The sequence below is a fragment of the Nocardia brasiliensis genome (assembly GCF_011801125.1).
Taxonomy (GTDB): domain Bacteria; phylum Actinomycetota; class Actinomycetes; order Mycobacteriales; family Mycobacteriaceae; genus Nocardia; species Nocardia brasiliensis_C.
The window spans coordinates 7,044,157-7,100,521 of the sequence record NZ_CP046171.1; the positions used below are offsets into that span (position 1 = coordinate 7,044,157).

The following is a 56,365-nucleotide window of genomic DNA, read 5'->3' on the forward strand; positions in this document are numbered from 1 at the left end:
GGTCGACACCAAGGTCATCCTGTGGTGGCTGCTGGCCGCGCACGCGGTGCACTTCTTCGCCGTTCCGTTCGCGGGGTGGCTGTCGGACCGATTCGGCAGGCGCCCAGTGTATCTGGCAGGCGCGGTGACCGCGGGCACCTGGGGCTTCTTCGCCTTCCCCATGATGGACAGCGGGCACAACGCGGTGATCATGTCCGCGATCATCATCGGCCTGCTGTTCCACGCGCTGATGTACGCGGGCCAGCCCGCGATCATGGCCGAGATGTTCCCCACCCGAATGCGGTATTCCGGTGTCTCCCTTGGTTATCAGGTGACCTCGATCGTGGCGGGTTCGCTCGCGCCGATCATCGCCGTCCGGCTGCTCAACACCTTCGACTCGGCCGTGCCGATCGCGATCTATCTGGCCATCGCGGCGGCCATCACCGCGGTCGCCGTGCTCTTCGCCCGCGAAACGAGAGGATTGGACTTGGCCACCGTCGACCTCGCCGACGCCGAGCATCTGGCTACCCGCCCCACCACCCCGGTGATCGCGAAATGACCGATCTGGCCGGACGTTCCGCGCTGATCACCGGCGGCGCCAGCGGCATCGGCGCGGCCTGCGCCAGGGAGCTTGCCGCGCGCGGCGCCATGGTCACCATCGCCGATATCGACGATGTCGGGGCCAAGGCGCTCGCCCGCGAGCTCGGCGGAAAGCCTTGGGCGGTGGACCTGCTCGACGTCGAGGCGCTGGAATCGCTGCACCTCGAGGTGGACATCCTGGTGAACAACGCGGGCGTGCAGCACATCAGCCCGCTGCCGGAGTTCCAGCCACGGCAGTTCCGCAACCTGCTCGCCCTGATGGTGGAGGCGCCGTTCCTGCTCATCCGAGCCGCCCTGCCGCACATGTACCGGCAGGGGTTCGGCCGGATCGTCAATATCTCGTCGGTGCACGGACTTCGGGCCTCGGAGTTCAAGTCCGCCTACGTGACGGCCAAGCACGGACTGGAGGGACTGTCCAAGGTCACCGCGCTCGAGGGCGGCAAGCACGGCGTCACCAGCAACTGCGTCAATCCCGGCTATGTGCGAACCCCATTGGTGGACAAGCAGATCGCCGACCAGGCCAGGGCGCACGGCATTCCGGAACAACAGGTGCTGGAGAAGATCCTGCTCACCGAGAGCGCGATCAAACGACTGGTGACGCCGGAAGAGGTGGCGTCGCTGGTTGGCTGGCTCGTCTCGGCGCACTCGGGAATGGTGACGGGCGCGTCCTACACCATGGACGGCGGCTGGAGCGCTCGGTGACCGGACGGCGCGCCCTAGGCCGTCCCGTCCTGGGTCAGGGCGGCCAGCGCCATCCGGCGCAGGATGGGCCGCGCCCGCACGGCGGTCGCCGTGCTCGCGCTGTGCGGGGTGGAGTTGATCAAACCGAACGCGGCGTGCGCCTGCACCCGCGCCGTCTCCTCGGGTAGGTCGGGGTGCAGCTCACGCAGCACCGTGACCCAGATTTCCACGTACTGCCGCTGGGTCCGGCGCAGCTCGCGCCGGGCCGCGGCGGGCACGTTCTCCAGGTCGCGATCCTGGATGCGGATGAGATCGGCGTCGCCCAGCGCGAAGTCCAGGTGGAAATCGACCAGCCCGGCCAGCGCCTGCCCGGCGGTCTCGGTGCGCGCGACCACCGCCTTCCCGCCGTCGAGCAGCCGCTGGCTCACCCCGACGAGCAGTTCCACCAGCAGGGCTTCCTTGTTGGGGAAATGGCGGTAGACGGCCGGGCCGCTGATGCCCACCGCGGCACCGAGGTCGTCCAGGCGCATGCCGAGAAAACCACGGTCGGCGATGAGCCTGGCACCGGCGGCCAGGAGTTGTTGCCTGCGCTGGGCCTTCAGCTGTTCCCTCCGGGTGAGCGTGCCGTCGTCGATGCTGGTCACACGCACTCCTTTCGCCACGCCGCGGCCGCACACGCGCACGGCTCGCCTGCCCTTCCTGGACATCTCGGTTAACCAAGATTAACCTGGATTCCAGTTATCGGCGACTAACTGGCCCACTTGCCAGCTGACCGACAGGATCACGTGATGACCGTTACCGAAGAGGCCGTCGACAACCGGGTTGCCCACAAGGCACTGGTCGACGACCTGGGCGCCCGGCTGGCGGCCGCCGCACTCGGTGGACCCGCCAAGGCGCGCGAGCGCCACGTCGCGCGCGGCAAGCTGCTGCCACGGCAGCGGGTGGACCACCTGCTCGACCCGGGCAGCCCGTTCCTCGAGCTCTCACCGCTGGCCGCGACCGGGATGTACGGCGACGACTCCCCCGGCGCGGGCATCATCACCGGCATCGGCCGGGTGTCCGGCCGCGAGTGCGTCATCGTGGCCAACGACGCGACGGTCAAGGGCGGCACCTACTACCCGATGACGGTGAAGAAGCACCTGCGCGCGCAGGAGATCGCGCTGCAGAATCAGCTGCCGTGCCTGTATCTGGTCGATTCCGGCGGCGCCTACCTGCCCGAGCAGGACGAGGTGTTCCCGGACCGCGAGCACTTCGGGCGGATCTTCTACAACCAGGCGACCATGAGCGCCAAGGGCATTCCGCAGATCGCCGCGGTGCTCGGCTCGTGCACCGCGGGCGGCGCGTACGTGCCCGCGATGAGCGACGAGGCGGTGATCGTGCGCAACCAGGGCACGATCTTCCTCGGCGGTCCGCCGCTGGTGAAGGCCGCGACCGGCGAGGTGGTCACGGCGGAGGAACTCGGCGGCGGCGCACTGCATTCGCGCACCTCGGGTGTCACCGACCATCTGGCCGAGGACGATCAGGACGCGCTGCGCATCGTGCGCCGCATCGTCGCGACCCTCGGCCCCAGGCCGGCGAGCCCGTGGGCGGTGCGGGCGCCGGTGGCGCCCGCAGCGCCGCAGGACGAGCTGTACGACGTGGTGCCGGTCGACCTGCGCACCCCCTATGACGTGCGCGAGGTGATCCATCGGCTGGTAGACGCGGACCCCGAGGGCGACAACGGCTTTCACGAATTCAAGGCCGAGTACGGCAAGACCTTGGTCACCGGCTTCGCGCACCTTCACGGCCACCCGGTGGGCATCGTCGCCAACAACGGCGTGCTGTTCAGCGAATCCGCCATGAAGGGCGCGCATTTCATCGAACTGTGCGACAAGCGCAAGATCCCGCTGCTGTTCCTGCAGAACATCACCGGGTTCATGGTGGGGCGCGACTACGAGGCGGGCGGCATCGCCAAGCACGGCGCCAAGATGGTCACCGCGGTGGCATGCGCCAGGGTGCCGAAGCTGACCGTGGTGATCGGCGGCTCCTACGGCGCGGGCAACTACTCGATGTGCGGGCGCGCGTATTCCCCGCGCTTCCTGTGGATGTGGCCCAATGCCAGGATCTCGGTGATGGGCGGCGAGCAAGCCGCCTCGGTCCTGTCGACCGTGCGCGGTGATCAGCTCGACAGCTCAGGGCAGCCGTGGTCGGCGGCGGACGAGGAGGCGTTCAAGGCGCCGATCCGCGACCAGTACGAACGCCAGGGCAACCCCTACTACTCGACGGCAAGGCTCTGGGACGACGGCGTGATCGACCCCGCAGACACCAGAACAGTCCTCGGACTTGCCCTTTCGGTGTGCGCGCAAGCGCCGCTCGAACCCGTTTCCTACGGCGTCTTCCGGATGTGATGACCATGCTGAACAAATCCCATCCCGTCGGCTTCGACACCGTGCTCGTCGCCAACCGCGGCGAGATCGCGGTCCGCGTGATGCGCACGTTGCGGGCCATGGGCATTCGCTCCGTCGCGGTCTACAGCGACGCCGACGCCGACGCCAGGCATGTGCACGAGGCCGATACCGCGGTGCGGCTCGGCCCCGCCGCCGCGCGCGAGAGCTATCTCGCGATCGACAAGGTGGTCGCGGCCGCCGTCCGCACCGGCGCGCAGGCGGTGCACCCCGGTTACGGATTCCTTTCCGAGAACGCCGCTTTCGCCGCGGCGCTCGCGCAGGCCGGCATCGTCTTCCTCGGCCCGCCCGCGCACGCCATCGAGGTGATGGGCGACAAGATCGCGGCGAAGAACACCGTGTCGGCGTTCAATGTCCCCGTCGTGCCGGGCATCGCCAGGCCCGGCCTCACCGACGCCGAGCTGATCGAGGCGGCCGCCGAGATCGGCTACCCGGTGCTGGTCAAGCCCTCCGCCGGTGGCGGCGGCAAAGGCATGCGACTGGTCGAGGAGCCCGCGACGCTGCCGGACGCACTGGTCAGCGCGCGCCGCGAGGCCGCGTCCGCCTTCGGCGACGACACCCTGTTCCTGGAACGCTTCGTCACCCGCCCGCGACACATCGAGGTGCAGGTGCTCGCCGACCAGTTCGGCAACGTGCTGCACCTGGGCGAGCGCGAATGCAGTCTGCAGCGCAGGCATCAGAAGGTGATCGAGGAGGCCCCGTCACCGCTGCTCGACGCGGCGACCCGCGCGAGAATCGGTGCGGCGGCGTGCAATACCGCGCGCAGCGTGGACTATGTGGGCGCGGGCACGGTCGAGTTCATCGTCTCCGCCGACCGGCCGGACGAATTCTTCTTCATGGAGATGAACACCCGGCTGCAGGTGGAGCATCCGGTCACCGAGCTGGTGACCGGCGTCGATCTGGTGGAGTGTCAGGTGCGGGTCGCGGCCGGGCAGAAGCTCTCGGTCGAACAGGACGAGATCCGGATGGTCGGGCACGCCATCGAGGCCAGGGTGTACGCCGAGGATCCCGGCCGTGGCTTCCTGCCCACCGGCGGCACAGTGCTCGACCTGTCCGAGCCCGAAGGCACCGGGGTCAGGGTGGATTCGGGGCTGCGCACCGGGACGCTGGTCGGCAGCGACTACGACCCGATGCTGTCGAAGGTCATCGCGCACGGCGCCGACCGCGCCGCCGCGATCGCGAAACTCGATCGCGCACTGGGCGATACCGTATTGCTCGGCGTCACCACCAATATCGAGTTCCTCCGTTTCCTGCTCGCCGACCCCGAGGTCGCGGCCGGACAACTCGATACCGGCCTGCTCGATCGGCGGGTGGCCGATTTCCGCGCCACCGCGCCCGATGACGGGCTGTTGCTGGCCGCGGCCGCGTATCGCTGGCTCCGGCGCTGGCCGAGCGAGCCGAGCGATCCGTGGCAGGTGCCCTCCGGCTGGCGGATCGGCCACGCCGCGCCGACCCAGATCCGGCTGGCCGCCGGTGACCGGGTCGAGCACGTGTACCTCACCGGGCAGCCGGGTGCGGCGACCGGCCGCGTCGGCGACGCCGAACCCGTCTCGCTGACCGCCACTTTCGCGAATTCGGTGCTGGCGCTCACCGTGGCGGGCGTGCGGCACGAGTATCGCGTCGCCGAGCAGGACGGGCAGCTGTGGCTGGCCGGGCCCACCGGAATCGCGCTGGTGCGCGAGGTCGCCGAGGCGAGCGTGCGCGGCGGGGCCGAGCAGGTCGGCGACGCCGAAATACGCAGCCCCATGCCGGGTTCGGTGATCGCGGTGCCGATCGCCACCGGCGCCACCGTGGCCGCGGGCGCCACGGTGGTGATCGTCGAGGCGATGAAGATGGAGCACTCGCTCACCGCGCCGGTGGCGGGCACCGTCGAAATCCTGGTCGCACCGGGCACTCAGGTGCGCCTCGACCAACCGCTCGCCCGCATCAGCACGACTCCCGCGGAACTTCCCGCCGATCAAGAAGGAACCCGAGCATGACCGACTTCCTGTCCACCGGCGCCCTACCCGACGAATACCGCGACCTGGCCGCGACGGTGCGCGATTTCGCGCAGTCGGTGGTCGCGCCGGTGTCCGCCGAGCACGACGCGAACCACACCTTCCCCTACAAGGTGGTCGAGGGCATGGCCGAGATGGGCCTGTTCGGCCTGCCGTTCCCCGAGGAGTACGGCGGCATGGGCGGCGACTACTTCGCGCTGTGCCTCGCGCTCGAGGAGTTGGGCAAGGTCGACCAGAGCGTCGCCATCACACTCGAGGCCGGGGTCTCCCTCGGCGCGATGCCGATCTACCGCTTCGGCAACGACAAGCAGAAGCAGGAGTGGTTGCCGCAGTTGACCAGTGGCCGCGCCCTCGCCGCGTTCGGGCTCACCGAGCCGGGTGCGGGCAGCGACGCGGGCGGCACCAGGACGACCGCGGTCGCCGACAGCGGTGACTGGGTCATCAACGGCAGCAAGCAGTTCATCACCAACTCCGGCACCGACATCACCCGGCTGGTGACGGTCACGGCGGTGACCGGGCAGACCGGCGGCAAGAAGGAGATCTCCACCATCCTCGTGCCGACCGACACCCCGGGCTTCGTCGCCGAGCCCGCCTACAACAAGGTCGGCTGGAATGCCTCCGACACCCATCCGCTGAGCTTCACCGACGTGCGCGTGCCGGAGGAGAACCTGCTCGGCGAGCGCGGGCGCGGCTACGCGAACTTCCTGCGCATCCTCGACGAGGGCCGCATCGCGATCGCGGCGCTCGCGGTCGGCGCGGCCCAGGGCTGCGTGGACGAGAGCGTGCGCTACGCCAAGGAGCGCGAGGCGTTCGGCCAGGCCATCGGCCGCAACCAGGCCATCGCGTTCAAGATCGGGCGGATGGAAGCGCGCGCTCACACGGCGCGCACCGCCTACTATGACGCCGCGGCACTGATGCTGGCGGGCAAGCCGTTCAAGAAGGCAGCCTCCATCGCCAAGCTGGTGGCCAGCGAGGCGGCCATGGACAACTCGCGCGACGCCACCCAGATCTTCGGCGGCTACGGCTTCATGAACGACTACCCGGTGGCCAGGCACTACCGCGACAGCAAGATCCTCGAAATCGGTGAGGGCACAACGGAGGTTCAGCTGATGCTGATCGGACGGGAGCTGGAACTGTGAGCGACGTCGACAACTTGCGCCGGGTCGTCCAGACCGGCATGTGGTTCGAGGAACTCGAGACCGGCGTGCGCTACGAGCACCGGCCGGGGCGCACCATGACCGAGACCGACAACGTGCTGTTCAGCACGCTGACCATGAATCCCCAAGGCCTGCACATCGATGCGGCCTACAGCGATGCCCAGGAGCCGTTCCATCAGCGCCTGGTCAATTCGCTGTTCACGCTCGGCACCATGGTCGGGCTCTCGGTGGCGCATCTGACCCAGGGCACCACCGTCGCCAATCTCGGCTTCTCCGAGGTGAAATTCCCTGCGCCGCTGTTCCACGGCGACACCGTCTACGCTGAGACCATCGTGCTGGACAAGCGGCTGTCCAAGAGCAGGCCGGGCGAGGGCATCGTCACCTTCCGCCACATCGCGCGCAACCAGCACGGCACCGTCGTCGCCGAGGCCGTCCGCAACGCGATGATCCGCGTGCGTCCCGACACCGAGGCGACCCCGGCATGACCTGGCAGCTCCCCGGCCCGGCGTGGCTGTTCTGTCCCGCCGACCGACCGGACCGGTACGAAAAGGCCGCAGCGGCAGCCGATGTGGTGATCCTCGACCTCGAGGACGGCGTGGCCGCCGGGGACAAGACCGCGGCCCGCAAGGCCGTCACCGCGACCGCGCTGGATCCCGAGCGCACGATCGTGCGGGTGAACGCGGCGGGCACCGACGACATCGCGGCCGATCTCGCGGCGCTCGCCGACACCGGGTATCGGCGGGTCATGTTGCCGAAATGCGAAGGCGCCGAACAGGTCACCGCGCTCGCCGACTACGAGGTGATCGTGCTGATCGAGTCGCCGCTCGGCGCGCTCACGGTCGAGCGCGCGCTCGCCGCGCCCAACGCGATCGGTGCCATGTGGGGCGCCGAGGACCTGGTCGCGGCGCTCGGCGGCAACTCGAGCAGGCACGCCGACGGCGGCTATCGCGATGTGGCGCGCCATGTTCGGTCGCATACGCTGCTCGCGGCCAAGGCCTACGGCAAGTTCGCGCTCGACTCGGTGTATCTGGACATCCGCGATCTCGACGGGCTGCGCGCCGAGGCACTGGACGCGGTCGCGGTCGGATTCGACGCCAAGGTCGCCATCCATCCGAGCCAGCTCGCGGCGATCCGCGCGGCGTACACGCCGCCGGAGGCGGAATTGGCCTGGGCCAGAAGGGTGCTCGACGAGGTGCCCAAGCACCGCGGCGTGTTCGCCTTCGAGGGCCGCATGGTCGATGCCCCCGTACTGCGGCACGCCGAGCAGATCGTGCGGCGCGCCGCACGCGCCTGACCACCAGTTCGAACAGCCAGGAGGAATGCGGTGCAACCACAGTGGGTGCCGACCGAGCGCGACATCGCCACGGCCAGGATCACCGACTTCGCGAAGTTCGCCGAGGGCCGGGCCCATCGGGCGCTGCCGGACTACGCCACGCTGTGGCAGTGGTCGGTCGAGGACCTGACGGGCTTCTGGCACGCGGTGTGGGACTACTTCGAGCTCGGCCCGGTGGCGGGCGAGATCCTGGGCAACGCGGAAATGCCCGGTGCGCAATGGTTCCCGGGGACTCGGCTGAACTATGTGGATCAGGTGGTGCGGCAGTTCCGCACCGACCGGCCCGCGATCATCGCGGTCACCGAGGACGCGCCGACCAGGGAGATCTCCTGGGCCGAGCTGATCGACGAGACCGCGGCGCTGGCGCGCACGCTGCGCGATCTCGGCGTGCGGCCGGGTGATCGGGTGGCGGGCTACCTGCCCAACATCCCGGAGGCGGTGGTCGCGTTCCTGGCGACCGCGAGCATCGGCGCGGTGTGGAGCGCCTGTGGCCAGGACTACTCCCCCAAGGCGGCGCTGGATCGGCTCGGTCAGCTCGAACCGACCGTCCTGATCACCGCTGACGGATACCGCTACGGCGGCAAGGCGCACGACAAGCGCGCCGACATCGCGGCATTGCGGGCGGGTTTCGGCGAACTGCGGGCCACGATCGTGGTGTCGCGGCTCGGTCTCGACGTGCCGGATACCACGCCGTGGCACGCGGCGATCGCGATCGACGAGTCGGTGCCCGCGGTGATCGCCACGGAGCCGGTCGATTTCGATCACCCGCTGTGGATCGTGTTCTCCTCCGGCACCACCGGGCTGCCGAAGGGCATCGTGCACGGCCACGGCGGCGTACTGCTCGAGCATTTGAAAGCCGTTGCGCTGCAATCCGATATCGGGCCGGACGACACCTTCTTCTGGTACACCAGCCCGAGCTGGATGATGTGGAACTTCCAGATCGCCGGGCTGCTGACCGGCGCGAGCATCGTCTGCTACGACGGCAGCCCCACCGCGCCCGCACCGGACGCGCTGTGGCGCATCGCCGCCGAGACCCGGACCACCGTGCTCGGCACCAGCCCCGGCTATGTGCTGGCCTGCATCAAGGCGGGGGCGTCGCCGCACACCGAGCACGACCTGTCCGCGCTGCGGTCGGTCGGCATCACCGGCGCCTCGCTGCCCACCTCCTCGGCGACCTGGCTCGGCGCGAATACCGGCGCGCACGTCCAGGTCAATTCGATCAGCGGCGGCACCGATGTGGTGTCGGCGTTCATCGGCGGCGTCCGCACCGTACCCGCGTGGCCGGGCGAGCTGTCCGCGCGCTTCCTCGGCTGCGCGCTGGAAGCCTTCGACAGCGCGGGTAAGCCGGTGCGGGAGGAGGTCGGCGAGCTGGTCATCACCAAGCCCATGCCGTCGATGCCGGTCAGCTTCTGGCACGATCCGGACGGAAAGCGTTACCACGACGCCTATTTCGACGTGTACCCCGGAGTGTGGCGGCACGGCGACTGGATCACCATCACCGAGCGCGACAGCGTCGTGGTGCACGGTCGCTCCGATTCCACCCTCAACCGGCACGGCATCCGGATGGGCAGCGCCGACATCTACCAGTCCGTCGAGCGACTGCCCGAGATCGCCGAGGCGCTGGTCATCGGCGCGGAGCAACCCGACGGGGGTTACTGGATGCCGTTGTTCGTGGTACTCGCGCCCGGTGCCGAACTCACCGACGAACTGAAGGCCAGGATCAACAGCACCATCCGTACCGAGGTCTCGCCCCGGCACGTCCCGGACGAGATCCTGCTCGCCCCCGGCATTCCGCACACCCGCACCGGCAAGAAGCTCGAGGTCCCGATCAAGAAGCTCTTCCAGGGCGCCGACGCGGCCGGCGTGGTGGAGCGCAGCGCCGTGGACGACCCGGCCCTGCTCGATTGGTACGCGGCGGTGCGCCCCGCCACCGTGTAACGGGCGGGCCGCGGCGGTCGGGCGCGCATCCGCGCGCCGGTGCCGGGCAGGGCGGCCGACCCGAGCCGGAATGAACCCGGCACCGCGGTCGCGTCCAGTACGGTTGGTTACCGATCAGGTCATGGACCCTGGCACGCCGAGCTCCTGACGTGGTGCCGAGCGGTTCACCCGAATCCGCAGGGAGGTGGCAGCGTGGCCGCACAGGATGTCCGGGAACGTGCCGAGACCGCGGGCTATCCGCCGGGGCCTCGACTACCCGCTGTGGTGCAGAGCTTGTTGTTCCAGACCAATCGGCAGCGCTTCCTGCCCGCGCTGGCCCGGCGCTACGGTGACGTTTTCACCATGCGGATTCCGCCGTTCGCCCGGCGCTTCGTGGTGTTCTCCCGGCCCGAGCACATCAAAGAGATCTTCGCGGGCGACCCGCGCGACCTGCACGCCGGCGAGGGCAATCAGATCCTCGGCCACATCATGGGCGAGCATTCGCTGCTGCTCACCGACGAGCAGGAGCACGCGCGGGCGCGCCGGCTGCTGATGCCCGCGTTCAACGGCTCGGCGCTGCGCGCCTACCGCGATCTCGTCACCGAGCTCGCGGTGGCCGAAATCGACCGGTGGACACCGGGATCCACACTGGCGACGCTTGACCGGATGAACGCCCTCACCCTCGAGGTGATCATGCGGGTGGTCTTCGGGGTGTCCGACGCGAGCGCCCGCGCGCAGTTGGCGCCACGACTCAAACGCATCGTCGACCTCGATCCCCTGGTCTTCCTCGGGTTCAAGTCGGCGCTGCTCGGCCGGATCGGGCCGTGGCAGCGCTTCGCGCACAACCTGCGGCAGGTCGACGAGTTGCTGTACGCGGAGATCGCGGCCCGCAGGCAGGCCCCGGACCTGGCCGAACGCACCGACGTGCTGTCCAGGCTGCTGCACGCGGGGACCGACGACGACCAGGATGCCCCGCTCACCGACGCCGAACTGCGCGACCAGCTGATCACCCTGTTGCTCGCCGGCCACGAGACCACGGCCTCCGCCCTGGCCTGGGCGATGTACGAGCTCGCGACCCAGCCCACCATCCAGGACGAGGCCGCCGAGGCCGCGCGCACCGGCGACGACAAGTTCTTGGAGGCAGTGTTGAAGGAGGCGATGCGGCGGCGCGTCATCATCAACGGCACGAACCGAAAACTGACCAGGGACATGACAATCGGCGGTCGGGCGCTGCCCGCGGGCACCATCGTGTGCACCTCGATCCTGCTCGCGCATCGCAGCACCGACAACTTCCCTGACGTCGACGCCTTCCGCCCGGACCGCTTCCTGCGCGGCGAGGTCGCGCCGAATACCTGGTTCCCCTTCGGCGGCGGCGCGCGCCGCTGCATCGGGGCCGGGTTCTCGCTGATGGAGGGCACCACGGTGCTGCGCGAAACGCTGCTGCGGTACGCGCTCACCCTGCCCGCGGGCGCGGCACCGGAGCGGGCCGCGACCCGCAACATCACCACGGTTCCGCGGGGCAAGGCCAGGCTGGTCCTCGTGCCACGCGCGTAAGCACCGAGGCATGGCCTTTCCCACCAGCGCAGATCAGTACGATGTCCGACATGAGTGTCGACAATCGCCGTACGGCGCGTAAGGCGAGCACCGGCGACTCGGCACCCCGGGAGATCCGGCGCAGGCCGAAGAATCGCCGGGCACAGATCGCCGCGGCCTCGGCCGCGGCGTTCGGGTCACAGGGTTACCACGGCGTGAGCATGGAGGACATCGCCTCCGGCCTCGGCATCAGCTCGGCCGCGCTCTACCGCCACTACCCAAGCAAATACGCGCTGTTCCGCGAGGAACTGCTGCGGGTGGGCCGGGCAATGACCGACTCGGTGCAGCTGCCCGCGGCGGCCGCCGATCAGTCGCCCGAGCAGCGGCTGCGCCACGTGCTCGACGCGCTGATCGCCGTCACGATCGAGAACCGCACGGCGATCACCCTGGTGCGCTGGGAGGGCCGCTACCTCGAACCGCAGGACCTGACGACACTGAGCGAGCAACAGCTCACCGTGCTCGGCGCGCTCGGCACCCAGCTCGCCGAGCTGCGCCCGGAGTTGACCGAGGACGACACACGGGTGCTGCGCATGGCCCTGCTGAGCACGATCACCAGCATCGCCGATCACCACGCCACTCTGCCGATGAAATCCCTTGCCCGGCTGTTGAGTTCGGCTTGCTGGCCGATCGTCGAGCTGAGCTTGCCCGCCGTGCGACCGGCCGAGCCGCAACCGGTGGTGGAGATTCCCGACTCGTTCAAACACGAACTCCTGCTGCGCAAAGCGGTGGAGCTGTTCCACGAGCGCGGCTACCCGAACGTCAGCGTGGAGGACATCGCCACGGCGGCCGGACTGTCGGCCGCCTCTGCGGTGTATCGGTTCTACCGAGGCAAGAGCGATCTACTCGCCGCCGCGTTCCGCCGTGCCGCGGAACGGGTTTCGGGCGCGGTCGGTCCGGCGGTCGCCACCGCGGCAGGCCCCGAGCAGGCACTGACCGCGCTGATCGATCAGTACGTCGCGGGGTCGTTCGCCGAGCGCGCGCTGACCTACGTGTATTTCACGGAGTTCCAACATGTTCCGGCCGAGGAGCGCACCGTGCTGCGCAACATCCAGCGGCTCAGCGTCGAGGAGTGGGCGCGGCTGCTTCGTGAGGTGCGTCCAGAGCTCTCCCCCGCCGAGGCACGATTCTTGATCCATGCCGCGTTCGCCCTGGTGGTCGACCTGGGACGCGCTTTCGACAACGAGCCCATGGCGGCCCAGGAGCGGGTGCGGCTGCTGATGCAGGTGGTCCTGTTCGGGCGGCCCGCGAGCGCTTGAACCGACCGCACGGTGTACCAACCGGTCGCTTATGTTAACCATCATTCTGGACGGTCTGTGAGCCATACCGCGCGGTAATGTCGAAAACTATGCACAATTTGTGATCTTCAGTTCAGGACGAACCGCGGATTCGACTACCATCGCGGCATGGGTGCCCACGAACGCCGCGCTGCGGACGAGGCGGCGGCCGACGGGACTCCGGCGCGTCCGGTCCGGCGCAGGCCCCGCGACCGCCGCGCACAGATCGCGGCGGTTTCGGCGGAGGCGTTCGGATCGCTCGGCTACCACGGCGTCAGCATGGAGGACATCGCCTCCCGGCTCGACATCAGCTCGGCCGCGCTATACCGCCACTACCCGAGCAAATACGCACTGTTCCGCGAGGAGGCGCTGCGTCTCGGCACGTTGAGCGCGGCCGCGGTTGAGCTCCCGGACACCGCGCGGGAGCTTCCCGCCGCCGCACGGCTCGAACAGGTCATCGACGCACTGATTGCCTCGTCGATCACCAACCGGCGCAGCGCCGCGCTGCTGCGCTGGCAACGCCGCTACCTCGACGACGCCGACGCCGCAGTGCTCGACGGCCAACTGGCAAGGGTGAATTCGCGACTGAAGGCGCTGCTCATCGACACCAGGCCGGAGCTGAGCAAGGCCGACGCCGCGGTGCTGTCCGCCGCGGTACTGAGCGCACTGAGCAGCATCGGCGATCACCACGTGGCCCTGCCCGCGCGCGCGTTGCACACCCTGCTCGGCACCGCCTGCCGCAGGCTCGCCGCCGCCGCACTGCCCGCGGTCGCGGACCAGCCAGAAGCCGTTGCGGCAGTCGAGATTCCACTGACCTTCAAACACGAACTGCTGCTCGCCAGGGCGATCGAGCTGTTCCATGAACGCGGCTATCCGAATGTGAGCGTGGAAGACATCGCCTCGGCCGCGGGCTTGCCCGCGTCCTCCGCGGTGTACCGCTTCTACCGCAGCAAGGGCGATATCCTCGCCGCCGCCTTTCGCCGTGCGGCGGACCGGGTTTCGGCCGCGATCGGCCCGGCCGTCGCCGCGGCGGACAACCCGGAGCAGGCGCTGACGACGCTCATCGAGCTCTACGTCGCGGGCTCGTTCGCCGAGCGCGAGCTGACCTTCGTCTACTACGCCGAGATCAGCAACGTGCCCGCCGACGAGCGGACGGTGCTGCGCAATATCCAGCGGCTCAACGTCGAAGAGTGGGCGAAGCTGCTGACCGGTGCCCGCCCCGAGCTCAGCACGGCCGAGGCACGGCTGCTGGTGCACGCGGCGCTGGCACTGGTGGTCGATCTCGGACAGCGCTTCGGCTCCACCGACCCGTGCTGCTCGCAGCAGCGGGTCGGGCAGTTGATGCGAGTGGTCCTGTTCGGCAGCGCATCCGAGTGATCAGGGCTGCGCCGGGGGCGGGTCCAGCGGCGAGTTCACCTTGTTCACCAGCCAGTGCCCGTCGACCTTCTCCAGGCGCATCACCATCGACAGCTGGCCAGGGGCAGGCTTGCCCTGCGTGCCCATGCTGGTGATGGTCTGGCCGATCACCACAATCGCCTCGGCCGAGTTCTGGTCGCCGGTTTTGACGGCGCACTGCACATCGTTCACCTTCGACACCACCTCGCCCTGGGTCAGCACCTCACGCAATTCCCTACTGGTGCTGTCGAATTGCTTCTTCCAGTCACCGGTCGCCCCCGCCAGCACCGCGGCGAAGTACGGGTCGAGCTGTTTGGCGTCGTAGTCGGCCAGCACCGGCGCATAGGCGCATGCGGCGGCCCGCGCATCCGCGTTGGCCTGGAGCAGCGCCTTGTCGCCACGATGCTGGACGTAGAGGAAAATGGTCGAAGCCACTGCGGCACAGAGCAATACCGCCGCGGTGAGCTCGAGCGCGAGTCGACCGGTCCGGCCGGGCAGCAGGCGCCTGCGCGCGGGCTCGGCCGCCTCGATCGAAACCTCTTCGGCCGCAGCAGTAGACGACGCGTCGGTCGAGTTCTCGGTGGCACTCATCAGCTGGTTCCTATCTCCCAGGCGCCGGACGGGACAGCTCGTCACCGGTGACCCCGGGTGGCGGGCCCGAACCGTTGTCCGGCACGTTCGGTCGTGGTGCGTTCGCGGAACCGCGAACCTGCAACGCCGGGTTGTCGGTGATGCAGTAGTTGTAGAGCCGCACCCTGGTGTCCACGGTCTTGGTCGTCGGGACCACGGGCACGGTGTCGTAGTCGCAGGTCGGCCGGGGCCACGGGTCGATCAGGGTGTGGTAGGCGTTCTCGTGCGCGGGCACGCCGATGGCGGCCGACCCCGCGCGCAACGCGGGAAACAACGCCGCGATGGCGGGTGCGCGCAGCTTGGCCGCCTTGGTGATCGCGACGAAGTTGGTCACCAGATTGGTCATCGGATCCTCGGTATCGCGCACGATGCCGCCGAGCGTGGCGAGTTGGCCCGGCCCCAGCTCGAGGAACTTGCGCACCTCGGCGTCGGCGGCGCTGAGCTGCTGGAACAGCGCGCTGGACCCGGTGGTCAGCGTGCTCAGATCGGGTTGCGCGTGCGCCGTCGTCTCGGCGATCACCTGCAGGTTCTCGATGAGTTGCCGGGTCTGAGGCAGCAGATCGGTCAGTCCGGCCATGGCGCGACTGATCCCGGAGATCATGTTGCGCAACCGATCCGGCCCCCCGGCCAGTGCCTTGTCCAGCTCGTCGATGATCACGTTCAAGCGCGCCGGATTCAGCCCGCTGATCAGTCCGCTCATGCTCGACAACACCGACTGCACCGTCACCGGGACCGTGGTCCGCGCGCGCTCGACCACTGAGCCGTCCCCGAGGTAGGGCCCGCTGTCGGTGTCGGGCCGGAAGTCGAGATACTGCTCACCGGCCGCGGACAAGCGGCCGACCGCCACCGTGCCGCCGACGGGAATGCGTGCGGTCTTGTCGATTTCGGCGAGCGCGGCGACACCGTCACCGGAGATCCGCACCTCGGCGACCCGGCCGACCCGCACGCCGCGGAAGCTGACGTCGTTGTTCGCGGCGAGCCCGCCGGAATTCGCCAGCTCCACCCGCACCGTGTAGGTGTTCGGCAGCAGGTTGACCCGCAGTACCGCGGCCCCGAGGTAGGACACGCCTGCCACCAACACCAGGACCAGCCCGAGATTGGCGACCGCGATGCGATGGCGAACCAGCCACTGCCACAACGGAATATTCATCGGGTACCGCCCTGCAGCCGGCCGAGCACCTTCTCCAGCACCTGCGCCAGGCTGCCGATGAAGGCGGGGACGTCACCGATCTCGGGCGCCCTGCTGCCCTTCGGGTCGGTCAGCGCGCCGACACTCAGATACGAGACGGTGCCCGCCACCGCGAGCGTCGGCCCGTCCAGGCTGGCCATGACCGGGGGATAGACCGCGTGCAGTCCGTCCAGGGTGCCCGCGAGATCGTCACCCATCTGGGCGAATCCGGACATGAGCCGCTGGATGCTGTCGAACAGGCTCAGGAAGTCCGGGCCGGTGGTGTCGGTGAAGTCGCCGAGCGCGGCCATCGTCACCGAGATCTTCGCGGTGAGATCGGCGATGGCCTTGTTGTTCTCGGCCACCAACCCGATCAGCGGCGGGAAGGTGTCCGCGGCGGCCCCCAATTCCTGCTTGCGCCTGGCTAATTCGCCGGTCAGCGTGGACATCCCGGCCAGCATGCTGTCCACGTCGGCGGTACGCCGGTTGAGCGCGGTGAGCACGTCGGTCATCTCGGTGATCAGATGCGACAGCTCCGGGGCGCGCCCGCCGAACATGGAGTTCATCTCGCTGGTGATCCGGGCGGCCTGATTGAGCCCACCGCCGTTGAGCAGCAGCGAGATCGACATCATCAGCTGTTCGACCGAGGCGCCGGTCGCGGTGTGGTCCGGCGCGATGGTGTCGCCCGGCCGCAGCAACTCGGCGCTCTCCTGCTTCGACGGCAGCGTCATCGCGACGAACATGTCCCCGAGCGGGGTCGCCTGCCGCAGCTCGGCGGCGGTGCCCTTGGGCAGCTGAATGTCTTGGCGGATCCGCATTTCCACGTCGGCCAGGAAGTCGGTGGTGCTGATCGAGGAGACCATGCCGATATCGGTGCCGCCGATCTTGACGTGCGCGTTCGCGGGCAGGTTCAGCGCGTCCCGGAACACCGCGTGCAAGGTGTAGCCCGGACCGCCGATGCCCGGTTTCGGCAGCGGCACGTTGTCCACCGTCACCGCGCAGCCCGCCGTACCCGCGAGCAACCCCGCCGCGGCCAGTGCGGCCAGCGCCCGCCTGCTCATTTGGTGAGTCCGAGCAGTGCGGCGGTGAGCCCGAAGTCGGGGCCGAAGTCCTGGATCTTGCCGGTGCGACAACCGTCGAGCCGCATCTGCACCCGTTCGCAGAACACCGAGAGCGCCTCGCCGTCCAGCACCGCCTTGTCCAGCAGACCGTGTATCCGCAGCGCCTGATGTTCGCGGCTGGTCGCGTTGTCCAGATTCTGGAAGAACAGCGGTGCGACATCGGCGATCTCGGTGACCGCGCGGGCGTTGGCGCGCATCTGCCCGGTGAGCGCGGTGAAGCGGTTCAGCGCCCCGAGCAGCTGGTCCCGATTCGCGCCGACCACGGTGGAGGTGTTGGTGACGAAATCGTCGAGCTGGGTGAGCACCGCCTGCAGGCCCGGCGCCTGCGCCCCCATCAGCTCGACCAGCTCGGTCAGCCTGCCGCTGAAATCCCGCACCGTCTGGTCGTTCTCGGCGATGATCTGGGTGATCTCGTTGAGCTTGACGATGGTGTTCGAGATCTGGTCGCCGTTGGCCAGGCTGACCTCGAAGGCCGACGACATCGCGTCCAGCGTTTCGCGCAGCTTGTCGCCGTTGCCGTCGAGCAGCGGGAACAGCACCCGACTTGCCATTGGCCCGGTCTCGTTGTCGCCCTTCAGCGCCTTGCCGAGCTGGTCGAAATTGTCCAGGATGCGGTCGAGTTCGACCGGCGTCCTGGTGTGCTCCAGCGGGATGTGCGCGCCATCGGCCAGCACCGGGCCGTTGCCCTCGTAGGCGGGCGCCAACTCGACGTGCCGGTTGGTGATCAGCTGCGGGGAGACCAGGGCCGCAATGGCATCCGCGGGCACCTTGACGTTCTTGTCGATGGACATGGTGACCTCGACGTAGCTGCCACGGGCGGTCACGGTGTCGACCCGCCCGACCGGCACACCGAGAATCGCGACGTCGTTACCGGCGTACAGCCCGGCCACGTTCTCGAAGTCGGCACTGATCCGCAGATGTTCGCCGAGGTACTGGTCCGGTAGCCCGGACAGGCTGTCGGGCAGCAGCGAACAGCCGGACGCGACGGCGGCGATCCAGCACAGCACCGCGGTCTTGCAGAACGTAGTCATCTTCATCAGTTACACCCCTGTACCGCACCGGCGAAGCACAACCAGTTGTCCGGGAAAACCCACGGCGCCCACACGTCGCCGTAGGGGCCGTTGCCGAGCACATTGTTGAACTGCCGCAGGGCAACCGGCATGATCTCGTAAAGCGAGTCGAGGTTGTCCCGGTTCTTCTCCAACCCCTCTGACATCGTGTTCAGGCTCTGGATCAGCGGCCCGAGCTGGTCGTTGTTCTCCAACCCCATCTCCTGCAGCAACCGGGAGAGCTCGGCGACATTGTCCAGCAACGACTTCAGCAACTGCTGGCGCTGCGCCACCGCGTTGCCGATCGCCTCGCCCCTGGTGAGCAACAGCAGCACGCTGTTGCGATTGTCCGAAACCAGCTGTGCCACCTGGTCCATGCTCTTGAGCAGCACATCGACCTCGTCGCGGCGATCGTTGATCACCTTGGCGAGCGCGCCGATACTATTCAGCGCCTCGACGGTGAGCTGGGGCGAATCACCCATCTGCTTGCTCAGCAGATCGAGCGACTGGCGCAGCTTGTCGGGGTCGATCCGCTCGATGCGCTCGAACGACGACTTGTAGACCGGATCGCGGATGACCTTGCCGAGGTTGTACGGCACCGTGGTGTTAGCGATCGGAATCCGGTTGCCTGGCAATCCCTTTCCGTTCCCCGGCACCAGCTCGACGTGCAACTTGCCGAGGATGGTTGTCATCTTGATCGCCGCCCGCGCATCGGGGCCGAGCCGGATATCGCGGCGCACCCGCAGATCGACAACGACCTTCGCGCCGTCGAGGCGCACCGCGCGCACCGTTCCGACCTCGATGCCGGACACATCCACCGACGCGCCCGCGCGCAACCCGGCCGCCTGGGCGAACTCGGCCTGAATCGTCTTGTCCCCCAGCCTGGCCTGCGACAGCGCGCTGGAGCCGACGAGCAGCACGACCACCGAGCCCGCCGCGAGCAAGCCCAGCCACAGCAACCGATTACGGGGCAGCCGGACGCGTCCGGCGAGCGCTCGGGCCCGGTTCCTCATCGGCACACCTCCGACTGTGCGTTGCCGCCGACCTGGGAGAACAGCCCCGGCGGCAGCAGCACGCCCCAGAGCGAGACGTCCAAGCGGCAGATGTAGGCGTTGCCGTACGCGCCGTAGCTGGTGAATCGCGCTATGCCGTTGAGCAGGTCCGGCAGTTCCACGGCCGCCTTGTCCAAGGACGCGCCGTTGAGCAGCAGCAGCGCCACGCCGCTGGTCGCATCGTTCTGCGCCCCAGCCATATTCGGCTTCACCTGCCCGATCAGCCGCACCAGCGAGTCCGTCGAGGTGGCCACCTGCTCGACGGAACCCTTCAGCGACTCGCCTTGCGCGTAGAGCGACTCGACCAGGGAACGGGCCTGGGCGATCAGGGTTTCCAGTTCGCCGCTGCGATGCGCGAGACCGGCGATGACGCTGCTCAGGTTGCTGATCACGTCGCCGAGGATCTGGTCGCGCTGACCGAAGGTGCCCGCCAGCTCGGCGGCCTGGGTGATCAGCGCGCTCAGCGACACGTTGTTGCCCTGCAGGGCCTGGATCATGGTCTCCGACAACGCGTTGATCTGATCCGGTTGCAGCACACTGAACAGCGGCTCGAACCCGGACAGCAGCCCGGACACGTCGAACGACGGCTCGGTGCGCTCGAGCGGGATGGCCGAGCCGGCCGGCATCGTCTGTCCGGCACCGGCGCCGGGCACCAGCGCGACGTAGCGCTGCCCGATCAGATTCTGGTAGCGCACCATGGCTTTCGTCGTGGTGGTGAGTCGCTGCCTGCGCTGGATACGGAACTCGACCCGCGCCCGGTAGTCACCGTCGAAGTCGATCGCGTCCACCCGGCCGACCCGCACACCCGCCATCCGGATGTCGTCACCGACCCGCAGGCCGAGCACATCGGAGAAGGTCGCGGAATAGGAGTCGGTATCCCCGGGGACCGATCGCTGCAGAGTCGACCAGATGGTGTAGGTGAGCACCACCGCGAGGACGGCGAAGAGGCTGAACCCGATCAGTGCCTTGCTCGAGCGTTTGATCATCACGCGCCTCCGTTCACCGGATGCAGTGAGCCACCGGCCAGTAGCGGGGTCAACAGCAGGTACTGCGCGGCGTTCGGGGTGCCGCCGACGACCGCCGCGACCGCGTCGGTGCCGCGGAGACCACCTGGCTCAGCAGTATTCGGTGCGGGGTCACGGGCCGCGGCGGGCGCGGTGAGCCCGGGAATCATCGGCAGCCCGGGAATCGCCGGCAGTGCCGGTATCGCGGGCGCGGCGGGCAGCACCGGCTTCGGCCCGGCGGCGTCGAGCCAACCCGGCTGCAGTTGGGACGGAAACTCTTGCGGGGGTGCCGATTCCGGGATCGACGCACCGCCGCATCGCGGCCCTGACATGGCGCCGTACCGGGGGCAGTCCGCGGCGGTGTACTGCTGGAACGGCGTGAACGACACGTCCATCTTCCACACCATCTGCCGGCTCGGCCCGAACGAGAAGACCGAACGCAGCTTCTGCAGGGAGACATTGAAGTTGGCGGCCGTCTCCGGCAGCGCCGACGGGTCCTCGGCCAGGCTGCCGAACAGTTGGCCGACCCCGGACACCACTTCCTTGCCCGCGTCGGGATTGCGCGCGAACAGCGAGTTCACCGAATCGACCGCGCCGCCCGCGTTCGTCAGCAACGCGACGAGCTGCTCGCGCCGTTCGGTGAGGGTGCGCGCGGTGGTCACCGAATCCGACAGCACGCCGACCAGATCGGGCGCCGACACACTCAGCGCGGTGGCCGCGCGGCCGAGATCACCGAGCAGGTTGCCGATGCCCGGAATCGCGTGCACCTCGGTGAGCCAGCGGTCGAGCCGCTCGATCGTGGAACCGGGCACCCGCGCGGCCGGGTCGAGGGCGTCGGCCAGGGTGGCGAGCACCCGGCCCAGCTTCTCCGGCTGGATGTGGTCGAGCACGTCGCGCAGCACGCTGAGCGTGGTCTGCAACTGCACGGTGCCCACGCTGGTGTCCTCCGGTATCTGCGCGCCCGCGCGCAATGTCTCGGTGCCCCGGCCGGTGTCGACCAGCTCGATCGCCGTCACGCCGAAGATATTGCTCGGGATCACCCGTGCGGTCACCTGCGCCGGAATCATCACGGCGACATCGGGTTTCAGGTCGAGTTCGGCGCGCTGACGCTCGCCCTTCGCGACGACCTGCACCTCGCCGACCGAGCCGACGATCATGCCGCGGAACTTCACGTCGGCGTGCGCGGGCAGACCGTCGCCGGTGCTGGTGAGCAGCGCGACGACGCCGACCTTGTCCTCGAAACGTCCGGTGTAGCGCAGGCCGAGCAGATAGAGCAGCAGCAACACGATGGCCGCCAACGCGAGACCGGCCAGGGTGAGCTGGCGGGTGCTCGGACCGCGGCCACTGGGATCGATGATCATCGCGGCTCCTAACCCGAGATCCGGAATCCGGGGTCGATACCCCAAATAGCCAGTGTCAGAAACAGATTCGCGAACACCATGACGACGATGACCATCTTGATCGCCCGGCCCGCCGCCTGTCCGACGCCTTCCGGGCCGCCGGTGGCGACGTAGCCGTAGTAACACTGCAGGAAGGTCGAGAGCAGCACGAACACCATCACTTTGAGCACCGAGAAGAACACGTCGGCGCCATTGAGGAACTGGAAGAAGTAGTGGTCGTAGGTCCCGGCCGAGGTACCGCCGAGAAACAGCACCGACAGCTTGGTCATCAGATACGCGACCGCGAGACCGACACTGTAGAGCGGGACGATGGTCAAGGTCGCCGCGATCATCCTGGTGCTCACCAGATACGGAAGCGGGCGGATGGCAATGGATTCCAGCGCGTCGATCTCCTCGGCGATGCGCATCGCGCCCAACTGCGCGGTGAACCGGCAGCCCGCCTGGATCGCGAAGGCCAGCGTCGCGAGGATCGGCCCGATCTCACGCGTGGTGGCGAAGCCGGAGATCGCGCCGGTCAGCGGGTTCATCGTGAGCAGGTTCAGCGCGGTGTAGGACTCCATCCCGACCGTGATGCCGCCGAAGCCGCACAGGATGACGACGACACCGACGGTGCCGCCGCCGACGATGAGCGACCCGTTGCCCCAGCCCACGTCCGCGGTGAGGCGCAGCACCTCTTTGCGATAGTGCTTGAGCGCGAACGGAATCGCCGCGATCGCCGCGACGAAGGTGATGGCCTGATGCCCGGCGCGCTGATTGGCCCGCACCGGGCCCTGCGCGGCCGCGCCGATCAGCCGGAACGGTCGCAGCGCCGGAGGCGTGTAGCGCGAGCCCATCTCAGAGCACCTTCGCCGGGAACAGCGTGTTGTACACCTGGGTGATGATGATGTTGGTGGCGAACAACATCAGCGCCGAATTGACCACGGCCGCGTTCACCGAGTTCGCGACCCCGCCGGGGCCGCCCTTCGTGTGCAGCCCGATATCGCAGGCGATGATCGCGGTGAGCGCACCGAAGATGGCGGCCTTCACCAGCGCGACGATCAGATCGTTCGCCACGGCGAAGGAGGCGAAGGTGCTGATGAACGAGCCCGCGGTGCCACCCTGGGCATAGACGTTGAACAGGTAACCGGTGGCGAAGCCGACGAACACGACGAAGCCGCAGAGCAGCATGCTCACCAGCACCGCGGCCGCCAGTCGCGGGGCGACCAGCCTGCGGATCGGGTCGACGCCCATCACCCGCATCGCGTCGATCTCCTCCCGGATGGTGCGCGAACCCAGGTCGGCACAGATGGCCGAGCCCACCGCACCGGCGATCATCAGCGAGGTGACCAGCGGCGCGCCCTGCCGGATGATGCCGAGGCCGCTGACCGCGCCGATGAAGGTGGTCGCGCCGACCTGACTCACCAGCGCGCCCAGCTGGATCGAGACCACGACGGCCACCGGAATCGCGACGAACACCGTCGGCGCCGCGGACACATTGGCCATGAACGCGCACTGCTTGACGAATTCCTGGAACGGGAAGCGCCGGGCCAGCAGCGCACGGGCCATTTCCACGACGGCGTCGCGGCCGAGTCGCACCTGCCTGCCGAGCGTTTCCAGCGATCGTTGCGGGTGGCGCTGCCACAGGCCACGCAGGTCCGCCACGGCTTTTTCCAGATCGGTCCGGTCGGGCGGTCGTTCGGTGAGAGTCACAGGATTGCCTTTCCGGCGTCAGGCGGTGCCGCTCAGCTGCCGCTCGAGCAAGACGAGGAAAAAGCCGAGCACCGCGATGCCCGCCGCCACGGAGCTGAGCACCGCGAGCCAGAGCCCGAAGCGCAGTACCGGATTGACCCGTCTGCGTCCGCCGAGGATCTGCACGGCCATCACCAGCACGTCGATCAGCCAAACCAAGATCATCATCAGGTCATGCACACATTCGAGAAGGTGAGCACGGGCCAGCAGACAATCGATCCCAGAAACGAGACCACCACGTCGACGCCGTGCATATCGCGCAGGTGGCTGGTGTGCGTGAGCGTCCAGACCAGGCCGATCAGCCCGTAGGGAACGGCGAGAATGATCAGGGTTCCGAGGAACTCCGAGACCTTCATCTCGTAGCTGAACAGCCGATCCAGCTTCTCGAGCATGGGTGTCCTTTCGCGTGCCGACCGAACGGCACCGGCCCCACACGACAGCCCAGAGCACTCCGCCGTTGGATGTGGCCGACCGCCGCGCGGTCCGGTATGGGCGGCTATGTTACGCACGATTCCGGACTTCATGGAAGACTTTGGCAAAGATTGTCAGCCGGTTCCCGCAGTAATAATTGCACGCACATCGGTTCGTTGACGGTGCGAAGCAGGAAGCTTAAGTTATCTGTAGTTCACAGTTGATTTACCGGGATGCCGAGACGCCCCAGCCTTGGGAAGGACTCCCCCATGACCGCCGCCCCCAGCCCCGATCAGCACGATGCCCCCACGCTGTCGAAAGAGCGCACCAGAATTCCGATCCGATCCGCGCATCGGCCGGTTCGCAAACGTCCGATCACGCTGACCGACGCGCTGGACTTCTGGTCCTTCGCCGGGGCAGCTGCCAATGTGGCGATGCAGCTGGCACGGCCGGGCGTAGGGTACGGCGTCGCCGAGAGCAAGGTCGAATCCGGGTCACTGATGGCGCACCCGTGGAAGCGGGCCAGGACCACCACGCAATACCTGGCCGTCGCCATTCTCGGGACGGAAGCCGAGCGGCTCGCCTATCGCGAGGCGGTGAATGTCGCGCACCGGCAGGTCCATTCGGCGCCGGGCGCCGCGGTGAAGTACAACGCGTTCGACCGCGATCTCCAATTATGGGTCGCCGCATGCCTTTACATCGGTTTCGAGGACACCTATCAGCTGCTGCAGGGTCGCATGAACGACGAACAGGCCGAGGCGTTCTACGCCACGTCCTCGACCCTTGGCACCACCCTGCAGGTGACCGAGGAGATGTGGCCCGCCACCCGAGCGGATTTCGATCGGTACTGGAACGAAGCGTGCGAGCAGGTGGCGATCGACGACTTCGTCCGGAGCTACCTCGATGATCTGCTCGAACTGCGCATGATCCACTGGTATCTGCGGCTGCCGTTCCGAAAGCTGTTGAAATTCCTGACCATCGGCTTTCTCGCGCCGATTTTCCGCGAGCAGCTCCAGGTCGAATGGACCGCCACCGATCAGCGCCGATTCGAGCACCTTTTCGTCTTCGTGGCCTTCGTCAACCGATTCATCCCGCGTTTCATCCGGCACGGCGGAACCCACAGCCTCATGGCCGATGTGCGCCGCCGAATTCGCAAGCACAAGAACCTGATCTGAGTTCGGCACCCACCTCCCGGCCAGAAGTGCGGCAGTTATCAGGGGCACAGCGCGTCGCCGAGCAGGCCGATAAGATCGGGTTCTGACTTCGTCTTCGTGTTGAAGGCATAGGTCACCGCCCGGCCGTCCGGCGTCGCGCCGGATACCGTCAGGTAGCCATAGATTTCACCGGTATGCCCGACATAGTCTGCGCCACAGGGTAGTTCGACCTCGCCGAGGCCGAGCCCGTAGGACATGCCGTCGGCTTCGTCGCCCATCGGCACTCCAGCGCGCATTTCCCGGAGTTCGTTGGCGGGCACCACTTTTCCGGCGAGCAATGCGGTGAAGAAGCGGTTCAGGTCGGTGCCGGTGGACACCAGCGCACCGGCCGACCACGGCACCGATGGCTCGATCCGGGACACGTCGGTGCGCACGCCGTCGATCTCGTCGTAGCCCTTCGGGTGCGGACCACGGATGTCCAGCTCACCGGGGCCGGGCAGATAGGTGTCCGAGAGCTCCAGCGGAGTCAGGATCCGCCGCGTCAGCTCCTCGACATACGGTGCGCCCGTGATCTTCTCGACGAGCATTCCGGCCACGATGTAGTTGGTGTTGCTGTACTCGTAGCGGGTGCCGGGCGCGAAATCGGCGGGCATGGTGAGCACGATCGCGACCTCCTCGGCCGCCGTCATGGTGCGGTGCCGCAACGCCGCTCGATACTCGTCGATCCGCGGGTCCTCGGTGAGTTCCGGAAGTCCGCTCTGATGCCGCAGCACCTGGCGGACCGTGATCACCTGTCCGTCGATGCCGGGCCCGGTCAGCAGGCCGGGCAGGTAGGTGTCGACCGGTTCGTCCAGCCGGAGCTTGCCTTCGGCGACCAGTTGCAGCAGCACCGCGCTGGTAAAGGTCTTCGTGATACTGCCGATCCGGGTGCGCTGGCGCGGCTCGGCGGGCATCTTCGTGTGCGTGGCGAGGTCGGACTCGCCGCTGGTCAGCACCACGGTCGCGCCGTCGCCGGTGACGGTCGCGATCGCGCCGACGACCCCGTCCGCGACGAGTCGATCGATATCGGCTTGAACGGCGCGAATCCTGTTGTCCGACAGACCTTTTTCCGGGCCCGACGGCATTTCCGAAGAACATCCGGCCAGCAGTCCGGCGGCGGCGAGAACGGCGACGAGAGGTGCGCGGCGCATACCCGAAACGGTAGGCACCCGAGCGTGGCCGCACATCCGGGACGAACCCGGAGATCGCCTCCCCTGCAAGGATGAGGCCCGCGATCCAGGGCTTGCGTTGGAGTGCACTCCAACTTCTACAGTCCTTCGCATGACCACAATCCAGCAGCCCACGGGGCACAACGACCGTTTCGAGCGCGGCATGGCGCTGCTCAAAGAGATCGGTGGGCCGGAAGGTCCCGCGGTACTGGAGAGCCTTGGCGATATCGCACCCGACCTGGGCCGGCTCACCGTCGAATTCGGCTACGGCGACATCCTCTCCCGGCCCGGCCTGACCCTGCGGCAACGCGAGCTGGCCACGGTCGGCGCGCTGGCCGCACTCGGGCACGCCGCGCCGCAGCTGCGCTGGCACATCAACGGTGCGCTCAATGTCGGCTGCACCCGCACCGAGATCGTCGAGGTGCTGATCCACGCCAGCGTGTACGCCGGTTTCCCGGCCGCGCTGAACGGACTCACCGCCGCGAAGGAGGTCTTCGCCGCCCGCACCGATCTACCCGCTGAGCCGGCCGCGCAACCCGCGCCCACCGGCGACCGTTTCGAGCGAGGCAGCGCCGCGCTGTCCGAGATCGACGGGCAGGCCGGCGAGCAGGTCGTCGCCGCACTGCAGAACATCGCCCCTGACTTCGCCCGCCTGCTCGTCGAGTACTCCTTCGGCGACATCTACACCCGGCCCGGACTCGACCTGAAGACCCGGGAGATGGTGACGGTGGCGATGTGCACCGCGCTCGGCGTCGCCCCGCAGCTCGGGGTGCACATCCACGGCCTGCTCAATGTCGGCGGCAGCGAGCAGGAGGTGATCGAGGTGCTGATCCAGATGGTCGGCTACACCGGCTTCCCGGCCGCGCTCAACGCGATCACGGTGGCGCGCACGGTCTTCGCCGAACGGCGGACCCATCGAAATGCCGATGTCTGATATCGGTGATCCCATTGGCCACTCTTCGTGGTCGAACCTAGGGTCGGAGACATGGCCAAGATACTTTTCGTTGTGACCGGCGCCGACCATTGGACCCTGGCCGACGGCACGCTGCACCCGACCGGATTCTGGGCCGAGGAGTTCGTTGTGCCGTACGAAGCGGCGAAGGCCGCGGGCCACGAGATCGTGGTCGCCACGCCCGGTGGCCTGGTTCCGCCGGTGGACAAAGCCAGCCTGGCCGCCGAGTACAACGGTGGCCAGGACATCGCCGACCAACGGGCCGAAACGCTGGCCGCCGCGGTCGAACTACAGCGGCCCGCCGATCTCGCCCAGGTGCGCCTCGCCGACTACGCCGCGGTCTACTACCCGGGCGGCCACGGTCCGATGGAAGACCTCGCGGTGCACCGGGAATCCGGCGAACTGCTCACCGCCACACTGAAATCCGGCAAACCACTCGCGGTGGTCTGCCACGGTCCGGCCGCCCTGCTCGCCGCGACCGACGCCGAAGGGACCAACGCCTTCGCCGGCTACGCCCTCACCGGTTTCACCAATGCCGAGGAACGGCAAGGCGGTCTGGCCGAAAGGGCCAAGTGGCTGCTGCAGGACCGGCTCGTCGAGCTCGGCGCCGACTTCCAGGAGGGTGCGCCGTGGGCGCCGAAGGTAGTGGTGGACCGCAACCTGATCACCGGCCAGAATCCGGCGTCGTCCGCGCCGGTGGCCGCGGAACTGCTGCGCAGGCTGGCCTGACCGGGCGCGGGAATCGTCGGCGGGGTCGCGACGTTGCTGCCCAGAGCGACGTCGTCGCACGATATCCACAGCAAGGCTCGTCCGTTTTCGCGTAATTCCACTTCGGAAGGAACCGAATCATATGAGCACCGACCTCCACGCCCGGCCCGCCGCCGCGTCCGGGACCTTCGCGATCGGCGGGGATCTGCCGGTCCATCGGCTCGGCTTCGGCGCCATGCGGCTGACCGGCCCCGGTGTCTGGGGTGACCCGGAAGATCCCGACGAGGCGGTGCGGGTGCTGCGCCGAGTGGTCGAGCTGGGCGTGAACTTCATCGACACCGCCGACTCCTACGGCCCCTTCGTCAGCGAGCAGCTCATCCGCAAGGCCCTGCACCCGTACACCGACGACCTGGTGATCGCCACCAAGGGCGGTTTCACCCGCAGTGGCCCCGGCGATTGGCGAGCGGTCGGCAGGCCCGAATACCTGCGCCAGCAAACCGAACTCAGTCTGCGCCATCTCGGACTGGAGCGGATCGACCTCTACCAACTGCACCGGATCGATCCGAAGGTGCCGCTGGCCGACCAGATCGGCGAGCTGACGCTGCTGCAGCAGGAGGGCAAGATCCGCCATATCGGCCTGTCTCAGGTGAGCGTCGAACAGCTGGAGCAGGCCCGCGAACTCGCCACCATCGTATCGGTGCAGAACCTCTACAACCTGACCAATCGCACCGACGACGACGTGCTGGACTACGCCGAACGCGAGAACATCGCGTTCATTCCGTGGTATCCGATCGCCACCGGCAAGCTGGCCGAATCCGGCGGTCCGCTCGACGCCATCGCCGCGGCGCACGACGCGACACCCGCACAGGTGGCGCTGGCCTGGCTGCTGCGCCGGTCGCCGGTGCTGCTGCCGATCCCGGGCACCGCGAGCGTCGCGCACCTCGAAGAGAACACCGCGGCGGCGCGGATCACGCTGACCGACAAAGAATTCGACGATCTCGCCGCAGCTGTCTGACTACCCAAAGACTGTCCAGTTTACTTTTTCGCGGCTCGGCGATTGCCGAGCACACTGCGGGCATGCCGTATTTCCCCGCCACGGCCGGGGAAATACGGCATGCCATCCCTCCGAACAATGTCGGTGCACCCGGCACCGAAGGCGCCTACCGGAATCACGCTCGACACGGATGGATCAGGCCGTGCCGGGACCGCGCGCAGGATTCCGGAATGCCGGCGCCCTCGTGAGGGTTTGGGCAGAACCCCGGCACCGGGTGCGGATTCAGCGTGCACGTTGCGATTCGGTGGATAACAGTCCCGAATGCGGTAATTGCGGGTAGTTTCCGTTTGTATCAGCCTGGTGCGAGGAAGCGGGACCTATGGTTGAGATCGACTGGACGGGCGAGGATGTCCGTGCGCTTCGGGCCGCGCTGCGGCGAAGTCGGTACGAATTCGCGCGTCTGGTGGGCGTCACCCCGCGCACCGTTGTCCTCTGGGAAAACGGCCGAACGACTCGGATGCATGCCGCAAGCCAGCGCCTGCTGGACAAGGTCGTCTCCGATGCCGATCCGGCCGTCGTCGCGCGATTCGAGCGGACCGTCACGGCACGTCGAGGCTCCGGCCTCGACCTCGTGACTGCCGACTCGGCGCCCGATCCGCACACCCAGCTCGGTAGGGACATCGGGCTCGACAAGGAAGTCGAGGATGACGACGTGAGAAGGCGAGAATTACTGGCCTGTATCGGTGTGGGCCTCACCGGCCGGGCCGCCGAGCTGATCGCGAGCGAGCCGGAGAAGATGCTGGCCACCCTGGACGCCGGGTCGATCAGCGAGCGCCGACTCGGGTTACTCGAGAACTCGGTCGCCGAGCTCGGCAAGCGGGTGGTTCAGGTACCGCCGCACGAACTGTTGCATCCGACACTGGAGCAGTTCCGCACGGTCCGCGGCGCGCTCGCTCAGCGCCAGGCGACCCACCATCAGGTCCGACTGGTCCGCACGGCGGGCAGGCTGGCCAACGTGGTCGGCGAAATCCTGTTCAACGAAGGGCATTTCGGGCAGGCCAGGATGTGGTACGGCACGGCGATCCATGCCGCGCAGGACATCGGTGATCGTTACTCCGAAGACATCGCACTGGCGGGTCTGGCGTACCTGCCGACCTACAGCGACAAACCGAGGGAAGTCCTGAACCTGCTCGGCGGGCGGCTGGAGGAGAATCCGGCGCACGGCGCCGCGGCGGGCTGGTTGTGGGGAATGGCGGCCCGCGCGCATGCCAGCCTGGGAAATGCCGATCAGTTCACCCGGTGTATCGAGAAATCCGCCCGCGCATTGGAAGATATTGACCAGCAAGAACTTACGGTGGGCATCTTTTCCTATCGGCCCGAAAAACTCGCCTTCTACCAGGCGATCGGCAACGCGCGGCTCGGCCGCGCCACCGAAACGGCGAAAGCCGCGGCCCGCGCGCTCACACTCTACGATCCGCGAGAAACAATGGAGCCTGCGCTCGTTCGCTTCGAGCATGCCACCGCGTTGCTGAGCGCGGGCGAAGTCGACGAAGCGTGTTCCATTGCGACACAAGCGATCACCGGAAACAACACCTATATCGGATTGACGGTCACCAAGCGCGCCAAGCAGTTCGACACCGCGCTGTCGGGGTTCCGCGGCCGAGCGGTCACGGGCTGGCGCCAGCATGCCAGGTCGGTGCTCGAGTCGTCGCGAACCAAGGCCTGACGAACCGTCATTCACCCACGGCGCGCAAGACCCATCGAGCCGGGCACGCGCCGACGCGGTGCCGGTCGCTCGCCGAGCGGTGCGGCCTCGCCGTTATGAATTCGTTGCGTCCTGCGGGCGGGCACCACGCATGACGCCGGTGAGCCAACCGCTGATCTGTTGTGTCTGCGCGGGTGTCGGGCGGCCGGACTCCCAGCGACGGGCGGCTGCGATCAACGTCTCCGGCAGCGTGGGGGTGATCCGTTGATTCGTCATATGTACATGATGCACTGGGGCGCAGCAGAGTACGAGTAGGGGGCGAGGTGCGCCGACCGGCAGGGGGAGGAAAGCCGGCGCACCCCGCCTATATGGGCGGTTTTTCGGGTTCGGCGCTACCTCAGGAGGTTTCGTTCGCCCCGGCCTCGATGAGTGACTTGGGACGCATATCGGTCCAATGGGTTTCGACGTAGTGCAGGCAGGCCTTGCGGGCCGCGGCCCCGTACGCGATCGTCCAGCCGCCCGGTACCGCGGCGAAGATCGGCCATAGCGAATGCTCGCCGTCGGCGTTGACCAAGACGTAGAACTGGGCGTCGTCGTTGTCGAAGGGGTTGTTCATGCGATTTCCTAGCTTCCTGGTCGGGTCAGGTTCTTCTGGGGTCGAGCACAACGACGCGCACCGCATGGTTGTGCGGCCCGTCACTGGCGAATCGACGTGCGAGCGGGGAAGGTTGTGCACCCGCGCTCCGATCACGTCACGCGCTCGCGGTACGGCGCGCGTGGCAGCGGTCGCGGCGGCGAAGGGGCCGCGCAACGAAAAGGGCGCCGTACTCGGCCCGCATCCGGCGTCGCGCGCGCAAGTGCGCAGCGGACGAGTGGGTGCCGTGCGGGCGGAAATGTGGCGAGGAAGCAGAAGTCGTCGGCCGGCCATCGCCGGCGAAATCTTCACCGGTGCCGAACCTTCCCTGTGTCCGGCACCGGCGAAGCCTGACGCAGTAGACCGCCCTCGGCGTCGATGAAGCGTCGATCCGGTTCGGCCACTGCCAGGTTCAGCCTACTGGTGGCGACCGACATTTCCGGCGGTTCCGCGGACAAGACGGGCGGCATCGGGGCGGGCGGCGGAGTCGATAGTCGTGGTAGCACCGAGCGGCGGTGGGCGGGACCGGTTGTGGTGAGCTGTACCCCCGACGGATACAGCTCACCTGGCATGCCGCGACTCAACTCCGTATGTAGCACCAGAGCCTCCTAGAGCGGCAAAACAACAGCTGGCCGATGCCCCTGCGGACAGGCATGGCGAACATTAGGCGCTTGCCCCAATAAATGGGGGCGTTTTCCTCTAAAGACTGTAGCGGTTGACCAGTTCGCTCCGTCCCGAGCGGATCTCGTCTCAGCTGATGAGATGCGCGGCAACGTGTTCGGCGAGCATCACCACGGTCGCCTGCGGGCCACGCCCCAACGGCACCGGCACGACGGACAGGTCGACGACGGAAAGACCGGTGACGCCGTGCACCCGGCAGCGTTCGTCGACGACCGCGCGCGCGTCGTCGGCCGGACCCATCCGGCAGGTGCCCGACAAGTGTTGCGAGGTGGCCAGGTTCGCGCGCAGCCAGGCGTCGGCCCGCGCCGGTGGCCGCGGCATCGGGTCGGCGCACGGACGCGCCCCCATGCCGTGCAGCAGCGCCACCGCGGTGCCGACCGCCGCGCGCAGCCGCGCCCGGTCGCGCTCGGCGCGCAGATAGCCGAGCCGGATATCCGGCGGCGTCGCCGGGTCTGCCGTCCGCAAACGCACCGTACCCGCCGACTCAGGTCGCATCAGCGCCACCCCGAGCCGCCCGGCGCCCGGGGTGAAAGCGACCGTATAGGGGCGGAATTCGAGGTCGCCCAGCGTCAGCACATATTCCAATGCGACGGCCGCGCGAGCCGGTGCGGGCAAACAGTATTCGAGGCCGATTTCGGGATGATCGACACACCAACTCCCGACCGGCGCCGAGTGCACCGGCGCAATTCCGAGCGCCCGCAGGTGTTCGGCCGCACCGACACCGGAACGCATCAGCAATGCGGCGGTTTCGATCGCGCCCGCGCTCAGCACGATCCGATCGGCGTACACCGTTTCCCGACGACCGGCCCGCAGCACTTCGACACCGATTGCGCGGGTGCCGCGAAAAACAATGCGCGTCGCCGCGGTATCGCCGTGCACGGTGAGATTCGGCCGATTCAGCGCGGGCATCAGATAGGCGAGCGCGGTGCTCGCGCGCGCACCGTCGGCGATATTGCACGGCACCCGAGCGAAGCCGTCGGCAGCACCGGTGGGCGCGTTCAGATCGGCGAGCGCCGCGAACCCCGCTGCCGCACAGGAGTCGGCGAAGTCCGCGCTCAACGGCACCGGATCGGTGCTGCGGCGCACCGGAATCGGACCGGAACGGCCGTGCCAAGGCCGCGCACCGAAGTCCAGGTCGCGCTCCGAACGCCGATACGCGGGCAACACCGCGTCGAACGCCCAGGTGCGCGCGCCGCCGAGGACACCGCTCCACGCCGCGAAGTCCGCGGGCTCGGCGCGCGCGAAATAGCTGCCGTTCACCGCGCTCGAGCCGCCGATCACTTTGCCGCGCACGATATCCCCGGTGTGCGCGGCACCGTCGGCGGCGGCGAGCGAGATCGAATAGTGCCACAGCCACGGCGCGCCCGCCTCGATCGGCAGCCGGGTGGCCGCGCGCAACCGCGCAGGCACGTCGGCGGGCGCGCGCCACACCCGGCCCGCCTCGACCAGCCGCACGGTGTGGTCCGGGTGCTCGCTGAGCCGCGCGGCGAGCACGCAGCCCGCCGTGCCGCCGCCGACGATGAGGGTGTCGGTCATCCGGCGTCCGATCGATTCGTCTGCGGATCAGTGCGCGAGCACGGAATCAGTGCGACGGCGCAGTGGGTTTCAGCGACTCCGGGCTGCGCGCGCGGAAGGCGCCGACCCAGAGCCCGGTGCCGTAGGCGATGTCGTCGAGCCGCTTGTACGCCACGTAGCGCACCGGATCGAGCCCGCCCGCGTCGCGGTGGGTGAACCAGTCGGCGAGGCCGTCCGCGACGGCCATGGTGATCGCGATGCGCCGAATCCGCCTGGACGCCAGCATCGCCAGCAGCGTCACCGGCCAGTAGTGCCTGCACATCGCCGAGGCCAGCCGCCACAGCCCGGCGAAGAAGCCGCGCGACAGATAGATCGCGGCGATCCGCGTCGGGTTGTCCAGTTCGGCGAACACCCGGCGTAGTCGCACCAGCGCGGTGGCCAGGGTGAGCACTCCGCCGAGCAGCCCCCACTTGGACTTGGTGGCGAAGAGGAAGGCCGCCAGCATGGTCCACGAGGGCAGCGACAGCGGCGAGACCATGCCGGGGTGCCGCTCGCCGAGCGGCGCGGCACCGGTGCCGTAGAACATCTTTCGGCCGAACCAGGCGCGGAACGACACGCGGTGGTCGTGCGCGACGTGGGCAGCGGGCTCGTAGCGCAGCCGCCAGCCCGCCTGCTCCAGCCGCCAGCACAGATCGACGTCCTCGGCGACCTGCATCGACTCGTCGAAGCCGTCCTGATCGAGCAGGGCGCGCCTGCGCACCAGCAGTGCCGCGCTCGGCACGTAGGACACCAGCCCGTGCGACTGCACAGCGGCCTCGCGCCTGCCCAGATCCAGCGAGGAGCGGGTGTGTTCGTAGCGGGCCAGTGCGTTGGACTCCGGGTCGAGCGCGACGATGCGCGGGGCGACCAGCGCCACCTCCGGGTCGCTGAAGTGCCCGAGCATCACCTCGAGCCAGCCGCTGCGCGGCACCACGTCCGAATCCAGGAAGGCGACGAAGTCGGTTGTCGCCGCCTTCAATCCGGCGTTGCGCGCGGCCGCCGGGCCCTGGCGCTCGTCGTGGCGCAGCACGGTGACCCGGCAGCGCGAACCGCGATCGCGCGGGATGTGCACCGGCTGGTCCGACCCGTCGTCGACCACGATGACGTTGTGCCCGCGCAGCGCCGCGAGCAGCCGGGCGAGCCCGTCGGGGTTGTTGTACAGCGGCACGATGACGGTGACGTCCTCGGGCGAGGGCAGCAGGCGCGGACGCGGATTCGCGACGCCGGAGTCGAGCAGCCGTCTGGCAACGGTCGCGGACTTCGGCCCGGTCACCTCGAGGTACCCGTCGCCGATCATCTCGGCGGCCTCCGGGGCAAGTCGCAGCAACCGAGCGGGGGAACCGCCGATCAACACTCGTCCGCCGGAGTATGCGCGTACCCGTGGATCAATCCGCACCCCGAATCCGTCGGGCAGGCGATCATGGCGCATTCCTGGCATGCTAGGCGGAGATTCGCGGACAAGCATCATCAGTCCGGTTAAAAGGACAGAATTCCGCACCAATCGGGCCCGCCGACGCGCCGCGGCGGATATCGCGGACAAAGTTGGGGCCGCTCATTTCACACGATTCCAGCATTCGGCAACGCAACGGCAATCGGCCGGTCGTAACCGGAACTCGACCGCCGCGCGTTCGACAGCACACCACCGGCAATTGCCATCCGCTATGCCAGCGGACTCTCGTCACAGGCACGAGCCGGGCGGCGTTCAGGTGAAAATCCGCTCGGGCGCGTCACCGACAGGGTCAATGGCACCGGCGCGGGTTTGCGGGAGCCGGTGCGCGGGGTCACCCGCCGCGAATGATCGACCGACGAGCGCGGAATCAACCGCGCCGGGTCGGCCAGCGCCGCCTCGCCGTAGCCCTGGACGCATTCCGGGTCCGGCCCGTCGGCGGGCAGCCCGGTGAAGAACTTGGCCGCCATGCAGCCGCCGCGGCACGAGTCGTAGTGGCTGCACGACGCGCAGGCACCGCCGCCGCTGGGCGCACGCAGCTCCGCGAACAGCTCCGACTCCCGCCACACCGCGGCAAAACCGCCGTCCGCCACCACGTTTCCGGCGTGGAACCGGTCATGGATGGCGAACGGGCAGGCGTACACGTCGCCGAGCGGGTCGACCAGGCAGACCACCCGCCCCGCGCCGCACAGGTTCAGTCCGGGCAGGGCCTGACCGTAGGCGGACAGGTGGAAGAACGAGTCGCCGGTGAGCACGCCCTCGCCGTTGCGCAGCAGCCAGTCGTAGAGCACCCGCTGCTGCTCCGGGGTCGGGTGCAGCCCGTCCCAGACGTCGGCGCCGCGCCCGGACGGCCGCAGCCTGGTCAATCGCAAAGTGGCACCGTATTTTTCGGCGATCGCCCGAAACTCGTCGAGCTGACCGATGTTGTGCCTGGTCGCCACGACCGACAGCTTCGCGTCGCGGAAGCCGGCCGCGGCGAGATTCTCCAGCGCCCGGATCGCCATCGCGTAGGAGCCGGGCCCGCGCACCGCGTCGTTGACCGCCGCGTCCGCGCCGTCGAGCGAAATCTGTACGTCGACATAGTCACTTGCGGCCAGCCGGGCGGCCACCTCGGGCGTGATCCGAACACCGTTGGTGGAGAACTTCACTCCGACGTGGTGCGCGGTCGCGTAGTCGACCAACTCCCAGAAGTCCGGGCGCACCGTGGGTTCGCCGCCGCCGATGTTGACGTAGAACACTTGCATGCGCTCGAACTCGTCGATCAGCGCCTTGCACTGCTCGGTGCTCAGCTCGCGCGGATCCCGACGGCCGGACGAGGACAGGCAGTGCACACAGGACAGGTTGCAGGCGTAGGTGAGTTCCCAGGTGAGGCAGATCGGCGCCGCCAGACCGGATTCGAACCGATCCACCAATCGCACCGCCGCGTCGGACGGCGGGACCACCCCCGCCGTCGACGGTGCCGCGCTCACAGCAGCGGCGGCGGCGGGCGCCCGCGTAGCAGGGGCAGGCGCCTCGATGATCATCGCCGAATCGGCCAGCTGTGTCAGCGCTTTCACATACTGCGCGGAATCGCGCGCCGTGACACCCGCGGCGCTCAGCGCCGATCGCGCGGAGGGGTGCGCGGGCAGCGACCGCACGATCTCGACGATCCGCGGGCTCTTCAGGAAGGAGAGCTTGCGGGTGCCGAAGTGGTAGAGCAGGGCGCCGAACGGTTCCGGGCGCAGGGCCACCCGCGGGTGCAGCTGCCATCGGTCATCGAGATCGAACATGGTCTTTCCGCCTGTCAGTAGACGCCGCACATACCGTCGATGGACACCTCTTCGATGAGGGTCTCCTCGACCAGCGGCGCGGTGTCCTCGCGCGGTTCGGCGGTGCCGACCGTGCCCGAGTGGTCGGTGTCGGCGTGTCCGTTGGCTCCGTATTCCGGCATGTCTACCTCCGAGCAAGCGATCGGCGGCTACCCGATGTAGCCCCCGTCACACGATAACGTCATTCGCTGACAAAATGGAACACGTTCTTGTGCACGACTTGGCCGCCGCAGGCAGAACGGCCGCCCCGCCATCGCGCCGATCGGCCGGAGCGGGCCCGTGCCGTGGCGACCGAGTAACCCGCACACCGACCCGGGCCCGGCGTCGCCCTCTAGACTTCGGAGAGAAAGCAGCTGGACAGGACGGGACGGGCGACGCGCGCCCGCGGTGGTAGAGGTGGCATGGGAGTCGGACGAATGCAGACGAGCGGGGGCGGCAACACTCTGTCGGAGTCCGAGATCGTCGAGGCCGCGCTGCGGGTGGTCCGCGAAGACGGCGTGGAGAAACTGTCGATGCGGCGGCTCTCCCGCGAACTCGGAGTTTCCCCGATGGCGCCGTACTACTACGTCGCGGACAAGCGCGAGCTGCTCGATCTGGTCGCCACCGCCGCACTGACCGGAGTGCGCACGCCACCAGCGGAATCCGGCACCTGGCAGGTCCGGCTGCGCGATCTCATCGACCAGATCGACGAGAAGCTGCGCAAGCACCCCGGCCTTGGCGACGTACTGATCGAGCAGATGCTCGGCAAACAGCTCGATCTGATCGCGGCGGTGATGGAGATCCTGTTCGAGGCGGGCTTCAACGATCGCAACGTGCTGGCCGCCTATGCCACGATTCACACCTACCTGTTCGGCCGCAGCCGGGTGAACCCGCGCGACCGCGCGCCGCTGTCGGATGTCGCTCTCCCGAATGCCGTCGAACGTGCCACCAAGCACATGGCCGACCTGCGCGGGAAGTACGCCTACGACTTCGGCATGGAGGTACTGATCGCCGGACTCGAGGCCCAGCTTGTCCGGCAGCCGACGTCCGACGTACGATAAAACTGAAACACGTTCTAGTTTTGGCGCCGAGTAGCGCCGCGCCAGGTTCGAGAGGACGACTATGGATGCAGCATCGCGGAGCGAACCCATCGGGGGCGATGCTCAGGTGAGCGGCGGCTCGACCGTCGAGGTTCCGCACGGTTCACGGTCGGCCGTGCTGCGGGTGGCGGCGGTCATCACCGAAACGCCCGACACCTGCTCGCTGGTCTTCGACGTGCCCGAGGACCTGGCCGAGCGGTTCCGCTATCACCCCGGCCAATTCCTGACGCTGCGCATCCCCAGTGACCTGACCGGCTCGGTGGCCCGGTGCTATTCGCTGGCCAGCTCGCCGTTCACCGACGACCGCCCGAAGGTCACCATCAAGCGGACCGCGGGCGGCTACGGCTCGAACTGGGTGTGCGACAACGTCAAAGCGGGCGATTCGCTCGAACTGCTGCCGCCCTCGGGCGTTTTCACGCCCAAGGACCTCGACGCGGACCTGCTGCTGTTCGGCGCGGGCAGCGGCATCACGCCGGTGATGTCGATCCTGAAATCGGCGCTCGCGCGCGGCAGCGGCCGAATCGTATTGGTATACGCCAACCGTGACCACGATTCGGTGATCTTCGCGAACGAACTGCGCGACCTGGCCGACAAGCATCCGCAGCGACTGACCGTGATTCACTGGCTCGAACACCTGCAGGGCCTGCCGACCGCCGACGCGCTGGCCACCCTGGCCGCGCCGTACCAGAGCTTCGAAGCGTTCATGTGCGGGCCGAAGCCGTTCATGGACCGGGTACACGACGCGCTCGCCCAGCTCGGGGTGCCGCGCACACGCACGCACGCCGAGGTGTTCAATTCCCTTGCGGGCGACCCGTTCGCGGACCAGGCGCCGGTCGAGATCTCCGACGAGGAGGCGGCCGCGGCCGCCACGGTCGAGGTGGAGCTCGACGGCGAGGTGCACGAGCTGTCCTGGCCGCGCAAGCAGACCCTGGTCGACATCATGCTGGCCAAGGGCCTGGACGTGCCGTACTCGTGCCAGGAGGGCGAATGCGGTTCGTGCGCGTGCACGGTGCTCGAGGGCAAGGTCGAGATGGACAACGCCGAGATCCTCGACCCGGACGACATCGAGAACGGCTATATCCTAGGCTGCCAGGCACATCCGGTGACCAACCACCTGAAGATCCAGTTCTGACCGTTCAGCGCGCGCGGTAGTGCGCGCGCCGCGCGGGATCGAGATGTTCGGTCGCGTAGCTGAGCGCGGTGCGTCCGAGGTCGGCGGCATGCCGGTCCAGGAAGTCGGTGAGCAGGCGCTGCTCGATCCGCTTGCCGACCTCGCGCAGCATCCAGCCCAGTGCCTTCTGGATGAGGTCGCGGCGGTCGTCGAGCAGCCGCTCGGCCAACGCGAATGTGGTTGTGGCATCGCCGGATTTGATGAAGGCAAAGCTCGACAGCAGCGCGACCCGGCGCTCCCAGAGCGAGTCCGCGCCGGCCAGCTCGAACAGCAGCTCCCTCGGCTTGTCCAGCAGCCACGGACCGACGATGTTCTCGGCGGACACGTCCACCAGGTCCCAGTTGTTCACCCGGCCACGGCGCACGGCGGCCAGGTAGCGGTCCACCATTTCCGCGCGGGCCGCGTCGTCGAACGTGCGGGGCTTGGACGCGGCGGCGAACCGGGCGTTGAGCACGACCAGACCGGCGAAGCGGTCCTCGTGCACCGGGCTGTCCAGCAGCAGGTCGATCTCGTCCAGGGACAGTGCCGCAAAGCGTTTCGCGACCGCGCGGGTCGCGGGGACACGCACGCCGATGAACACGTCGCCCTCGCCGTATTCACCGGGGCCGGTCTTGAAGAAGCGCTGCAGGTGGATCGCGTCGGCGGGATCGGCGATCGCCCGCAGCGCGGCTTGCACCGCGGCCGCGGTCTGCGCGAGGTCGGTCATCGCGAGCATCTCACTTCCGAATGATGGTGCGGAACAGGAGTCGGCGCGCCCGGCACGTCAGCTCACCCTTGTGCGCCCAGAATCCGGCCCGATTCGAAAGCCGCGGCGCTGGCGGGCAACTCGCCGGGCCTGCCGCTGTTACGGACCAGCACAGCGCCGTTGCCCGGCGTCGGACGGCCGAGCGCGTCCATGCGCCGAATGGTCTGTGCCGCAACGGCTTGCGCGCTGTCGAAGAGCCGGACACCGTCGGGCAGCGCGGCGACGATGGCATCGATCACCAGCGGGTAGTGGGTACAGCCGAGCACGACGCCTTCCACGTCGTCGGGGGTCTCGGCCACCGCCCGCGCGATGGACTCGCGCGCGCCGACCAGGTCACCGCGGTCGATCGAGTCGGCCAGGCCGTGGCAGGCCACGCCGACCACATCGGCGTTGCCGCCGAACTTGGCGATCAGGTCCGCCTGGTACCGGCTGGCCGTCGTGGCCGCGGTGGCCCAGACCGCCACCGACCGGCAGACGGCGGCGGCCGGTTTGATCGCGGGCACCGTGCCGATCACCGGCACGTCGGGACCGACCTGCGCGCGCACGTGCTCGAGCGCGGTGACGCTGGCGGTGTTGCACGGAATGACGATCACCTCGGCGCCCAGCTCGATCGACATCCCGGCGGCCCCGACCACGCGGTCGATCGTCCACTGCTCCGGTTTGGGCCCCCACGGCGCGCCGTCGGGGTCCAATTGCAGCAGCAAATCCACGTCCGGACGCAACTTGCGCAGCCACGCGGATGTGGGCAGCAAGCCGAGACCCGAATCGATGAGCGCGACGATCACATCGACAACGTTATTACAGGGCCCTGACGCGGTGCCCGGGACGGCGTCCGCGACGAGCGGCGGGCGGTTTTCGGTCGCGATCGCGCGACCGCGCTCTGACTGCTCTCAACTCGGCGTGCGCAACTCCGAAACCGGTGCGCCCGCCGCGATCTTCGCCCTGGTCTTCATGACCTGCGCCGTCGTGCCCGCGCCGACCACGCCGGTCAGCCTGCCCTCCCTGGAGTAGTAGGCGAGGAACTTGCGGCCGTCGTCGAGTGCCACGTCGACATCATCGGTCGCGGCAGGCGTGCCGAGCGCCTGGATCTTCACGTCGTACTGGTCGCTCCAGAAGTACGGCACCCTGGCCGCGGTCGGCGCGGCGGCACCGAGCAGCGCGCACGCCACCAGCCGGGCCTGCTCGCCCGCGTTGGTCCAGTGCTCGATCCGCTTGCTGTGCCCGGCCTGCTGCCGCCAGGCGGCCACGTCGCCGACCGCCCAGACCCGCTCGGCCGAGGTGCGGCCCACCTCGTCGGCCAGCACCCCGCCGCCCGCCGCCGGGTCGGCGAGCGCGATGCCGGATTCGGCCAGCCACTGCGTCACCGGACGCGAACCGACGCCCAGCACCACCAGATCGGCCTGCACCTGCGTGCCGTCGGACAGGATCGCGCCGCGCACCCGCTCATCCTCGGCGAGCAGGGTATGCAAGCCGACACCGCAGCGCAGGTCCACCCCTTCGGCGCGGTGCAGCCTGGCCACCAGCTCGCCTACCCGCTCACCGAGCACGCCGGCCAGCGGCGTCGGCTGCGGCTCGACCAGCACCACCGCGACACCGCGGGCCCGGAAACTGGCCGCCAGCTCGCAGCCGATGAAACCCGCGCCGATCACGAGTGCCGTTGCCGCCACGGCCAATTCGGAGCGCAGCGCGATGGCGTCGGCGTGGCCGCGCAGCACGTGCACACCGGCAAGGTCGGGCAGGCCGGGCAGGCGGCGCGGGCGCAGGCCGGTGGCGATGATCAGCTGTGCGTAGTCGAGGGCCGTGCCGTCGGCCAGACGCACCTGCCGTGCCGCGGTGTCCAGGCCGACCGCCTCGGTGCCGAGCCGCACGTCGATCCGCTTCTCGGCGTAGAACTCGTCGGGGCGCAGGGTGGTGTCGTCGGTCTCGCCGCGGACGAACTGCTTGGACAGCGGCGGCCGGTCGTAGGGCAGCCGCGCTTCGTCACCCAGCAGGACCAGCTCACCCTCGTATCCGGTCCGGCGCAATTCCTCGGCGGTGCGCAGGCCGGCCAGGCCTGCGCCCACGATCACGATCGGCGCGGTGTCTGTTGCTGAAGGTGCCACGCAGCCCACCCTAACGGTTGCTTGGTTCCACGCCGGAGTGAGCCCGATCACTCGGCGATCGCGGTGCAATCGTAGCCGTTCCGATATTGATCGGGCGGTCAATCAGGTCTATACCCAAAGGTAGGACATAATCCTGAGCCCTAGGAGGCACACCATGTTCACCGAAAGCCGCGCGCAGGACCTGCTAGCCGTCGTGCTCGGCGTCTTCGCCGCGCTCTCACCCCTGTGGCTGGACACCACCGACAAGGCGATGTGGTCGCTGATCGTGCTCGGCGTGCTCATCGCACTCACCGGGCTGGCGCAGATGTACCGGCCCGCCCTCGGTGCGAACGCCGACTACGCCATGGGCCTGTTCGGCGTGCTGCTGTTCATTTCGCCATGGGCCATGGACTTCACCGATTACCGCGGCGCATCCTGGACCGCATGGGTAGTCGGGGTAGTGACAGCGGTGGTCGCGGTAGCGGCGCTGCCGACGGTGTCGGGACGTCTGCACAGCATGGCGCCACACCACTGATGCAGATGCCGAAACCCGGTCGCCGGACCACCCGGCGGCCGGGCAAGGAACCCAAAGCCGGGCGCCGCCGCAGCGCGAAAGTCGACGGCGACGCCCGGCAACTCATCTTGGACTCGGCCGAGAAACTCTTCGCGGAACAGGGTTTCGACGCCACCGCGACGGCGGCCATCGCCGAGGCCGCCGGCGTGCCGAAAGGCCTTGTCTTCTACTACTTCCCGACCAAGGATTCGATCCTGTCGACGTTGATGACCGAGCGGGTGCCCGCCCATCCGATCGACGACATCGGCACCGTGGTCGCGCCGGGCGATCCCGCGGCCAGCCTGGTCGCGCTGGACGCCGCGCTCAACCTGCGCGACCATCACTCCTCGGTGCTGCGGGTGATCATGTGGCGCGAGGCGGACACCCACCCCGACGTCCGACGGCAATTGCGGCATCTGCGTGATCAACTGCTGGATGTCACCGCGCGGGTGCTGCAGGCGAGCGCGCCCGCGCCGGTGCGGCCCGGCACTCTGCGCGCCTGCGCGGCCGCCTGGGTCTCCGCGATGTTCGCCATCGCCAGCACCGATCGGTTGCACGCTCTCGACGGCGTGCCCATTCCCACCGCGGACGAGTTGCTCAACGTCGCCCAGGTCGTCGCCGCCGGAATGACTCAGCTCGGCTGAGTTCCGGCGAAGTGGGGATCGAAAGTTATGCACAGGGTGCGTGTTGTCCACAATTGGGGATTCGCGGGTGGTGTCCGCGAGCCGGGTAGTTCACGATCGCGGTATGGATGCACCGCAACTGGTCTCGCGACAGCAGGCGCTGGCGTGGGGAATCTCCGATAGTGAACTGCGCAGGCGCTGTCAGGACGGATCGTGGTGGCGGGTGCGGACCGGGCGCTACGTCAACGCGCCGGAGCCGGGGCTCACGCTGGCGGGGCGTCATCTGGTGCTCACGCTCGCGACCTGCGAGGCGATGCCCGAAGACGCGGTCGCCAGTCACTGTTCGGCCGTGGTGCTGCACGGCGTGCCGTGCTGGTCGATGCCGCTGGACCGGGTGCACCTGACCCGCAACCGGATCAACGGCGGGCGGGTCACCAATCAGTTGGTGGTGCATTCGGCGCAGCTGTCGCCGGAAGAGATCACCATCGTCAACGGGCTCCAGGTGACCACGGCGCCGCGGACGGTCGTCGACATCGCTCGTTCGGCGAGTTTCGCGCAGGCCGTCGTCATCGGGGACAACGCGTTGCGCCAGGGACTCACCACCGCGGAGGAATTGCGGAACTACCTTTTCCGCGCGCGGCATCGCCGTGGCGCGCGCCGCGCGGCGGCGGCCATCGCCTTCCTCGACGGGCGCAGCGAAAGCATCGGCGAGTCACGCAGCCGCATCGCCTTCCACGACGGCGGACTGCCCGCACCCGAACTGCAGGCGCGCGTGTTCACCGACGACGGGGTATGTGTCGGACGAGTCGACTTCTTGTTTCCCGAACTGGGCGTCATCGGCGAATTCGACGGAAACATCCAGCACCAGAACGCATTACGCGGGGCCCGCACCACCGATCGGGACCGACTGCGCGCACTCGGCTGGATGGTGGTCCGCTGGGGCTGGCAAGACCTCGCGGACCCGCGCCACCTGGCCGACCGCATCCGTGCCGCCGGTCGCGCCGCTGAGTACGTTCGCCGGAGCGGCTATTGGGCGGCCACGGCCCGCAATTGAGGGGTACGCGTGCGGGGCGGGTCGACGGGAAGCGGCGTGCTGCCGGATTGGCCGGAAGCGGTCAGGGGATGAAAGGGATACGGGCGGTGACGAATTCGGTGATATCGGTGGCGAATCGGGGGTGGCGAGTGACGCCGGTATGGCTGGTGCCGGAGTAGATGATCAGGCGGGAATCGGGGATGCCGTCGGCGGTTCGCCGGAAATTCTCGGTGCTGTAGCCCGCGTCGCGTTCGCCGCCGAGCACGAGTGTGGGAGCGATGATTTCGCCGAGGCGATCGGACAGGTCGAACTCGTCCTCCGCCCGGAGGAAGGCGAGGGTGTCGGCGGGATTCTTGGGACGGGCAAGCGGATCGATCAACCACATGGCCGCACCGGCCAGCCGGGCCAGCGTCGGCGAGGACACGGTGGTCGCCGCCATGTGATGCAGTGCGCGCCGACCCGCGAAAGCCGCCTCCCCATAACGGATCTGGCTCTCCCTGGCGAGCGGATCCAACCGGTAGCCCGATGACGCGACGACCAGACTCCGCACTGCGGCCGGATGATCCACCGCGAGTTGCAGCGCCACCGAGCCGCCCGAGGACACTCCGACCACGTCGACCGCCATGCCGAACTCGGCACGCAAGGCGTCGGCGTGCTCGGCCGCGATATCGGCCATGGTGGTGCCCGCCGCCATGCCCGGTGCCCTGCTCACCGCGTAGACCCGGAAGTGCCTGGCCAAGGGTGCCAGCATCTTGATCTCCGAATCCCGCATCCAGCCGCGCGGATTGGCGTGATCGGGCGTGAACCACCGCAGAAACACCAGCGGACGCCCGGCGCCCAGCGCCAGGTAGGGCATGCCGTGCCGCAGCGTACCCTCGGTGACGTCCAGGTCGGCGGCAACGGTGGACTTGCTCATCGGTTCCTCCAGATCTGCTGGTGCGCTCTCCCCCTCGACGCTAACGAAGACAGTGCGGCCGCGCGATAACCTCGGAGGTCATCGTCGCGCGCCTGCCGCCGCCACTGTCCGCGGTAAACCGTTGCACCGCAACCCGTGGCCACCTACCTCCGGAGCAGCTGGGCGCCCGGCCAAAACCGCAGCGCCGCTGAAGCATTCGCCCCCGAGCAGACCACGCGGGCCAGCTCGCCAGTCGCGCGTCCGCGAGACCGCACTAGGGTGGCGGGCATGCGTATCGCGGCACTGGTTGCCCTTGTTCTGGCGCTGAGCGCCTGCTCCCAATCCACCGGCGGCCATCCACAGGCCGCGCAGGACCAACCGCCGGCGACGACCGCTACCGCCGCACCCTCATCGACACCGGCCAGCCGCGAAAGCCAACTGAAGGAGCGCATCGCATGGGTGCGGGCGGGCAGCGCGGTCGACGTCGGCCAGTATCACTCCGTCACCACCGATGGCAGGCCCGTCACCGCGTTGACCGGCGATATCGCGTTCACCAGCCCCACAGGCAAGATCAGCTGCAGCACCGGAACCGCCTATGGGATCGACGGACTCAACTGTGTCGTCAAGCTGAAGAACCCGGTGGCCAAGCCCGGTGAAGGCTTCGGAAACTGGGACGGCGGCTACGTCAACTACACCGGCACCGCCCTGACCGTCGGCCAATTCCGTGGCGACCCAGGGCTTTTCGTCAACGGCAACGGTCAGACACTGCCCTACGACAGCACCGTGACCTTCGAGCGCTACACCTGCCGCATCGCGACGAACGGACTCACCTGCGTCAACCCGTCCGACGGCAGCGGCGTGCAGATGAGCGACGACGGCATTCTCGCACTCGGCTGCCTGCGTGAAGTCGCCGCAGACCAACGCGAAACCGCAGTCGGCCAAGCCTTTCACTGCTGACCCCCGCCGCCTCGACGAGCCGGTGCTTGTCGTGAAACGCCGCAAAAGGCCGAAGCGTCAGTCGGTGGCTTTCGGGTGCCCGACCGCTGCCGGTCACCTCGTATTGCCAGCGTTCCAGCGCGACGCCCTTCCAGGTCGCGACACCGAGCGCGCCTTTGAGCCGGTGCTGTCGATCCGGGTTCGATTTCGCCCTCGGGTCGGCTCTGATCGCCTCGTACGCTCGACGCAGGTTGCCGGGCACCTGAGCCGCCAACTACTCCCAGCCCGTGCAGGATTCGCTGGTGGCCAAACGAATGTCGAATTCGGTGCCGACCGCGGGCGGCGCGGCGCGATCACCGCGTTTGGGGCTCACCGATCGGACTCGGGAACGTCGGGCATCGGCGCCGGGCCGAAATCACCTTCCGGCTCTTTGGCGACCAATTCGAGCAATGCGGGATCGGCGTAGATCTCGGCGGTGTGCCGCCACTGCGTCAGCAGGGACGCGATCGGGGCGAGGTTCTCCAAGGCCGCCGCACCCTGCGCGACCGCGACGAGTTCACTCAGGAACTGATCCAGGTCCACCTCGGGCAGGAATACCACCCACGGCACGGCGTCCGGCAGCACGTCACGGACGGCCTGCGCACCGACTCGCCGAATCAGCCCAGCAAGCAGCCGCGCGGTGAAATCGACAACCGCGCCCTCCGCGTCGAGCTGTTCCACCCGCATCAGCGCGAGGTCGCCCGCATCCCTACGGCGCAAACGCACCGCGCGAACCTGACCCAGCAGCCCGGCCGTGACCGCGGGCTTGTGTAGCAGTTCGCTGAACGGGACCACGTCATACGCCGCACTCTTGACATCCACGCTACCTTGGATGTCCTCTTTGGCGTCAGATCGAGATCGCCGACGTCGATGAACCCGTCGTGTTCCGTGCGGCGGAGCTGGCCGAAGTCCTCAGGCGTTCTCCCCGGAAACGCCGAACGGCGCCGCTCCGGGGAGCGACGCCGTTCGGGTTGGTGATTCAGCGAATCACTTGATGATCTTCGTGACGCGACCGGCGCCGACGGTGCGGCCACCCTCGCGGATCGCGAAGCGCAGACCCTCGTCCATGGCGACCGGCTGGATCAGCTTGACGGACATCTCGGTGTTGTCACCGGGCATGACCATCTCGGTGCCCTCGGGCAGGGTCACAACGCCCGTCACGTCAGTCGTACGGAAGTAGAACTGCGGACGGTAGTTGTTGAAGAACGGGGTGTGGCGGCCACCCTCGTCCTTCGACAGGATGTAGGCCTGGCCCTCGAACTCGGTGTGCGGGGTGGTGGTGCCCGGCTTCACGACGACCTGGCCACGCTCGACATCTTCGCGCTTGATACCACGAACGAGCAGACCGACGTTGTCGCCCGCCTGGCCCTGATCGAGCAGCTTGCGGAACATCTCGATACCGGTGACGGTGGTCTTGGTGCTCTTCTCGCGGATGCCGACGATCTCGACTTCCTCGTTCACGTTGATGATGCCGCGCTCGACACGACCGGTGACGACGGTGCCACGACCGGTGATGGTGAACACGTCCTCGACGGGCATGAGGAACGGCTTCTCGGTCTCACGGACCGGGTCCGGGATGGACTCGTCGACGGCGCTCATCAGTTCCAGCACCGACTCGGTCCACTTCGGGTCGCCCTCGAGCGCCTTCAGGCCGGAGACGCGCACGACCGGCGCATCCTCGTCGAACTCCTGGGCGGCCAGCAGTTCGCGGACCTCCATCTCGACGAGCTCGAGGATTTCCTCGTCGTCGACCATGTCCGACTTGTTCAGCGCGACCAGGATGTAGGGCACGCCGACCTGACGGGCGAGCAGCACGTGCTCACGCGTCTGGGGCATCGGGCCGTCGGTGGCGGCGACCACGAGGATGGCACCGTCCATCTGCGCCGCACCGGTGATCATGTTCTTGATGTAGTCGGCGTGACCCGGCGCATCGACGTGCGCGTAGTGGCGCTTCTCCGTCTGGTATTCGACGTGGGAGATGTTGATCGTGATACCACGAGCCTTCTCTTCCGGCGCCTTGTCGATCTGATCGAAGGCAAAGCTCTCGTTCAGATCCGGGTACTTGTCAGCCAGCACCTTCGTGATCGCTGCGGTCAGCGTGGTCTTGCCGTGGTCGACGTGACCGATGGTGCCGATGTTGACGTGCGGCTTTGTCCGCTCGAACTTCGCCTTCGCCACTTCTTTGTCCTCCTGGACTTGTTGGTGCGTGCAGTTGCAGCAGTGCGGGGATCATCCCCGCTTACGCGGGGAATCGGGTATTGATTCGCGCCCGAAGAGTAATTACTCGCCGGTCGCCTTGGCGATGATCTCCTTCGACACGTTGGCCGGAACCTCCGCGTACGAGTTGAACACCATGGAGAAGTTCGCCCGGCCCTGGGTCTTCGACCGCAGGTCACCGATGTAGCCGAACATCTCCGAGAGCGGAACCAGCGCCTTGACGACACGGGCACCACTGCGTTCCTCCATGGCCTGGATCTGGCCACGGCGGGAGTTCAGGTCGCCGATCACGTCGCCCATGTACTCCTCGGGCGTGGTGACCTCGACCGCCATCAGCGGTTCGAGAATCACCGGACCGGCCTTGCGGGCCGCTTCCTTCAGTGCCTGCGAGCCGGCGATCTTGAACGCCATCTCCGAGGAGTCGACGTCGTGGTATGCACCGTCGAGCAGGGTCACCTTCAGGTTGACCAGCGGGTAACCGGCGAGCACACCGTACTGCATGGCATCCTGCGCGCCGGCGTCCACCGACGGGATGTACTCACGCGGCACGCGGCCACCGGTGACCTTGTTCTCGAATTCGTAGGTCGCGCCGTCCTCGCCGACGAACGGCTCGAGGCCGATGATGACCTTCGCGAACTGGCCGGAGCCACCCGTCTGCTTCTTGTGGGTGAACTCGAGCTTCTCCACCGTCTTGGTGATGGTCTCGCGGTAGGCCACCTGCGGCTTGCCGATGTTGGCCTCGACCTTGAATTCGCGCTTCATCCGGTCGACGTAGATGTCGAGCTGCAGCTCGCCCATGCCACCGATGACCGTCTGACCGGTTTCCTGGTCCAGCTTCACGTTGAAGGTGGGGTCCTCTTCCGCGAACTTCTGGATCGCGGTACCCAGCTTCTCCTGGTCGGCCTTGGTCTTCGGCTCGATGGCGACCTCGATGACCGGATCCGGGAAGGTCATCGACTCCAGCACGATCTGGCTGTTCGGATCGCACAGCGTGTCACCGGTGGTGGTGTCCTTCAGGCCGATGACCGCGTAGATGTGGCCGGCCTGCGCCTCGGTGACCGGGTTCTCCTTGTTGGAGTGCATCTGGAACAGCTTGCCCAGACGCTCCTTCTTGCCCTTGGTCGAGTTGATGACCTGGGCGCCGGAGTCGACCTTGCCCGAGTACACGCGCACGTAGGTCAGCTTGCCGAAGAACGGGTGCGTCGCGACCTTGAACGCCAGGGCCGCGAACGGCTCGGTGACGCTCGCGTCGCGGTGCAGGACCTCGTCCTCCTTGCCCGGGACGTGGCCGTCGGTGCCACCATCGTCCAGCGGGGTCGGCAGGTAGTCGATCACGGCGTCGAGCATGGGCTGCACGCCCTTGTTCTTGAACGCCGAACCACACAGCACGGGGTAGAGCTCGGAGTTGACCGTCATCTTGCGGATGGCGCCCTTGATCTCCTCGATCGAGAGCTCCTCACCACCGAAGAACTTCTCCAGCAGCGCCTCGTCGGACTCGGCGACGGTCTCCAGCAGTTCCTGGCGGTACTGCTCGGCCCGCTCCTTGAGGTCGGCCGGGATCTCCTGGACCTCGTACTTCTCGCCGAGCTTGGTCTCGCCCTTCCAGACCTTGGCGTTCATCTCGACCAGGTCGACGATGCCCTCGAAGGTGTCCTCCGCGCCGATCGGCAGCTGGATGACCAGCGGCTTCGCGCCGAGGCGGTCCTTGATGGTCTGCACGGTGAAGTAGAAGTCCGCGCCGAGCTTGTCCATCTTGTTGACGAAGCAGATTCGCGGCACGTCGTACTTGTCGGCCTGTCGCCACACCTGCTCGGACTGCGGCTCGACACCTTCCTTGCCGTCGAACACCGCGACGGCGCCGTCGAGCACGCGCAGCGACCGCTCCACCTCGACGGTGAAGTCGACGTGCCCGGGGGTGTCGATGATGTTGATCTGGTTGTCGTTCCAGAAGCACGTGGTAGCCGCGGAGGTGATGGTGATACCACGCTCCTGCTCCTGCGCCATCCAGTCCATGGTGGCGGCGCCATCATGAACCTCACCGATCTTGTAGGTGATACCGGTGTAGAAGAGGATGCGTTCAGTTGTGGTCGTCTTGCCCGCATCAATGTGGGCCATGATGCCGATGTTGCGGACCTTGTTCAGGTCGGTGAGCACGTCCTGTGCCACGGAAATCTTCCCCGCTCGTAGCTAGTTGGGATTTTCGGGGACGACCCTGTGGTCGTCACTATGTCAACGCCGGCAGCGACAGGTGAGTGCCGCGGCAGGCTGTGCCTCCCGACCCAATAACAACGGGCCGGGCAGACGTCACCAGCGGTAGTGCGCGAAGGCCCGGTTCGACTCGGCCATCTTGTGGGTGTCCTCGCGACGCTTGACCGAGGCACCGAGACCATTGCTGGCATCGAGCAGCTCGTTGGCGAGACGCTCGACCATGGTCTTCTCGCGACGCGCCCGCGAGAAGTTCACGAGCCAGCGCAGCGCAAGGGTGTTGGCGCGGCCGGGACGAACCTCGACCGGCACCTGGTAGGTGGCGCCACCGACGCGGCGCGGCTTCACCTCGAGCGACGGCTTGACGTTGTCGAGCGCGCGCTTGAGGGTGACGACCGGATCGGTGCCGGTCTTGTCGCGTGCCTGCTCCAGCGCGCCGTAGACGATGCGCTCGGCGGTGGACTTCTTGCCGTCCAGCAGGATCTTGTTGACCAGCTGAGTGACCAGCGGCGAACCGTAGACCGGGTCGTTGATCAGCGGACGCTTGGGTGCGGGGCCCTTGCGTGGCATATCAGCTCTTCTCCTTCTTGGCGCCGTAACGGCTGCGGGCCTGCTTGCGGTTCTTCACACCCTGGGTGTCGAGCGAGCCGCGGATGATCTTGTAGCGCACACCGGGGAGGTCCTTCACACGACCGCCGCGCACGAGCACCATCGAGTGCTCCTGGAGGTTGTGGCCCTCACCCGGGATGTAGGCCGTGACCTCGACCTGGCTGGTCAGGCGAACACGCGCGACCTTACGCAGCGCGGAGTTCGGCTTCTTCGGGGTCGTGGTGTACACGCGGGTGCACACGCCACGACGCTGCGGGCTCCCCTTGAGGGCCGCGGTCTTGGTCTTCGCGACCTTGTCGCGGCGACCCTTGCGGACCAGCTGGTTGATCGTTGGCATAGACCGGCTTTCCTTATTAGTTAACGCGGTGTCTGGAACTTCATGTCTGTTAATCGAGCTTTCACCCGCACGTCCAACCACGTTTCTCGCGTCCCGAGGTCGGGCGTGTCGCGCGCGGCGCAGGGCCCGAATTACGGGCACGCTGGAGGTGTCAGCCGCTTTCGCTGGCCTACGGTCACGCACGAACTTGCCCGCATGCTTCCGGGCACAGCGATCCACGATACTCGGGGTCGCGACACAGGGTCAAAGCGGGGTGTCTGGAGACCCCGTCACCTGGCCAAGTTCAGGGTCAACTCTACGAGCTTCTTCGCGCCCGCGCACGGATCCGGATGCGCCGATCCCGGGCGATAGTTGATCCAGAACCCGATCACGCCCTGATCCGCCGCGCCCGCGCTGACCCCGCAGGAGTCGGGGTCGTTCGGCCGCCGGATCTCCAGCGCGCGCCGCCCCTCGATCGTGACGTTGGTGGTGGTGTAGCCGAGTTTGTCGTTGGTGGTCTTCTCGTTGTTCAGCGCGCCGATCTCGTACCAGTTCAGCGTGACCATGGCATTGCCGCCCGGTGCGCCCTGCACGTCCCACATGCAGATCGCACCGTAGAAGGAGGGCTGCGGGAACGCTTCCTTGGCGCCGACCGCCTCGGCGATCTGATCGAGCCGCACCACCTCGCATTCGCGAAGCAGCTTGTCGAACTTGGTGTTCACGCTCTCGCCGGTGCCGGAGCCTGCCGGAAAGGCCTCGCCGCTGATCGTCTGTCCGCAGCCCGAAGCGGCGGCAGCGAGAGTCAACACGGTGGCCGCGGTGAGTATTCCGCGGGTCAGGTCACGACGCCGCATTGCCATTGCCGTCCGTCCCCTCACTTCAGCCGCTGCACGGTCAGTTCGGCGAGTTTGCGCATCCGATCGCACGGGTTGCCGTCCGGGGGGAACACACCGAAGGACATCGACCATTCGAAGAAGTCGTCATCGAGTTGCACGGCCAGATCGCAGACCGCGCCGCCCGGCTCGAGTGCCTGCCATCCACTGCGACCGCCGACATCGATCGTTTGTGGATTGCGTCCCTGCGTCGAGACCCACGCCTTCTCTCGCGCGATCGGGCTGCCTCGATAGGAGGCGAAGGTGACGCTGGGCGAACCGTACCCGGCCGACTGCCAATTGCAGCCGACCGAATTCTTCAGCACCTGGGAAATCTGGCCGAGGCCCGCGGTATCGCGCACCTCGTCGTCGGTGACATGCCCGCACTCCCCGACGAACGGACCGAGCGTGGCGACCTTCGGCGGCGGCCGCAATGGGGTGGCGTCATCGGAGTCGCCGCCGGAGCCGCACGCCGTCAGCACCAGAGACAGCACTGCCGCACAGCCCGCCAACGCCCCTATCCGCATGCTTGCACTCTACCTAGGCGAACCGGCGAAATCGGGAACGTGCGAACTCACTGACCACCGTCGGGGACGCGTAACTCGTAGGCGTGCATCGACTCGATGTAGACGCACTGGGCCGGGCCGGACTTGTAGCGCGACATGGCGGACAGGCAGTCGTCGAGGGTCGGATAGTAGGAGGGGGCGGGTTCGGCGTGCGCCGTCGCGCCCGCCCCCAGGGCGAGCGCGACGGCCAGCGAGACCGCTGCGGCAGATCTGTCGAGCACTGCGGCCCTCCCCCAGCATCCGGCGATGAACCCTCGGAGCGTACTGCCGGTTACTCAGGGCCACAACCGATCACAGATTGCCGCGCGCCTCCTGCTCCTTCTCGATCGCCTCGAACAACGCCTTGAAGTTGCCCTTGCCGAAGCCGAGCGAGCCGTGCCGCTCGATCAGTTCGAAGAAGACGGTGGGCCGGTCGGTGATCGGTTTGGTGAAGATCTGCAGCAGGTAGCCGTCCTCGTCCCGGTCGACCAGGATGCCGCGGCTCTTGAGCTCTTCGACCGGGACGCGCACCTTGCCGATCCTGGCCCGCAGCTCCGGGTCGTCGTAGTAACTGTCGGGGGCGTCGAGGAATTCGACGCCTTCCCGGCGCAGCGCGTCGACGCAGGCGAGGATGTCGCCGGTGGCGAGCGCGATGTGCTGCACGCCGGGGCCGCGATAGAACTCGAGGTATTCGTCGATCTGCGAACGCTTCTTGGCCACCGCGGGCTCGTTCAGCGGGAACTTCACCCGGTGGTTGCCGTTGGCGACGACCTTGCTCATCAGCGCCGAGTACTCGGTGGCGATGTCGTCGCCGACGAACTCGGCCATGTTGGTGAATCCCATGACGCGGCGGTAGAACTCGACCCACTCGTCCATCTGGCCGAGCTCGACGTTGCCGACCACGTGGTCGATGGCCTGGAACAAGCGCTTCGGGGCGCCCTCGCGCGGCTGGTAGCCGGCCTTGCGGGTGACGTAGCCGGGCAGGTAGGGGCCGTCATAGCCGGAACGGTCGACCAGCGTGTGCCTGGTCTCGCCGTAAGTGGCCAGCGCCGCGCTGCGGACGGTGCCGAATTCGTCTGTGTCGTCATGAGGTTCGACGAGCACGGTGGCGCCGTGGTTGCGCGCCCATTCGACGCAGCGGTCTACGTCGGGCACCTCGAGCGCGATGTCGACGACGCCGTCGCCGTGGCGGTCGTGGTGGCCGACCAGCGGGCTGTCCGGGTCGACCGCGCCCTTGACCACGAAGCGCGCGCTACCGCTGCGCAATACATAGGCCTTGTGATCACGGTTGCCGGTCTCGGGACCGGAGTAGGCCTCCAGGCGCATACCGAAGGCGGATTCCAGGTAGTGCGCGGTCTGCGTCGCGTTGCCGACCACCCAGACCAGGGCGTCCCAGCCGATCACGGGGAACGGGTCGGCGCTGCTGTCGTGGTCGACGAGGCCGACGAGCTTGCGCAGCTCGTTGTCGGTGGGGGCCGTGCTGGTCAGGTCATCGGCTGGCGTGCTGGACCGGGCGTTCGGCAGGTGCTCGATGGTCATGCACCAAGTAATCGTCAGCCCCTGCCCGATAGGCAACAGCGGCCAATTTCGATAGACACTGTGGCGAATTCGGCTAGGAAGTACCCCTGAATGCTGGACAATTTGAATAGCACCAAGATGCTGGTGCTCATCCCGGCTGGGAAGCCCAGCCCGTGCTCGGAACGGAGGCCGACATGTCGCGCACGCCGGCGAAACTGGACGAACTCGATCTCGCGATCCTCACCGCGATGCATGAATATCAGAAGGCGGGGATTCTCGAGCTGTCCCGCCGGACGCGGGTGGCCAGGGCGACCGTGCAGTCCAGGATCGGACGGATGGAGGAGGCGGGCATCATCGCCTCCTACGACCCGCAGATCGATGTCACCGCAGCGGGTTTCGACGTGCAGGCGTTCGTCACGCTGGAGATCGCGCAGGGCGCGCTGGACGCCGTCGCGGCCGAACTCGAGGCCATCCCCGGGGTGCTGGAGGCCTACGCGACCACCGGCTCGGGTGACGTGTGGTGCCGGATCGGCGCGGACTCGCACGCGGGCCTGCAGACGGTGCTGCTGAGCATCGACCGGACCTCGTCGGTGGTGCGATCGCACAGTGTCATCGTGCTGTCCACGGTGGTGCCGATGCGCACGCTGCCCCTGCTGCGCACCCTCGATCCGGCGGGCACGACCAAGGCGCCCGCCTATCGCGTGACGCCGGACAAGTAGCGGGTCAGGGACGCAGGTCGGCGTCGACGTCGAGGATCTCCACCCTCGGCTCCTTGTCCGCCTCCATGAAGGCAAGCAGCGCATGGCTTTCCGCGTCGACGGCGGCACGCTCGGCCCTGGTCCACTTGCGGGTGGGGCTGATCCGCAGCCGGGCGACGCCGGCGTCCGCGAAGATCTTGTACAGCCCGGCGACGTAGCCGTCGACCAGCACCGGCGCCACCGCGGCGGCGAAGCGGCGCAGGTGCGGCGCGTCGCCGTCGGGCACGATCCTGGTCCGATCCTGGTGCGAGAGCACCGCGTTGTCGTACCAGCCGAGCAGCCGCACCGGGGCGGGCAGTTCCGGATCCGCCAGCACACCGTCGGCGACGTCGTAGAGCGTGCGGCCGCGGTCGTCGGTGTAGGTCCGCACCCGGTCCCCGAGCTGTGCGATCGCCTGCTTCATGCCGAGCATCCGCGACCAGGTCTGCATGTCCATGGTGCTGGCCGGGCCGAACGCGCGCAGATAGCGAAACAGCAACTCCGCCAGCGGATAGCTCGGATCGAGCGGCGTGCCGAGCCACGGCTCGACCCGCGACCAGATCGGCCTGCTGCTGTCCTTCCACTTGCCGCGCGGCGGGGTCTGCAACACCGGCAGCTGGTAGAGCCAGGTCTGCACGACCATGCTCGGATTGCGGTCGGGATAGATCTTCTCGGCCGCCGCGCGCAGGGCGGCGGCCGACATCGGTTCGTCACCGAGCACCCGTTCGCCGTGCGCGCGGACCTCGTCGGGGTCCAGCCCGATCATCGCCCCGTAGTTGAAACCCTTTCGGAAGGGCACCTTTTCGAGCTCCGGCTGGATGTGCGGCGCGATCCGTAACGCGTCGGGCGGGGTCACCAGGTGAATGGTGCCGCGCATCAGGGTGATCCGGACCAGCGATCGGTCCTCGAGCGCCGTGGACACCGTCTCCGGATCGAAGTCCGCGATCCGGCTCCACAGCGCGACGAACGGCGGCGGGGAGTCCTGCGCCTGCAAACCGACGAGGTGATCACACATCTCGTGCGCCGAGAGGCGCGAGCGCTCCAGCAGATGCTGGCGAGCCAGCAGGGTTCGGTTCAATACCCGGTTGCACAGCATGTGGTGTTCCCTGGGGTTGCTTCGCCGCGCCTCAGCGCAGCGTGACCACGACCTTGCCGGTCGCTGTGCGGTTGTCCAGCGAGGCCACCGCCTCGGCCGCGCGCTCCAGCGGATACAGCACCGGCTCCGGCGCCGCGATCTCGCCGCTCGCCAGCAGCGGTTCCACCTCGGCCCACTGTTCGGCCAGGTAGCCGGGATGGGTCATCACCCATTCGCCCCAGGCCGCGCCGGTCACCTCGACGTTCTTGAGCAGCAGGCGATTCACCTTCACGGTGGGGATCTCCCCCGCGGTGAAGCCGACGACCAGCAGCCTGCCC

The 56,365-nt window shown here is 67.9% G+C and carries 56 protein-coding genes and 1 pseudogene (2 of these 57 running past the window's edge); 23 read left to right on the forward strand and 34 right to left on the reverse strand.

The window, feature by feature from the left end; translation table 11 throughout:
- Both F5X71_RS32085 and F5X71_RS32090 read left to right on the forward strand, forming a co-directional pair.
- Positions 1-538 carry the final stretch of an MFS transporter gene (locus F5X71_RS32085; RefSeq protein ID WP_167465356.1) on the forward strand. 854 nt of this gene lie to the left of the window's left edge, so only the last 538 of its 1,392 coding nucleotides appear in the window; its start codon lies beyond the left edge, outside the window; its stop codon occupies positions 536-538.
- A complete protein-coding gene (locus F5X71_RS32090; protein WP_167465357.1) occupies positions 535-1,281 on the forward strand; it encodes a 3-hydroxybutyrate dehydrogenase in 747 nt (248 codons plus the stop codon). The genes F5X71_RS32085 and F5X71_RS32090 overlap by 4 nt, the downstream gene beginning before the upstream one ends.
- Before the next feature lie 14 nt (positions 1,282-1,295).
- Here the strand turns inward: F5X71_RS32090 and F5X71_RS32095 are convergent, their stop codons facing one another.
- Positions 1,296-1,904 carry an SACE_7040 family transcriptional regulator gene (locus F5X71_RS32095; RefSeq protein ID WP_167465358.1) on the reverse strand — a complete coding sequence of 203 codons (609 nt, stop codon included), beginning with the start codon at positions 1,902-1,904 and terminating at the stop codon, positions 1,296-1,298.
- A 144-nt stretch (positions 1,905-2,048) separates the two neighbouring features.
- Here F5X71_RS32095 and F5X71_RS32100 point away from each other — a divergent pair, with 144 nt between their 5' ends.
- The 9 genes from F5X71_RS32100 to F5X71_RS32140 all read left to right on the forward strand — a co-directional run bounded on the left by F5X71_RS32100 (position 2,049) and on the right by F5X71_RS32140 (position 14,352).
- The gene (locus F5X71_RS32100) at positions 2,049-3,647 is read left to right on the forward strand and encodes a carboxyl transferase domain-containing protein (protein ID WP_167465359.1); all 1,599 of its coding nucleotides are present in this window, start codon (positions 2,049-2,051) and stop codon (positions 3,645-3,647) included.
- A gap of 5 nt (positions 3,648-3,652) precedes the next feature.
- Positions 3,653-5,683: an acetyl-CoA carboxylase biotin carboxylase subunit gene (locus F5X71_RS32105; protein WP_167465360.1), complete on the forward strand. Its 2,031-nt coding sequence runs from the start codon at positions 3,653-3,655 to the stop codon at positions 5,681-5,683.
- Positions 5,680-6,840, forward strand: coding sequence for an acyl-CoA dehydrogenase family protein (locus tag F5X71_RS32110; protein WP_167465361.1), 1,161 nt, complete (start codon positions 5,680-5,682; stop codon positions 6,838-6,840). Before F5X71_RS32105 ends, F5X71_RS32110 begins: the two co-directional genes overlap by 4 nt.
- Positions 6,837-7,343, forward strand: coding sequence for a MaoC family dehydratase (locus F5X71_RS32115; protein ID WP_342803752.1), 507 nt, complete (start codon positions 6,837-6,839; stop codon positions 7,341-7,343). Before F5X71_RS32110 ends, F5X71_RS32115 begins: the two co-directional genes overlap by 4 nt.
- A complete protein-coding gene (locus F5X71_RS32120) occupies positions 7,340-8,152 on the forward strand; it encodes an HpcH/HpaI aldolase/citrate lyase family protein (RefSeq protein ID WP_167465362.1) in 813 nt (270 codons plus the stop codon). The genes F5X71_RS32115 and F5X71_RS32120 overlap by 4 nt, the downstream gene beginning before the upstream one ends.
- 30 nt (positions 8,153-8,182) lie before the next feature.
- Positions 8,183-10,129 carry an acetoacetate--CoA ligase gene (locus F5X71_RS32125; RefSeq protein WP_167465363.1) on the forward strand — a complete coding sequence of 649 codons (1,947 nt, stop codon included), beginning with the start codon at positions 8,183-8,185 and terminating at the stop codon, positions 10,127-10,129.
- Between the two features lie 192 nt (positions 10,130-10,321).
- Positions 10,322-11,662 carry a cytochrome P450 gene (locus tag F5X71_RS32130; protein WP_167465364.1) on the forward strand — a complete coding sequence of 447 codons (1,341 nt, stop codon included), beginning with the start codon at positions 10,322-10,324 and terminating at the stop codon, positions 11,660-11,662.
- 50 nt (positions 11,663-11,712) lie between these two features.
- Entirely contained in the window at positions 11,713-12,957 is a 1,245-nt protein-coding gene (locus F5X71_RS32135; RefSeq protein WP_167465365.1) for a TetR/AcrR family transcriptional regulator, read from the forward strand.
- 147 nt (positions 12,958-13,104) lie between these two features.
- A complete protein-coding gene (locus F5X71_RS32140) occupies positions 13,105-14,352 on the forward strand; it encodes a TetR/AcrR family transcriptional regulator (protein ID WP_167465366.1) in 1,248 nt (415 codons plus the stop codon).
- Here F5X71_RS32140 and F5X71_RS32145 read toward each other — a convergent pair whose 3' ends face one another.
- From F5X71_RS32145 to F5X71_RS32195, 11 genes are read right to left on the reverse strand one after another with little or no spacing between them, the layout of a single operon-like run.
- Positions 14,353-14,961, reverse strand: a complete 609-nt coding sequence (locus tag F5X71_RS32145) for a hypothetical protein (RefSeq protein ID WP_238815584.1) — start codon at positions 14,959-14,961, stop codon at positions 14,353-14,355. It abuts the gene before it with no gap.
- Positions 14,962-14,971: 10 nt separating this feature from the next.
- Positions 14,972-16,150 carry an MCE family protein gene (locus tag F5X71_RS32150; protein ID WP_167465367.1) on the reverse strand — a complete coding sequence of 393 codons (1,179 nt, stop codon included), beginning with the start codon at positions 16,148-16,150 and terminating at the stop codon, positions 14,972-14,974.
- Positions 16,147-17,229, reverse strand: a complete 1,083-nt coding sequence (locus F5X71_RS32155) for an MCE family protein (RefSeq protein ID WP_167465368.1) — start codon at positions 17,227-17,229, stop codon at positions 16,147-16,149. The genes F5X71_RS32150 and F5X71_RS32155 overlap by 4 nt, the downstream gene beginning before the upstream one ends.
- Positions 17,226-18,326: an MCE family protein gene (locus F5X71_RS32160; protein WP_167465369.1), complete on the reverse strand. Its 1,101-nt coding sequence runs from the start codon at positions 18,324-18,326 to the stop codon at positions 17,226-17,228. Before F5X71_RS32160 ends, F5X71_RS32155 begins: the two co-directional genes overlap by 4 nt.
- Entirely contained in the window at positions 18,326-19,351 is a 1,026-nt protein-coding gene (locus F5X71_RS32165; protein ID WP_167465370.1) for an MCE family protein, read from the reverse strand. The genes F5X71_RS32160 and F5X71_RS32165 overlap by 1 nt, the downstream gene beginning before the upstream one ends.
- On the reverse strand, positions 19,348-20,376 hold the full coding sequence (locus F5X71_RS32170) for an MlaD family protein (RefSeq protein WP_167465371.1): 1,029 nt from the start codon (positions 20,374-20,376) through the stop codon (positions 19,348-19,350). Before F5X71_RS32170 ends, F5X71_RS32165 begins: the two co-directional genes overlap by 4 nt.
- Positions 20,376-21,755, reverse strand: coding sequence for an MlaD family protein (locus F5X71_RS32175; RefSeq protein WP_167465372.1), 1,380 nt, complete (start codon positions 21,753-21,755; stop codon positions 20,376-20,378). The genes F5X71_RS32170 and F5X71_RS32175 overlap by 1 nt, the downstream gene beginning before the upstream one ends.
- An 8-nt stretch (positions 21,756-21,763) precedes the next feature.
- Positions 21,764-22,627, reverse strand: coding sequence for an ABC transporter permease (locus tag F5X71_RS32180; RefSeq protein ID WP_167465373.1), 864 nt, complete (start codon positions 22,625-22,627; stop codon positions 21,764-21,766).
- Between the two features lies 1 nt (position 22,628).
- Entirely contained in the window at positions 22,629-23,483 is an 855-nt protein-coding gene (locus tag F5X71_RS32185) for an MlaE family ABC transporter permease (RefSeq protein ID WP_167465374.1), read from the reverse strand.
- Positions 23,484-23,501: 18 nt separating this feature from the next.
- On the reverse strand, positions 23,502-23,690 hold the full coding sequence (locus F5X71_RS32190) for a hypothetical protein (protein ID WP_167465375.1): 189 nt from the start codon (positions 23,688-23,690) through the stop codon (positions 23,502-23,504).
- Positions 23,690-23,914 carry a hypothetical protein gene (locus tag F5X71_RS32195; protein WP_167465376.1) on the reverse strand — a complete coding sequence of 75 codons (225 nt, stop codon included), beginning with the start codon at positions 23,912-23,914 and terminating at the stop codon, positions 23,690-23,692. Before F5X71_RS32195 ends, F5X71_RS32190 begins: the two co-directional genes overlap by 1 nt.
- 288 nt (positions 23,915-24,202) lie before the next feature.
- Between F5X71_RS32195 and F5X71_RS32200 the strand changes: the two genes are divergently transcribed.
- Positions 24,203-25,108: an oxygenase MpaB family protein gene (locus tag F5X71_RS32200; protein WP_167465377.1), complete on the forward strand. Its 906-nt coding sequence runs from the start codon at positions 24,203-24,205 to the stop codon at positions 25,106-25,108.
- A 38-nt stretch (positions 25,109-25,146) separates the two neighbouring features.
- Here F5X71_RS32200 and F5X71_RS32205 read toward each other — a convergent pair whose 3' ends face one another.
- Positions 25,147-26,277, reverse strand: coding sequence for a serine hydrolase domain-containing protein (locus tag F5X71_RS32205; RefSeq protein ID WP_167465378.1), 1,131 nt, complete (start codon positions 26,275-26,277; stop codon positions 25,147-25,149).
- A 130-nt stretch (positions 26,278-26,407) separates the two neighbouring features.
- On the opposite strand from F5X71_RS32205, the gene F5X71_RS32210 reads away from it, so the two are divergent.
- The 4 genes from F5X71_RS32210 to F5X71_RS32225 all read left to right on the forward strand — a co-directional run bounded on the left by F5X71_RS32210 (position 26,408) and on the right by F5X71_RS32225 (position 30,675).
- A complete protein-coding gene (locus F5X71_RS32210; protein ID WP_167465379.1) occupies positions 26,408-27,229 on the forward strand; it encodes a carboxymuconolactone decarboxylase family protein in 822 nt (273 codons plus the stop codon).
- 51 nt (positions 27,230-27,280) lie between these two features.
- The gene (locus tag F5X71_RS32215) at positions 27,281-27,976 is read left to right on the forward strand and encodes a type 1 glutamine amidotransferase domain-containing protein (protein WP_167465380.1); all 696 of its coding nucleotides are present in this window, start codon (positions 27,281-27,283) and stop codon (positions 27,974-27,976) included.
- A gap of 121 nt (positions 27,977-28,097) precedes the next feature.
- Complete coding sequence (locus F5X71_RS32220) at positions 28,098-28,970, forward strand: aldo/keto reductase (RefSeq protein WP_167465381.1); 873 nt, start codon at positions 28,098-28,100, stop codon at positions 28,968-28,970.
- Positions 28,971-29,328: 358 nt separating this feature from the next.
- On the forward strand, positions 29,329-30,675 hold the full coding sequence (locus F5X71_RS32225; protein WP_167465382.1) for a helix-turn-helix domain-containing protein: 1,347 nt from the start codon (positions 29,329-29,331) through the stop codon (positions 30,673-30,675).
- 93 nt (positions 30,676-30,768) lie between these two features.
- Here F5X71_RS32225 and F5X71_RS32230 read toward each other — a convergent pair whose 3' ends face one another.
- The 6 genes and pseudogenes from F5X71_RS32230 to mftA all read right to left on the reverse strand — a co-directional run.
- Positions 30,769-30,930 carry a hypothetical protein gene (locus F5X71_RS32230; protein ID WP_167465383.1) on the reverse strand — a complete coding sequence of 54 codons (162 nt, stop codon included), beginning with the start codon at positions 30,928-30,930 and terminating at the stop codon, positions 30,769-30,771.
- A 121-nt stretch (positions 30,931-31,051) separates the two neighbouring features.
- Positions 31,052-31,270 (reverse strand): MbtH family protein, encoded by a 219-nt coding sequence (locus F5X71_RS32235; RefSeq protein WP_167465384.1) that lies wholly within the window; start codon positions 31,268-31,270, stop codon positions 31,052-31,054.
- A gap of 768 nt (positions 31,271-32,038) precedes the next feature.
- Positions 32,039-33,505: a mycofactocin dehydrogenase MftG gene (gene mftG, locus F5X71_RS32240; protein WP_167465385.1), complete on the reverse strand. Its 1,467-nt coding sequence runs from the start codon at positions 33,503-33,505 to the stop codon at positions 32,039-32,041.
- A gap of 46 nt (positions 33,506-33,551) precedes the next feature.
- A complete protein-coding gene (gene mftF, locus F5X71_RS32245; RefSeq protein WP_167465386.1) occupies positions 33,552-34,952 on the reverse strand; it encodes a mycofactocin biosynthesis glycosyltransferase MftF in 1,401 nt (466 codons plus the stop codon).
- A 230-nt stretch (positions 34,953-35,182) separates the two neighbouring features.
- Positions 35,183-36,739, reverse strand: a complete 1,557-nt coding sequence (gene mftC, locus F5X71_RS32250; RefSeq protein WP_167465387.1) for a mycofactocin radical SAM maturase — start codon at positions 36,737-36,739, stop codon at positions 35,183-35,185.
- 14 nt (positions 36,740-36,753) lie between these two features.
- Positions 36,754-36,828, reverse strand: a pseudogene (gene mftA, locus F5X71_RS37645) (mycofactocin precursor MftA); the annotation flags it as partial.
- Between the two features lie 366 nt (positions 36,829-37,194).
- Here mftA and mftR2 point away from each other — a divergent pair.
- Both mftR2 and F5X71_RS32265 read left to right on the forward strand, forming a co-directional pair.
- A complete protein-coding gene (gene mftR2 / locus F5X71_RS32260) occupies positions 37,195-37,818 on the forward strand; it encodes a mycofactocin system transcriptional regulator MftR2 (protein WP_167465388.1) in 624 nt (207 codons plus the stop codon).
- 61 nt (positions 37,819-37,879) lie between these two features.
- Entirely contained in the window at positions 37,880-38,989 is a 1,110-nt protein-coding gene (locus tag F5X71_RS32265; RefSeq protein WP_167465389.1) for a ferredoxin--NADP reductase, read from the forward strand.
- Between the two features lie 4 nt (positions 38,990-38,993).
- Here F5X71_RS32265 and F5X71_RS32270 read toward each other — a convergent pair whose 3' ends face one another.
- The 3 genes from F5X71_RS32270 to F5X71_RS32280 all read right to left on the reverse strand — a co-directional run bounded on the left by F5X71_RS32270 (position 38,994) and on the right by F5X71_RS32280 (position 41,875).
- Entirely contained in the window at positions 38,994-39,734 is a 741-nt protein-coding gene (locus F5X71_RS32270) for a DNA alkylation repair protein (protein WP_167465390.1), read from the reverse strand.
- 62 nt (positions 39,735-39,796) lie between these two features.
- Positions 39,797-40,558 carry a glutamate racemase gene (locus F5X71_RS32275; protein ID WP_167465391.1) on the reverse strand — a complete coding sequence of 254 codons (762 nt, stop codon included), beginning with the start codon at positions 40,556-40,558 and terminating at the stop codon, positions 39,797-39,799.
- 105 nt (positions 40,559-40,663) lie between these two features.
- Positions 40,664-41,875 (reverse strand): NAD(P)/FAD-dependent oxidoreductase, encoded by a 1,212-nt coding sequence (locus F5X71_RS32280; protein ID WP_238815585.1) that lies wholly within the window; start codon positions 41,873-41,875, stop codon positions 40,664-40,666.
- A 154-nt stretch (positions 41,876-42,029) separates the two neighbouring features.
- On the opposite strand from F5X71_RS32280, the gene F5X71_RS32285 reads away from it, so the two are divergent.
- The 3 genes from F5X71_RS32285 (at position 42,030) to F5X71_RS32295 (ending at position 44,084) form a co-directional block, all read left to right on the forward strand.
- On the forward strand, positions 42,030-42,389 hold the full coding sequence (locus tag F5X71_RS32285; protein WP_167465392.1) for an SPW repeat domain-containing protein: 360 nt from the start codon (positions 42,030-42,032) through the stop codon (positions 42,387-42,389).
- On the forward strand, positions 42,389-43,051 hold the full coding sequence (locus F5X71_RS32290; protein WP_174817175.1) for a TetR/AcrR family transcriptional regulator: 663 nt from the start codon (positions 42,389-42,391) through the stop codon (positions 43,049-43,051). The genes F5X71_RS32285 and F5X71_RS32290 overlap by 1 nt, the downstream gene beginning before the upstream one ends.
- 103 nt (positions 43,052-43,154) lie before the next feature.
- On the forward strand, positions 43,155-44,084 hold the full coding sequence (locus F5X71_RS32295) for a hypothetical protein (RefSeq protein WP_167465393.1): 930 nt from the start codon (positions 43,155-43,157) through the stop codon (positions 44,082-44,084).
- 61 nt (positions 44,085-44,145) lie between these two features.
- Here the strand turns inward: F5X71_RS32295 and F5X71_RS32300 are convergent, their stop codons facing one another.
- The gene (locus F5X71_RS32300; protein ID WP_167465394.1) at positions 44,146-44,979 is read right to left on the reverse strand and encodes an alpha/beta fold hydrolase; all 834 of its coding nucleotides are present in this window, start codon (positions 44,977-44,979) and stop codon (positions 44,146-44,148) included.
- A gap of 135 nt (positions 44,980-45,114) precedes the next feature.
- Between F5X71_RS32300 and F5X71_RS32305 the strand changes: the two genes are divergently transcribed.
- The gene (locus tag F5X71_RS32305; protein WP_167465395.1) at positions 45,115-45,915 is read left to right on the forward strand and encodes a hypothetical protein; all 801 of its coding nucleotides are present in this window, start codon (positions 45,115-45,117) and stop codon (positions 45,913-45,915) included.
- Between the two features lie 348 nt (positions 45,916-46,263).
- On the opposite strand, the gene F5X71_RS32310 is transcribed toward F5X71_RS32305, so the two are convergent.
- The 9 genes from F5X71_RS32310 to hppD all read right to left on the reverse strand — a co-directional run bounded on the left by F5X71_RS32310 (position 46,264) and on the right by hppD (position 54,236).
- Positions 46,264-46,755: a hypothetical protein gene (locus tag F5X71_RS32310; RefSeq protein ID WP_167465396.1), complete on the reverse strand. Its 492-nt coding sequence runs from the start codon at positions 46,753-46,755 to the stop codon at positions 46,264-46,266.
- 165 nt (positions 46,756-46,920) lie between these two features.
- Complete coding sequence (tuf, locus tag F5X71_RS32315; RefSeq protein WP_167465397.1) at positions 46,921-48,111, reverse strand: elongation factor Tu; 1,191 nt, start codon at positions 48,109-48,111, stop codon at positions 46,921-46,923.
- A gap of 102 nt (positions 48,112-48,213) precedes the next feature.
- Positions 48,214-50,316 (reverse strand): elongation factor G, encoded by a 2,103-nt coding sequence (gene fusA / locus F5X71_RS32320; RefSeq protein WP_167465398.1) that lies wholly within the window; start codon positions 50,314-50,316, stop codon positions 48,214-48,216.
- 138 nt (positions 50,317-50,454) lie between these two features.
- Positions 50,455-50,925, reverse strand: a complete 471-nt coding sequence (rpsG, locus tag F5X71_RS32325) for a 30S ribosomal protein S7 (RefSeq protein ID WP_014988439.1) — start codon at positions 50,923-50,925, stop codon at positions 50,455-50,457.
- 1 nt (position 50,926) lies between these two features.
- Positions 50,927-51,301 carry a 30S ribosomal protein S12 gene (rpsL, locus tag F5X71_RS32330; RefSeq protein WP_011211612.1) on the reverse strand — a complete coding sequence of 125 codons (375 nt, stop codon included), beginning with the start codon at positions 51,299-51,301 and terminating at the stop codon, positions 50,927-50,929.
- A gap of 269 nt (positions 51,302-51,570) precedes the next feature.
- Positions 51,571-52,134, reverse strand: a complete 564-nt coding sequence (locus tag F5X71_RS32335; RefSeq protein ID WP_167466905.1) for a DUF3558 domain-containing protein — start codon at positions 52,132-52,134, stop codon at positions 51,571-51,573.
- A 20-nt stretch (positions 52,135-52,154) separates the two neighbouring features.
- Complete coding sequence (locus F5X71_RS32340; protein WP_167465399.1) at positions 52,155-52,679, reverse strand: DUF3558 domain-containing protein; 525 nt, start codon at positions 52,677-52,679, stop codon at positions 52,155-52,157.
- A gap of 47 nt (positions 52,680-52,726) precedes the next feature.
- A complete protein-coding gene (locus F5X71_RS32345; RefSeq protein ID WP_167465400.1) occupies positions 52,727-52,939 on the reverse strand; it encodes a hypothetical protein in 213 nt (70 codons plus the stop codon).
- A 70-nt stretch (positions 52,940-53,009) separates the two neighbouring features.
- A complete protein-coding gene (gene hppD / locus F5X71_RS32350) occupies positions 53,010-54,236 on the reverse strand; it encodes a 4-hydroxyphenylpyruvate dioxygenase (protein WP_238815586.1) in 1,227 nt (408 codons plus the stop codon).
- A gap of 173 nt (positions 54,237-54,409) precedes the next feature.
- Between hppD and F5X71_RS32355 the strand changes: the two genes are divergently transcribed.
- Positions 54,410-54,934: an Lrp/AsnC family transcriptional regulator gene (locus F5X71_RS32355; RefSeq protein ID WP_167465401.1), complete on the forward strand. Its 525-nt coding sequence runs from the start codon at positions 54,410-54,412 to the stop codon at positions 54,932-54,934.
- Between the two features lie 4 nt (positions 54,935-54,938).
- On the opposite strand, the gene F5X71_RS32360 is transcribed toward F5X71_RS32355, so the two are convergent.
- Both F5X71_RS32360 and F5X71_RS32365 read right to left on the reverse strand, forming a co-directional pair.
- Entirely contained in the window at positions 54,939-56,048 is a 1,110-nt protein-coding gene (locus tag F5X71_RS32360) for a winged helix DNA-binding domain-containing protein (protein WP_167465402.1), read from the reverse strand.
- Between the two features lie 31 nt (positions 56,049-56,079).
- A protein-coding gene (locus F5X71_RS32365) for an NADPH:quinone oxidoreductase family protein (RefSeq protein WP_167465403.1) crosses the window boundary here: on the reverse strand, positions 56,080-56,365 show its end. It continues 689 nt past the right edge of the window; 286 of the gene's 975 nt are visible here — the last part of the coding sequence; the start codon falls outside the window, past its right edge; its stop codon occupies positions 56,080-56,082.

Coding starts and splice junctions, on each gene's coding strand:
- F5X71_RS32090 (WP_167465357.1), top strand. CDS start 535: ATGACCGATCTGGCCGGACGTTCCGCGCTGATCACCGGCGGCGCCAGC.
- F5X71_RS32100 (WP_167465359.1), top strand. CDS start 2,049: ATGACCGTTACCGAAGAGGCCGTCGACAACCGGGTTGCCCACAAGGCA.
- F5X71_RS32105 (WP_167465360.1), top strand. CDS start 3,653: ATGCTGAACAAATCCCATCCCGTCGGCTTCGACACCGTGCTCGTCGCC.
- F5X71_RS32110 (WP_167465361.1), top strand. CDS start 5,680: ATGACCGACTTCCTGTCCACCGGCGCCCTACCCGACGAATACCGCGAC.
- F5X71_RS32120 (WP_167465362.1), top strand. CDS start 7,340: ATGACCTGGCAGCTCCCCGGCCCGGCGTGGCTGTTCTGTCCCGCCGAC.
- F5X71_RS32135 (WP_167465365.1), top strand. CDS start 11,713: ATGAGTGTCGACAATCGCCGTACGGCGCGTAAGGCGAGCACCGGCGAC.
- F5X71_RS32140 (WP_167465366.1), top strand. CDS start 13,105: ATGGGTGCCCACGAACGCCGCGCTGCGGACGAGGCGGCGGCCGACGGG.
- F5X71_RS32145 (WP_238815584.1), bottom strand. CDS start 14,961: ATGAGTGCCACCGAGAACTCGACCGACGCGTCGTCTACTGCTGCGGCC.
- F5X71_RS32150 (WP_167465367.1), bottom strand. CDS start 16,150: ATGAATATTCCGTTGTGGCAGTGGCTGGTTCGCCATCGCATCGCGGTC.
- F5X71_RS32155 (WP_167465368.1), bottom strand. CDS start 17,229: ATGAGCAGGCGGGCGCTGGCCGCACTGGCCGCGGCGGGGTTGCTCGCG.
- F5X71_RS32160 (WP_167465369.1), bottom strand. CDS start 18,326: ATGAAGATGACTACGTTCTGCAAGACCGCGGTGCTGTGCTGGATCGCC.
- F5X71_RS32165 (WP_167465370.1), bottom strand. CDS start 19,351: ATGAGGAACCGGGCCCGAGCGCTCGCCGGACGCGTCCGGCTGCCCCGT.
- F5X71_RS32170 (WP_167465371.1), bottom strand. CDS start 20,376: ATGATCAAACGCTCGAGCAAGGCACTGATCGGGTTCAGCCTCTTCGCC.
- F5X71_RS32175 (WP_167465372.1), bottom strand. CDS start 21,755: ATGATCATCGATCCCAGTGGCCGCGGTCCGAGCACCCGCCAGCTCACC.
- F5X71_RS32180 (WP_167465373.1), bottom strand. CDS start 22,627: ATGGGCTCGCGCTACACGCCTCCGGCGCTGCGACCGTTCCGGCTGATC.
- F5X71_RS32190 (WP_167465375.1), bottom strand. CDS start 23,690: ATGATGATCTTGGTTTGGCTGATCGACGTGCTGGTGATGGCCGTGCAG.
- F5X71_RS32195 (WP_167465376.1), bottom strand. CDS start 23,914: ATGCTCGAGAAGCTGGATCGGCTGTTCAGCTACGAGATGAAGGTCTCG.
- F5X71_RS32200 (WP_167465377.1), top strand. CDS start 24,203: ATGACCGCCGCCCCCAGCCCCGATCAGCACGATGCCCCCACGCTGTCG.
- F5X71_RS32205 (WP_167465378.1), bottom strand. CDS start 26,277: ATGCGCCGCGCACCTCTCGTCGCCGTTCTCGCCGCCGCCGGACTGCTG.
- F5X71_RS32210 (WP_167465379.1), top strand. CDS start 26,408: ATGACCACAATCCAGCAGCCCACGGGGCACAACGACCGTTTCGAGCGC.
- F5X71_RS32215 (WP_167465380.1), top strand. CDS start 27,281: ATGGCCAAGATACTTTTCGTTGTGACCGGCGCCGACCATTGGACCCTG.
- F5X71_RS32220 (WP_167465381.1), top strand. CDS start 28,098: ATGAGCACCGACCTCCACGCCCGGCCCGCCGCCGCGTCCGGGACCTTC.
- F5X71_RS32225 (WP_167465382.1), top strand. CDS start 29,329: ATGGTTGAGATCGACTGGACGGGCGAGGATGTCCGTGCGCTTCGGGCC.
- F5X71_RS32230 (WP_167465383.1), bottom strand. CDS start 30,930: ATGACGAATCAACGGATCACCCCCACGCTGCCGGAGACGTTGATCGCA.
- F5X71_RS32235 (WP_167465384.1), bottom strand. CDS start 31,270: ATGAACAACCCCTTCGACAACGACGACGCCCAGTTCTACGTCTTGGTC.
- mftG (WP_167465385.1), bottom strand. CDS start 33,505: ATGACCGACACCCTCATCGTCGGCGGCGGCACGGCGGGCTGCGTGCTC.
- mftF (WP_167465386.1), bottom strand. CDS start 34,952: ATGCGCCATGATCGCCTGCCCGACGGATTCGGGGTGCGGATTGATCCA.
- mftC (WP_167465387.1), bottom strand. CDS start 36,739: ATGTTCGATCTCGATGACCGATGGCAGCTGCACCCGCGGGTGGCCCTG.
- mftR2 (WP_167465388.1), top strand. CDS start 37,195: ATGCAGACGAGCGGGGGCGGCAACACTCTGTCGGAGTCCGAGATCGTC.
- F5X71_RS32265 (WP_167465389.1), top strand. CDS start 37,880: ATGGATGCAGCATCGCGGAGCGAACCCATCGGGGGCGATGCTCAGGTG.
- F5X71_RS32270 (WP_167465390.1), bottom strand. CDS start 39,734: ATGACCGACCTCGCGCAGACCGCGGCCGCGGTGCAAGCCGCGCTGCGG.
- F5X71_RS32285 (WP_167465392.1), top strand. CDS start 42,030: ATGTTCACCGAAAGCCGCGCGCAGGACCTGCTAGCCGTCGTGCTCGGC.
- F5X71_RS32290 (WP_174817175.1), top strand. CDS start 42,389: ATGCAGATGCCGAAACCCGGTCGCCGGACCACCCGGCGGCCGGGCAAG.
- F5X71_RS32295 (WP_167465393.1), top strand. CDS start 43,155: ATGGATGCACCGCAACTGGTCTCGCGACAGCAGGCGCTGGCGTGGGGA.
- F5X71_RS32300 (WP_167465394.1), bottom strand. CDS start 44,979: ATGAGCAAGTCCACCGTTGCCGCCGACCTGGACGTCACCGAGGGTACG.
- rpsG (WP_014988439.1), bottom strand. CDS start 50,925: ATGCCACGCAAGGGCCCCGCACCCAAGCGTCCGCTGATCAACGACCCG.
- rpsL (WP_011211612.1), bottom strand. CDS start 51,301: ATGCCAACGATCAACCAGCTGGTCCGCAAGGGTCGCCGCGACAAGGTC.
- F5X71_RS32335 (WP_167466905.1), bottom strand. CDS start 52,134: ATGCGGCGTCGTGACCTGACCCGCGGAATACTCACCGCGGCCACCGTG.
- F5X71_RS32340 (WP_167465399.1), bottom strand. CDS start 52,679: ATGCGGATAGGGGCGTTGGCGGGCTGTGCGGCAGTGCTGTCTCTGGTG.
- hppD (WP_238815586.1), bottom strand. CDS start 54,236: ATGACCATCGAGCACCTGCCGAACGCCCGGTCCAGCACGCCAGCCGAT.
- F5X71_RS32355 (WP_167465401.1), top strand. CDS start 54,410: ATGTCGCGCACGCCGGCGAAACTGGACGAACTCGATCTCGCGATCCTC.
- F5X71_RS32360 (WP_167465402.1), bottom strand. CDS start 56,048: ATGCTGTGCAACCGGGTATTGAACCGAACCCTGCTGGCTCGCCAGCAT.